This window comes from Flavobacterium sp. YJ01 (assembly GCF_029320955.1).
GTDB lineage: Bacteria > Bacteroidota > Bacteroidia > Flavobacteriales > Flavobacteriaceae > Flavobacterium.
Genome location: NZ_CP119757.1, coordinates 5421118 through 5478788, shown reverse-complemented (window position 1 = coordinate 5478788; position 57671 = coordinate 5421118). Strand labels below are relative to the sequence as shown.

The 57671-nt window shown below is 31.7% G+C and carries 52 protein-coding genes (2 of these 52 only partly in view); 32 read left to right on the top strand and 20 right to left on the bottom strand.

All coding sequences use genetic code 11. The features are described 5' to 3' along the window. A protein-coding gene (locus tag P0R33_RS23475; RefSeq protein WP_276173517.1) for an ABC transporter transmembrane domain-containing protein crosses the window boundary here: on the top strand, positions 1-641 show its 3' end. The gene continues 1150 nt to the left of window position 1, outside the view; only the last 641 of its 1791 coding nucleotides appear in the window; its start codon lies beyond the left edge, outside the window; its stop codon occupies positions 639-641. Between the two features lie 246 nt (positions 642-887). Here P0R33_RS23475 and P0R33_RS23470 read toward each other — a convergent pair whose 3' ends face one another. Next, positions 888-2057, bottom strand: a complete 1170-nt coding sequence (locus tag P0R33_RS23470; protein WP_276173516.1) for a proline dehydrogenase family protein — start codon at positions 2055-2057, stop codon at positions 888-890. Between the two features lie 241 nt (positions 2058-2298). Between P0R33_RS23470 and aroB the strand changes: the two genes are divergently transcribed. The 5 genes from aroB to recQ all read left to right on the top strand — a co-directional run bounded on the left by aroB (position 2299) and on the right by recQ (position 8831). Continuing rightward, positions 2299-3366, top strand: coding sequence for a 3-dehydroquinate synthase (gene aroB, locus P0R33_RS23465; protein ID WP_276173515.1), 1068 nt, complete (start codon positions 2299-2301; stop codon positions 3364-3366). Between the two features lie 306 nt (positions 3367-3672). Further along, positions 3673-5076 carry an arginine decarboxylase gene (locus P0R33_RS23460; protein ID WP_276173514.1) on the top strand — a complete coding sequence of 468 codons (1404 nt, stop codon included), beginning with the start codon at positions 3673-3675 and terminating at the stop codon, positions 5074-5076. A 105-nt stretch (positions 5077-5181) separates the two neighbouring features. After that, positions 5182-6150: a deoxyhypusine synthase family protein gene (locus P0R33_RS23455; RefSeq protein ID WP_095931202.1), complete on the top strand. Its 969-nt coding sequence runs from the start codon at positions 5182-5184 to the stop codon at positions 6148-6150. An 8-nt stretch (positions 6151-6158) separates the two neighbouring features. Next, positions 6159-6578: a DNA primase gene (locus P0R33_RS23450; RefSeq protein ID WP_276173513.1), complete on the top strand. Its 420-nt coding sequence runs from the start codon at positions 6159-6161 to the stop codon at positions 6576-6578. Positions 6579-6716: 138 nt separating this feature from the next. Further along, positions 6717-8831: a DNA helicase RecQ gene (gene recQ, locus P0R33_RS23445; protein ID WP_276173512.1), complete on the top strand. Its 2115-nt coding sequence runs from the start codon at positions 6717-6719 to the stop codon at positions 8829-8831. A gap of 179 nt (positions 8832-9010) precedes the next feature. On the opposite strand, the gene P0R33_RS23440 is transcribed toward recQ, so the two are convergent. From P0R33_RS23440 to P0R33_RS23425, 4 genes are all read right to left on the bottom strand, one after another. Continuing rightward, complete coding sequence (locus tag P0R33_RS23440) at positions 9011-9526, bottom strand: DinB family protein (protein ID WP_276173511.1); 516 nt, start codon at positions 9524-9526, stop codon at positions 9011-9013. Between the two features lie 29 nt (positions 9527-9555). Beyond that, positions 9556-12141: a phosphoenolpyruvate carboxylase gene (locus P0R33_RS23435; RefSeq protein WP_276173510.1), complete on the bottom strand. Its 2586-nt coding sequence runs from the start codon at positions 12139-12141 to the stop codon at positions 9556-9558. 91 nt (positions 12142-12232) lie between these two features. Beyond that, positions 12233-12712, bottom strand: coding sequence for a winged helix-turn-helix transcriptional regulator (locus tag P0R33_RS23430; protein ID WP_008468989.1), 480 nt, complete (start codon positions 12710-12712; stop codon positions 12233-12235). Between the two features lie 77 nt (positions 12713-12789). Further along, positions 12790-13944, bottom strand: a complete 1155-nt coding sequence (locus P0R33_RS23425; protein WP_276173509.1) for a M14 metallopeptidase family protein — start codon at positions 13942-13944, stop codon at positions 12790-12792. A gap of 311 nt (positions 13945-14255) precedes the next feature. On the opposite strand from P0R33_RS23425, the gene P0R33_RS23420 reads away from it, so the two are divergent. Then, complete coding sequence (locus P0R33_RS23420; protein ID WP_276173508.1) at positions 14256-14708, top strand: helix-turn-helix transcriptional regulator; 453 nt, start codon at positions 14256-14258, stop codon at positions 14706-14708. 84 nt (positions 14709-14792) lie between these two features. Here the strand turns inward: P0R33_RS23420 and P0R33_RS23415 are convergent, their stop codons facing one another. Then, a complete protein-coding gene (locus tag P0R33_RS23415; protein WP_276173507.1) occupies positions 14793-15344 on the bottom strand; it encodes a 1-acyl-sn-glycerol-3-phosphate acyltransferase in 552 nt (183 codons plus the stop codon). Positions 15345-15408: 64 nt separating this feature from the next. On the opposite strand from P0R33_RS23415, the gene P0R33_RS23410 reads away from it, so the two are divergent. The 6 genes from P0R33_RS23410 (at position 15409) to P0R33_RS23385 (ending at position 20170) form a co-directional block, all read left to right on the top strand. Further along, the gene (locus P0R33_RS23410) at positions 15409-16074 is read left to right on the top strand and encodes a fused MFS/spermidine synthase (RefSeq protein WP_276173506.1); all 666 of its coding nucleotides are present in this window, start codon (positions 15409-15411) and stop codon (positions 16072-16074) included. Between the two features lie 7 nt (positions 16075-16081). Next, positions 16082-16759: a peptidoglycan DD-metalloendopeptidase family protein gene (locus P0R33_RS23405; RefSeq protein ID WP_276173505.1), complete on the top strand. Its 678-nt coding sequence runs from the start codon at positions 16082-16084 to the stop codon at positions 16757-16759. A 6-nt stretch (positions 16760-16765) separates the two neighbouring features. After that, positions 16766-17242, top strand: coding sequence for a hypothetical protein (locus P0R33_RS23400; protein ID WP_276173504.1), 477 nt, complete (start codon positions 16766-16768; stop codon positions 17240-17242). A gap of 12 nt (positions 17243-17254) precedes the next feature. Next, on the top strand, positions 17255-17779 hold the full coding sequence (locus tag P0R33_RS23395) for a hypothetical protein (RefSeq protein WP_276173503.1): 525 nt from the start codon (positions 17255-17257) through the stop codon (positions 17777-17779). Between the two features lie 49 nt (positions 17780-17828). Continuing rightward, entirely contained in the window at positions 17829-18299 is a 471-nt protein-coding gene (locus P0R33_RS23390; RefSeq protein ID WP_276173502.1) for a nuclear transport factor 2 family protein, read from the top strand. A gap of 128 nt (positions 18300-18427) precedes the next feature. Continuing rightward, positions 18428-20170, top strand: a complete 1743-nt coding sequence (locus P0R33_RS23385) for an APC family permease (RefSeq protein ID WP_276173501.1) — start codon at positions 18428-18430, stop codon at positions 20168-20170. Between the two features lie 398 nt (positions 20171-20568). On the opposite strand, the gene P0R33_RS23380 is transcribed toward P0R33_RS23385, so the two are convergent. Next, complete coding sequence (locus tag P0R33_RS23380; RefSeq protein WP_276173500.1) at positions 20569-22056, bottom strand: aminotransferase class V-fold PLP-dependent enzyme; 1488 nt, start codon at positions 22054-22056, stop codon at positions 20569-20571. Positions 22057-22237: 181 nt separating this feature from the next. Between P0R33_RS23380 and msrA the strand changes: the two genes are divergently transcribed. Together msrA and P0R33_RS23370 are read left to right on the top strand one after the other, a co-directional pair. After that, on the top strand, positions 22238-22771 hold the full coding sequence (gene msrA / locus P0R33_RS23375) for a peptide-methionine (S)-S-oxide reductase MsrA (protein WP_276173499.1): 534 nt from the start codon (positions 22238-22240) through the stop codon (positions 22769-22771). Between the two features lie 188 nt (positions 22772-22959). Next, positions 22960-24528: a protein adenylyltransferase SelO gene (locus tag P0R33_RS23370; protein WP_276173498.1), complete on the top strand. Its 1569-nt coding sequence runs from the start codon at positions 22960-22962 to the stop codon at positions 24526-24528. A 131-nt stretch (positions 24529-24659) separates the two neighbouring features. Here the strand turns inward: P0R33_RS23370 and P0R33_RS23365 are convergent, their stop codons facing one another. Both P0R33_RS23365 and P0R33_RS23360 read right to left on the bottom strand, forming a co-directional pair. Next, positions 24660-25628, bottom strand: coding sequence for a YpdA family putative bacillithiol disulfide reductase (locus tag P0R33_RS23365; RefSeq protein WP_276173497.1), 969 nt, complete (start codon positions 25626-25628; stop codon positions 24660-24662). Between the two features lies 1 nt (position 25629). After that, positions 25630-26103 carry a CYTH domain-containing protein gene (locus tag P0R33_RS23360; protein WP_276173496.1) on the bottom strand — a complete coding sequence of 158 codons (474 nt, stop codon included), beginning with the start codon at positions 26101-26103 and terminating at the stop codon, positions 25630-25632. A 184-nt stretch (positions 26104-26287) separates the two neighbouring features. On the opposite strand from P0R33_RS23360, the gene P0R33_RS23355 reads away from it, so the two are divergent. Both P0R33_RS23355 and P0R33_RS23350 read left to right on the top strand, forming a co-directional pair. Further along, positions 26288-27199, top strand: coding sequence for an OmpA family protein (locus P0R33_RS23355; RefSeq protein ID WP_276173495.1), 912 nt, complete (start codon positions 26288-26290; stop codon positions 27197-27199). Positions 27200-27215: 16 nt separating this feature from the next. Beyond that, positions 27216-27761, top strand: a complete 546-nt coding sequence (locus P0R33_RS23350; RefSeq protein WP_276173494.1) for a hypothetical protein — start codon at positions 27216-27218, stop codon at positions 27759-27761. Between the two features lie 146 nt (positions 27762-27907). Here P0R33_RS23350 and P0R33_RS23345 read toward each other — a convergent pair whose 3' ends face one another. The 6 genes from P0R33_RS23345 to P0R33_RS23320 form a co-directional block, all read right to left on the bottom strand. Then, positions 27908-28969, bottom strand: coding sequence for an o-succinylbenzoate synthase (locus P0R33_RS23345; RefSeq protein WP_276173493.1), 1062 nt, complete (start codon positions 28967-28969; stop codon positions 27908-27910). 82 nt (positions 28970-29051) lie between these two features. Further along, positions 29052-30290, bottom strand: a complete 1239-nt coding sequence (locus P0R33_RS23340) for a hypothetical protein (protein ID WP_276173492.1) — start codon at positions 30288-30290, stop codon at positions 29052-29054. A gap of 210 nt (positions 30291-30500) precedes the next feature. Next, a complete protein-coding gene (locus P0R33_RS23335; protein ID WP_276173491.1) occupies positions 30501-31178 on the bottom strand; it encodes a metal-dependent hydrolase in 678 nt (225 codons plus the stop codon). Between the two features lie 29 nt (positions 31179-31207). Next, a complete protein-coding gene (gene menA, locus P0R33_RS23330; RefSeq protein ID WP_276173490.1) occupies positions 31208-32170 on the bottom strand; it encodes a 1,4-dihydroxy-2-naphthoate octaprenyltransferase in 963 nt (320 codons plus the stop codon). A gap of 162 nt (positions 32171-32332) precedes the next feature. After that, positions 32333-33166, bottom strand: coding sequence for a 1,4-dihydroxy-2-naphthoyl-CoA synthase (locus tag P0R33_RS23325; protein WP_276173489.1), 834 nt, complete (start codon positions 33164-33166; stop codon positions 32333-32335). Between the two features lie 787 nt (positions 33167-33953). Next, entirely contained in the window at positions 33954-34805 is an 852-nt protein-coding gene (locus P0R33_RS23320; protein ID WP_276173487.1) for a S1-like domain-containing RNA-binding protein, read from the bottom strand. 157 nt (positions 34806-34962) lie between these two features. On the opposite strand from P0R33_RS23320, the gene P0R33_RS23315 reads away from it, so the two are divergent. Next, on the top strand, positions 34963-36309 hold the full coding sequence (locus P0R33_RS23315) for a M20/M25/M40 family metallo-hydrolase (RefSeq protein ID WP_276173486.1): 1347 nt from the start codon (positions 34963-34965) through the stop codon (positions 36307-36309). A 44-nt stretch (positions 36310-36353) separates the two neighbouring features. On the opposite strand, the gene P0R33_RS23310 is transcribed toward P0R33_RS23315, so the two are convergent. Further along, positions 36354-36695, bottom strand: coding sequence for a DUF2853 family protein (locus tag P0R33_RS23310; RefSeq protein ID WP_276173485.1), 342 nt, complete (start codon positions 36693-36695; stop codon positions 36354-36356). 88 nt (positions 36696-36783) lie between these two features. After that, on the bottom strand, positions 36784-38445 hold the full coding sequence (menD, locus tag P0R33_RS23305; RefSeq protein ID WP_276173484.1) for a 2-succinyl-5-enolpyruvyl-6-hydroxy-3-cyclohexene-1-carboxylic-acid synthase: 1662 nt from the start codon (positions 38443-38445) through the stop codon (positions 36784-36786). 177 nt (positions 38446-38622) lie between these two features. On the opposite strand from menD, the gene P0R33_RS23300 reads away from it, so the two are divergent. Then, a complete protein-coding gene (locus P0R33_RS23300) occupies positions 38623-39798 on the top strand; it encodes a thioredoxin fold domain-containing protein (protein ID WP_276173483.1) in 1176 nt (391 codons plus the stop codon). 14 nt (positions 39799-39812) lie between these two features. Further along, positions 39813-40310, top strand: a complete 498-nt coding sequence (locus tag P0R33_RS23295; protein WP_276173482.1) for a GNAT family N-acetyltransferase — start codon at positions 39813-39815, stop codon at positions 40308-40310. Between the two features lie 157 nt (positions 40311-40467). Here P0R33_RS23295 and P0R33_RS23290 read toward each other — a convergent pair whose 3' ends face one another. Together P0R33_RS23290 and P0R33_RS23285 are read right to left on the bottom strand one after the other, a co-directional pair. Continuing rightward, positions 40468-41046 (bottom strand): glutathione peroxidase, encoded by a 579-nt coding sequence (locus tag P0R33_RS23290; RefSeq protein ID WP_276173481.1) that lies wholly within the window; start codon positions 41044-41046, stop codon positions 40468-40470. A gap of 492 nt (positions 41047-41538) precedes the next feature. Then, on the bottom strand, positions 41539-41673 hold the full coding sequence (locus P0R33_RS23285; protein ID WP_276173480.1) for a hypothetical protein: 135 nt from the start codon (positions 41671-41673) through the stop codon (positions 41539-41541). Between the two features lie 283 nt (positions 41674-41956). On the opposite strand from P0R33_RS23285, the gene P0R33_RS23280 reads away from it, so the two are divergent. Then, a complete protein-coding gene (locus P0R33_RS23280; protein ID WP_229355940.1) occupies positions 41957-42487 on the top strand; it encodes a sigma-70 family RNA polymerase sigma factor in 531 nt (176 codons plus the stop codon). Then, positions 42487-43275 carry an anti-sigma factor gene (locus tag P0R33_RS23275; protein ID WP_276173479.1) on the top strand — a complete coding sequence of 263 codons (789 nt, stop codon included), beginning with the start codon at positions 42487-42489 and terminating at the stop codon, positions 43273-43275. Before P0R33_RS23280 ends, P0R33_RS23275 begins: the two co-directional genes overlap by 1 nt. Positions 43276-43519: 244 nt before the next feature. Here the strand turns inward: P0R33_RS23275 and ccsA are convergent, their stop codons facing one another. Continuing rightward, the gene (ccsA, locus tag P0R33_RS23270) at positions 43520-46741 is read right to left on the bottom strand and encodes a cytochrome c biogenesis protein CcsA (RefSeq protein WP_276173478.1); all 3222 of its coding nucleotides are present in this window, start codon (positions 46739-46741) and stop codon (positions 43520-43522) included. A gap of 297 nt (positions 46742-47038) precedes the next feature. Here ccsA and P0R33_RS23265 point away from each other — a divergent pair, with 297 nt between their 5' ends. The 10 genes from P0R33_RS23265 to P0R33_RS23220 form a co-directional block, all read left to right on the top strand. Beyond that, complete coding sequence (locus tag P0R33_RS23265; protein ID WP_276173477.1) at positions 47039-47800, top strand: Rossmann-like and DUF2520 domain-containing protein; 762 nt, start codon at positions 47039-47041, stop codon at positions 47798-47800. Beyond that, positions 47784-48311, top strand: coding sequence for an HAD-IIIA family hydrolase (locus tag P0R33_RS23260; RefSeq protein ID WP_276173476.1), 528 nt, complete (start codon positions 47784-47786; stop codon positions 48309-48311). Before P0R33_RS23265 ends, P0R33_RS23260 begins: the two co-directional genes overlap by 17 nt. Before the next feature lie 92 nt (positions 48312-48403). Further along, positions 48404-49330, top strand: coding sequence for a geranylgeranylglycerol-phosphate geranylgeranyltransferase (locus P0R33_RS23255; RefSeq protein ID WP_276173475.1), 927 nt, complete (start codon positions 48404-48406; stop codon positions 49328-49330). Further along, a complete protein-coding gene (locus P0R33_RS23250) occupies positions 49323-49907 on the top strand; it encodes a Maf-like protein (RefSeq protein WP_276173474.1) in 585 nt (194 codons plus the stop codon). The genes P0R33_RS23255 and P0R33_RS23250 overlap by 8 nt, the downstream gene beginning before the upstream one ends. Before the next feature lie 10 nt (positions 49908-49917). Continuing rightward, positions 49918-50448 (top strand): mechanosensitive ion channel domain-containing protein, encoded by a 531-nt coding sequence (locus tag P0R33_RS23245; protein ID WP_276173473.1) that lies wholly within the window; start codon positions 49918-49920, stop codon positions 50446-50448. Positions 50449-50553: 105 nt separating this feature from the next. Further along, positions 50554-51654 (top strand): AI-2E family transporter, encoded by a 1101-nt coding sequence (locus tag P0R33_RS23240; protein WP_276173472.1) that lies wholly within the window; start codon positions 50554-50556, stop codon positions 51652-51654. A 243-nt stretch (positions 51655-51897) separates the two neighbouring features. After that, complete coding sequence (locus tag P0R33_RS23235; protein ID WP_346429612.1) at positions 51898-53562, top strand: hypothetical protein; 1665 nt, start codon at positions 51898-51900, stop codon at positions 53560-53562. 180 nt (positions 53563-53742) lie between these two features. Then, positions 53743-54255, top strand: coding sequence for a hypothetical protein (locus P0R33_RS23230; RefSeq protein ID WP_276173470.1), 513 nt, complete (start codon positions 53743-53745; stop codon positions 54253-54255). A 215-nt stretch (positions 54256-54470) separates the two neighbouring features. Beyond that, complete coding sequence (locus P0R33_RS23225) at positions 54471-56093, top strand: hypothetical protein (protein ID WP_276173469.1); 1623 nt, start codon at positions 54471-54473, stop codon at positions 56091-56093. Between the two features lie 179 nt (positions 56094-56272). Beyond that, positions 56273-57671: the 5' portion of a PIG-L family deacetylase gene (locus P0R33_RS23220; protein WP_276173468.1), read on the top strand. 1133 nt of this gene lie beyond the right edge of the window; only the first 1399 of its 2532 coding nucleotides appear in the window; it begins with the start codon at positions 56273-56275; its stop codon lies off the right edge, out of view.

Below are 57671 nucleotides of genomic sequence, written 5' to 3'. Positions count from 1 at the left end.
AAATTGCAATCGTGGGACCAAGCGGAGCCGGAAAATCTACTATTTCGTCTCTATTACTTCGTTTTTACGATATTACTTCTGGAGAAATTATTGTTGATGGAAAGAATATTCATGATTATGATTTAGAAGATCTTCGTGGAAATATGAGTATCGTTCCGCAAGATGTTATTCTTTTTGGCGGAACTATTAGAGAAAATATTGCTTACGGAAAACCTAACGCTTCCGAAGAAGAAATTATTGCCGCTGCAAAACAAGCCAACGCTTTAAATTTTATTGATGGATTTCCTGAAAAATTTGAAACTCTGGTTGGTGAACGTGGTGTAAAACTTTCAGGTGGACAGCGTCAGCGTATTGCAATTGCTAGAGCTTTGCTTAAAAACCCAAGCATTTTAATTTTAGACGAAGCAACTTCTTCTTTAGACAGCGAAAGCGAAAAGCTAGTTCAAGAAGCTCTAGAAGTTCTAATGGAAGGAAGAACAAGCATTATAATTGCTCACAGACTTTCTACAATTAGAAATGCAGATAAAATCTTAGTTTTGGATAATGGAAAAATCTCAGAACAAGGAACACACCAGGAATTGATAAATCTAGAAAACGGAATTTATAAAAATCTGAGCAATCTTCAGTTTAGCAATTCTTAAACGGATTCCAATTTTTAATCTTATATCTATTTAAACTGGACTAAAGTCCAGCCCTACAATATAAATCGAGCCAAAGGCTCTTCATTAGAGTTCCGAAGGAACAAAGAATATTGTAGAGCTGGACTTTAGTCCAGTTTATAATAAATCATAAAAAAAAGCTCCAATGAAAATTGGAGCTTTTTTTTATGATAAACCGTTATAACATTGTAAACATTCACAATTTACAATTCATAATTAACAATTAATTTATTTCCCTTTTCTACGTTTACGTTCAGCTTTTATCATTGATAATTCGCGGCTTGTTTGGCCAGCAACCGAAGTATTTTCTTCAGCACGACGAATTAAGTATGGCATAACATCTTTAACTGGTCCGAATGGTAAATATTTCGCATCATTATAACCGTTTTCGGCTAAGTTGTAGCTAATATTATCGCTCATTCCGTACAATTGCCCAAACCAAATTCTTGGATCGTTTTTAGCAATTCCTTTTTGAGCCATCATTTCCATTAATTTATAAGAACTCAATTCATTATGCGTTCCAGCAAAAATGGACATTTTATCGATATGGTCCAACATGTATTGTACCGCATTGTCGTAATTTACATCTGTAGCTTCTTTAGAAACGCAAATCGGAGAAACATACCCTTTTTCTTCTGCTCTTTTGTTCTCTTTTTCCATGTAAGCTCCACGAACTAATTTCATTCCGATATAAAAACCTTCATTTTTGGCAACCTCGTGAAGTTTTTTCAAATAATCTAAACGATCCCAACGGTACATTTGCAATGTATTAAATACAATAGCTTTTTCTTTATTGTATTTACGCATCATATCGGTAACCAAATCATCTGCTGCATCTTGCATCCAGCTTTCTTCACCGTCAATCAACAATGCTACATCTTTTTTATGTGCTTCACCACAAACTTTATCAAAACGAGCCACTACTCTATCCCATTCTGCTTGTTCTGTTGGAGTTAAAGTTTGTTTTTCTCCTAATTTTTCATACAATTCAAAACGACCTAAACCAGTTGGTTTAAAAACGGCAAACGGAATAGCTAAACGTTCTTTAGCAAAATCGATAGTTCTTAAAGTCATCTCTAAAGCAGCATCAAACTGCTCTTCTTCTTCTTTTCCTTCAACAGAATAATCCAAAACAGACGAAACACCTTTTGTAAACATTTTGTCTACAACAGTAAGACAGTCGTTTTCATTTACACCACCACAAAAATGGTCAAAAACCGTTGCACGAATTAATCCTTCTACTGGTAAATGAGCTTTAATTGCAAAATTAGTTACAGCAGTACCAATTCTTACTAATGGCTCACTGTCAATCATTTTGAAAAGGAAATAAGCTCTATCAAGTTCCGTATCACTTTTAAGTGAAAATGCAACCTGAGTGTTATCGAATATCTTTTCCATTAAATTTATTTTTTATGCAAATATAGAGAGTGTTTTGAATATTATTCACCAAACAGCATCAAATTTTTTAATATTCTTAACAGGTTAGCAAAAAAAGATGCTTTATAAAGTAAATCTTTACTATAATGCATTTTAAAGCATTAAAAAGAGAAACTAGGATTTTAAACAAATTAGACCAGAAGTTTGAAGTTTATTTAGTTTAAAATACTTTATTTTTGTGCCTTTAATTAACTAAAGAATTATGCAGTCTATTCAAGCCAATAATTACCTCGTTCATTTTAACCAAAATGCTTACGAAGCTTTAAATAAACATTTAAAAGAAAACAAATATTCTAATCTATTTATAATCGTAGATGATCAGACTAATGAATATTGTTTGCCTAAATTGCTTCCTATAATTGAAACGGATTTAAACATCGAAATTATTGAATTTGAAGCCGGTGAAGCAAATAAAAATATAGAGACTTGTATTCAGATTTGGAATGTTTTGACGGAATTAGGCGCTGATAGAAAGTCGCTTCTAATTAATCTTGGTGGCGGTGTGGTTACTGATTTAGGAGGTTTTGTAGCTTCTACTTTTAAAAGAGGTGTTGATTTTATAAATATTCCAACCACTTTATTATCAATGGTAGATGCTTCTGTTGGAGGAAAAACAGGTGTTGATTTAGGAAATCTAAAAAATCAAATTGGTGTTATTAATGTGCCTCAAATGGTATTAATTGACACACAATATTTAGAAACTTTACCGCAAAGCGAAATGCGTTCTGGTTTGGCAGAAATGCTAAAACATGGTTTAATTTACGATGCGCCATATTGGAGACAATTTTCTGATTTGAAATCAATTGTTTTTGACGAACTGGATCAGTTAATTTATCGTTCTGTTGAAATTAAAAACGAAATCGTAATTCAAGATCCAACAGAAAAAAACATTCGCAAAGCCTTGAATTTTGGACATACACTTGGTCATGCTATTGAAGGCTATTTTTTAGAAAGCACAGAAAAAACGACTTTACTTCATGGAGAAGCTATTGCTGTGGGAATGATTTTGGAGAGTTACATTTCTTTGCAAAAAAATCTAATTTCGCCAGAAGAATACAGAGAAATCAAAACAATAATCAAAGGCATTTACGATGATATTATTTTTGAAGAAAATGACATCGATCCGATCTTAGAATTGCTGATTCACGACAAAAAAAATGAATACGGTTTAATTCAATTTGCATTGATTGAGGGAATCGGAAAAATAAAAATTAACCAATCCGTTGAAAATAAATTAATTCTAGACGCGTTTCAAGATTATAAATCTTAAACTTTTTTTAATCGAAAGCGTTGCATTTGGTATATTTTATTTTTTACATTTGCCCCATGAAAACAAACAATCAGCAAAGACAATTCAGCTCTTACAGAAACCGTCTCAACAGTTCTTTACTTAGAATGTTGAACCGTTTTTATAATAGTAAAAGTCCATTGTGTTTTGATGTTTTCCAATGTTCAAAAGCCGAGCACGAAAAACTGCCGATTATATTTGCCAATATTAGAGTTTGAATTTAAGATTTAGTACAGAAAAAACACTAAATTTAAAATACAATTACAATCTCTAAAAGTTGACAAATAAATGAATACAAAATATTCGGATCTAATAAACCAAACATACTACTTTCCGCAAGAGGAATTTAAACTAAACAAAGACAACCTTTTATTTCACAATATTGATTTGATGAAATTGGTTGAACAATATGGTACTCCATTAAAGTTTACTTATCTGCCTCAGATTTCTGAAAACATTAATAAAGCAAAAGCTTGGTTCAGAAAATCAATGGAAAAGAACAAATACGACGCAAAATACTATTATTGCTACTGTACAAAAAGCTCTCATTTTGAATATATTATGAATGAAGCTTTCAAGAATAACATTCACATTGAAACATCATCTGCTTTTGATGTTAATATTGTAGAAAATTTACTTGAAAATGGTAAAATAAATAAAAGTACTTATGTTATTTGTAACGGTTTTAAAAGAGACGAATACATCACAAATATTGCAAGATTAATCAATAGCGGGCATAAAAACACTATTCCGATTATTGATAATTATGAGGAACTAGATTTGCTTCAGGCAGAAATTAAAGGAAAATTCAAAATTGGAATCCGTATTGCTGCTGAGGAAGAACCTAAATTTGAGTTTTATACATCAAGATTAGGTATTGGTTACAAAAACATTGTTTCTTTCTATAAAAAGCAAATTCAGGAGAATGATAAGTTAGAGCTGAAAATGCTTCACTTTTTCATTAATACCGGAATCAACGATACATCATATTACTGGAATGAGCTTGTAAAATGTATTAAAGTATATATTGCTCTTAAAAAAGAATGCCCTACTCTAGATGGCTTGAACATTGGTGGTGGTTTTCCAATTAAGAATTCGCTTGCATTTGAATATGATTACCAATATATGATTGATGAAATTATCAATCAGATTAAAATAGCCTGTGATGAAGCTGAAGTTGATGTTCCAAATATTTTTACGGAATTTGGATCGTTTACTGTGGGTGAAAGCGGTGGTGCTATCTATCAGATTTTGTATCAAAAACAACAAAATGATAGAGAAAAATGGAATATGATTGATTCATCTTTCATTACCACTTTACCAGATACTTGGGCGATAAACAAACGTTTTATTATGCTGGCGGTTAACCGTTGGAATGATACTTACGAACGGGTTCTGTTAGGAGGTCTAACTTGTGATAGTGACGATTATTACAATTCTGAGCAAAACATGAACGCCATTTATTTGCCAAAGTACAATAAAGAAAAACCATTATATATTGGTTTCTTTAATACTGGCGCTTATCAGGAAACAATTGGAGGATACGGAGGTTTGCACCACTGTTTAATCCCGCAACCAAAACATATCTTAATTGACAGAGATGAAAACGGAATTCTGGCTACTGAGGTTTTCTCAGAACAACAGACTTCTGACGACGTTTTAAAGATTTTAGGTTATAAAAAAAAGTTGTAAAAAAAACGGCAAATTAAGTAATGGATATGTTTAGAAAATTCTTAATTTGCATTAACATCCAAAAAGGTTAAACTTTTTAATTCAAAAAAAACAAAAACAAAAGAAATGAAAGGACCAATCAGTCAGTTTATTGAAAAACATTATTTGCATTTCAACTCTGCTTCATTAGTAGATGCTGCAAAAGCTTATGAGCAGCAATTAGCCGATGGTGCAAAGATGCTTGTGAGTATGGCTGGCGCAATGAGTACAGCTGAAATTGGTAAAATTTTTGCCGAAGTAATTAGACAAGACAAAGTACATATTATTTCATGTACAGGTGCGAATCTAGAAGAAGATATCATGAATTTAGTAGCTCATTCTCACTACGAAAGAGTGCCAAACTACCGTGATTTAACTCCAGAAGACGAATGGGCTTTACTTGAAAGAGGATTAAATCGTGTTACTGACACTTGTATCCCTGAACATGAAGCTTTCCGTCGTTTACAAAAACATATTTACAAAATTTGGAAAGATGCAGATGATAAAGGAGAACGTTATTTTCCGCATGAATTTATGTATAAAATGTTATTGTCTGGCGTTTTAGAAGAATATTACGAAATTGACTTAAAAGATAGCTGGATGTATGCAGCTGCAGAGAAAAATTTACCAATTATTGTTCCAGGTTGGGAAGATAGTACAATGGGAAATATCTTTGCTTCATACGTAATTAAAGGAGAACTGAAAGCATCTACGATGAAATCTGGAATTGAATACATGACTTTCCTTGCGGACTGGTATTCTAAAAACAGTTCAAACGGAATTGGATTCTTCCAAATCGGTGGTGGTATTGCTGGTGACTTCCCTATTTGTGTTGTACCAATGTTGTACCAAGATATGGAAATGCACGATGTTCCGTTTTGGAGCTATTTCTGCCAAATCTCAGATTCAACAACTAGTTATGGTTCTTATTCTGGAGCAGTTCCAAATGAAAAAATCACTTGGGGTAAATTAGACATCAAAACCCCTAAATTTATTATTGAGTCGGACGCTACAATTGTTGCTCCGTTAATTTTCGCATATTTATTAGATTTATAAAATAATTTATGAAAAGAGTTATAGTAGACTACGCTAAACTTACCAATGAAATTTTAAATCTTTTGGTTGAAAAATTTCCTGATGGTTATGACGATTCGGATGTAATCCGTTTTAGAAACGCTAAAAACGAATTGGTTGAAGCTGTTGAAGTTCGTACTGAAGATACAATTTACTTAGTGAAAATTAGTACTAAACTTGCAGACAGAATTGAAAACTACGATGAAGATGACGATTTAGATGTTGATGTAGATGCAATTGCACCAGTTAAAGGTATCGATCTTGACGATGATATTAGCGATGACGATGATGACGATGATAATCAAGATAAACCAGATTCTGACGGTGGTGACGGAGATGACGATGATGACGATGATGATGACGACAAAGCTGACACTGATTATGATGAAGATGAAGAGGATGAAGATTAATCATTTTCTTTAAAATAAATAAAAGGAACTCAACTCGGGTTCCTTTTTTTTTATAGTACAAATCTATACTAATATTAAATTTTTATATTTATAGGATTATTCTTATTTTTAAATTCCGAATATAAAAATTATAAGCCAATGACTTCAGAAATATTACACGCGACTTTAAAAGAAAATTTTGGTTTTGAAAAATTCAGACCAAATCAGGAAACTATAATAAATACTATTCTTTCTGGGCAAGATACATTAGCTATTATGCCAACAGGAGGTGGAAAATCTATTTGTTTTCAGCTTCCAGCTTTAGTTCTTCCAGGAATTACTATTGTAATTTCTCCTCTAATTGCATTGATGAAAGATCAAGTAGATAGTTTAAAAACCAACGGAATTTCTGCTTGTTTTATTAATAGTTCACAATCATCTCAAGAACAGCAATATTACATTGATAATTTAAAATCGAATACTTTTAAACTTGTCTATATTGCTCCAGAAAGTCTTTCTTATTTAGATATGGCTTTTAATGAATTGAATATTAGCTTAATAGCAATAGACGAAGCGCATTGTATTTCTTCTTGGGGACATGACTTTAGGCCAGCGTATACAAATCTGGGATATTTAAAAAACCGCTTCCCTTCCACTCCAGTTTTGGCTTTAACAGCAACTGCAGATAAAGCAACGCGTACCGACATTGTAAAGCAATTAAATTTAAAGAAACCCAAAACTTTTATCGCTTCGTTTGATCGAAAAAATCTGAGTTTAGAAGTTCGTCCAGCTTTAGATCGTGTCAAACAGATTATTGATTTTATTGAAGATAAACCAAATGAATCTGGAATTATTTATTGTCTAAGTCGGAAAACGACTGAAGAGCTTGCTGAAAAATTAAAGAAAAATGGTATTTCTGCAAAAGCATATCACGCTGGTTTAGACAATGAAACTCGAGCTAAAACTCAAGATCATTTTATTAATGATGATTGCCAAGTAGTTTGCGCCACAATTGCCTTCGGAATGGGAATTGATAAATCGAATGTTCGTTGGGTTATTCATTATAATCTTCCCAAAAATATTGAAGGTTATTATCAGGAAATTGGCCGCGCTGGTCGTGATGGTTTACCGGCAGAAACTGTTCTTTTTGAAAGTTATGCAGATGTAATTCAGCTTCAAAAGTTTGCGTCAGAAGGTTTAAATTCTGATATTCAGCTAGCAAAACTAGATCGCATGAAACAATACGCGGACGCTGTTAGCTGCCGAAGAAAAATTCTGCTTTCATATTTTGGAGAATTGGTTACCGAGAATTGCGGAAACTGCGATATTTGCAAAAATCCTCCAACTTTTTTCGATGGGACAATTCTCGCGCAAAAGGCATTGTCAGCAATTACTCGTTTAAAAGAATCTGAGCCTTTAGCTGTAATTGTCGATTTTTTGCGAGGCTCGAGAAACGCGTATATCTACGAAAAAAATTATCAAACGCTAAAAACGTACGGAATTGGCGATGATGTTTCTTGGTACGACTGGAATCAATATCTTATTCAATTAATAAATTTAGGTTACTGCGAAATTGCTTTTCATCAACACAATAAAATTCTCCTTACCCCTTTCGCCAAAAAAGTTTTGTTTGAAGGCGAAAAAGTAAAACTTACAACTGTTGTTAAAAAAGTAATTGACAAAAACGAAATTAAAGAAGCCAAAACGAAAACGGCCAAAAATTCTCTTTTTGAAACACTTCGAAAATTACGTTATGAAATTGCCAAAGAAGAAGAAGTTCCCGCTTATGTAATTTTTAGTGATGCTTCATTAAGACAAATGGAAGTTTTGAGACCAATGACAGACGAAGAATTTCTCGCTGTTGAAGGTGTTGGAAAAGCAAAGCTAGAAAAATATGGAACCGAATTTATTAATGCAATAATTGAATTCCAAAGAAATAAATCAGTTGTTAAAAAAGAAAAAAAAGACAATACTTATAAAAAAACTCTTGAGTTATTTCAGAATGGACTTTCTGTCAAAGAAATTGCTGAACAACGAAATTTAGGAGAAACAACAATTATTTCCCATTTGGCAAAATTATATGTAGACGGCAATGATATAAATTTGAGTCAATTTGTTTCAGATGATGAAATTTTGAATATTGAGAAAGCTCAAATTGAATTAGAAAATCCGAATGCATTAAGACCTTACTTTGAATATTTTGAAGAAAAAATGTCTTATGATAAAATTCGATTTGGATTGGCATTTTTGGAGAGAAAGAATCAAACAATTTAATTAAACAATCATTTTTGTCATTTCGACGACAGGAGAAATCACACAAGTATTTCCTCATAGTAATTTTCACTCTTTGTCGAGTTTCTAATGCGATTTCTCGTTCCTCGAAATTACAAAACAAAAAATCCTGTGAAATAAATAATTCACAGGATTTTTTAATTATATAAAATTTTTAAGTACTACAAATATCTTTCCTCAAAAACTTTCTGATGGTGTTTTTGATGTCCAATTATAACAAAACCTAAAGCACGAACAGAAATTTGGTTGTTAGATGCAGTACCTATTCTTTTAAGCTGTTCATCAGATAAACTTTTGTAAAACAACAAATTGGAATGTCTTACAGCAGAAAATTCAGTCAGTAATTCTTGAATACTTCTTGAATTGGCATTAGAATTGTCTGCGTAATCTTGTTCTTCAAAACTTGGTAACGGCGTTTTATCATTTCTAGAAAAACGTAAAGCTCTGTAAGCAAAAATTCGTTCCGTATCAATTACATGTTGGATTATTTCTTTAATTGTCCATTTTCCTTCCGCGTAACGATAATCAAATTTATCCATCGGAATGTTTTGAACAAATCTGATAAATTCATGAAGAGAAATCTCTAACTCTTCTATTAATTTGCCCTCTCCAGCTTGTTTAAGATATGTACCGAAATGACCTGCGTACTCATTTTCTAAAATATCGCTTACATTCATTTTTTCTAAAATTAAAATTTAAAATCTGCTTATGCTGAGTTTCTACTTGCATTAGTATTTCCAAAAAGAGATCTTGTTACAATTTTTTCATACACTTTGATCAAGTCTTCGTTTGGAACTTTTTCTTTGTTTAATTCATTAATTCTCAATAGTGCATATTGCTGAATTGTCAATAATGGCAACACAATACGTTCTCTAATTTGAATCGATGCAATACCATCAGGGTAATTTTCCATCAATGTTTTATGCCCTGCAATTTTCAAAAGAAGCCTTTTTGTTTCTAAAAACTCAGTATGGATAATATTCCAAAATTCTCCAAATTCAGGATCTTTGCTCATATAAGCTGTTAAAGGCAAGAATGACTTTGCCAATGACATCATACTGTTTTCAAGTAATGTCTTGAAAAACAAAGAATTATGATACAAATCGCTTACTTTATCCCATTGTCGAGATTCTTCAAAATGTTTTAACGCAGAACCAACACCAAAGAATCCTGGTACGTTTTGCTTCAATTGACTCCAAGAACCTACAAACGGAATCGCTCTTAAATCTGCAAAATCAAGAGATTCAGATTTGCTTCTTTTAGATGGACGGCTTCCAATGTTTGTTTTTGAGTAATATTTCAGCGTACTCATTTTTTCCAAATACGGAATAAACTTCGGATGATTTTTAAAACTTAAGTATTTTTGGTATCCCAAATCTGCTAACTGATTTAAAATCTGAGTTTCGTCAGCAGACAATTCATTTTTATCTTTTCCAAAAACCTGATTCGTAACACCAGCAGTAACTAAATTTTCAATATTATAACGGCATGAATCTAAAGTCCCGAAATTAGAACTAATAGTTTGTCCTTGAACTGTGATCTGAATTTCATTATTTTCGATTTTTGGTCCTAGAGAAGCATAGAATTTATGAGTTTTTCCTCCTCCACGTGCAGGCGGTCCTCCGCGTCCATCAAAGAAAATAGCTTTAATTCCGTATTTTCTTGAAATCTCTGTTAATGAAATTTTTGCTTGATAAATACTCCAGTTGGCCATTAAATAACCGCCATCTTTTGTTCCGTCAGAGAAACCAAGCATTATAGTTTGCTCGTTTCCTCTTGATTTTAAATGACTTGCGTATTCTGGATTAGTATATAATTGCTCCATTATTGAATGTGCATTCTGTAAATCATCAACAGATTCAAAAAGAGGAATAATATCAACAGTTGGATTTTCCCAATTATTTAGGCGAATCATAGCAAATGTCTCCATAACATTCAAAGCGCTTTCGTTATTACTAATAATATAACGATTTGCTCCTTCTTCACCATTATTTTTTTGAATGGTTTTAATTGCCTGAACAGATTCTAAAGTAGATCTTGTAATTTCATCTTCAAAATCAGCTGGATTTAAATCTCCTTTAACTTTAGATAAAACATCAATTTTCTGATCTTCTGTTAGTTCATAATAATTATTAGGAAAAATAGATGAACCTGAATTTAGGTAATAATCTACAACATCTTTAAATACTTTATTGTGAATTTTACTGTTTTGGCGAATATCTAAAGTAGCAAAATGGAATCCAAATAAATTGATTTTAACCAAAAGAGCTTCTAATTCATCCAAGTATAAAGACTGATGTTTTTCGATTATTATCTTTCTAACTTTATTCAATTGCGTTAATAATTCATCCAAAGTAATAAAAATATCACCTTTAGAATAAAACACTGAACGATAAAGTTTATGTTCAAGATCTGATACTAAAGTATCTACACCTGAGAAAGTTAGCTTACGCTTTAAGTTTCTCATTTCGACATAATAGCATTTCAAGATTGAAGTTCTTAAACGATCTGCAACTTTAAGCGTAATTTCTGTAGTAACAAACGGATTTCCGTCACGGTCACCTCCAGGCCAGAAACCAAGTTTTATTAATTGGTTCTTAATCGGTGTTCCGTCATTAATATTTTTTTGAAGATAATGTACAATTTCTCCAGCAGTAGCATAAAATACATTTTCCAAATACCAGATCAAACTTACAGCTTCATCATACGGATTTGGTTTTTCATGCTGAATAAAAGGCGTTTTTCCTAACTGCGCCAATAATTGTTTGATTTTAAGCAAGTCATTTTGGCGGATAGCTTCAGTCAAATCATTAATAATTCCTAAAACTGGACCAGGATAAAACTGAGTTGGGTGCGCCGTTAAAACTGTACGAACATTGAAGTTTTCCAAAAACTCAACCAATTCGTCGTCTTTCTCTTTTGCATCTGATTTTTCTTTTATATCACGCAAAGATCCACGTCCTTCCATATTATTAACTTCTGGAAATGCTGCATCTTCGATTGCATCAAAAAGTACAATTTGGCGTTCAATGTATTGAATAAATCGAAACATTAAGTCAACCTTTTCAGTTTCTGAAGCGTTATTTAGAAATTTATTCGAGAAGAAATCAAAAATTTCTTTTGGAGTTTCTTGTTTTTTAAAGCCCGTTTCGCAAGTTTCTGTAAATAAAGGAAGTAAAACTCCCGTATTATCTATAGAATCAAAAGGTAATGTTATAAAAACACTATTATAAATGTGGTATTTTGAGAGAACGTCTTGATTAAAACGCTCAATTTTTGGCAACGTATACATAATCGTGTTATAGTTGGTTGGTTAATTAGTCATAAAAAAACCCCAAGAATAAACTTGAGGTATATTTTAATATAGCATTCAAGAAAAGTTATTACATATTTTTGAAAATAGTATGCATCAAACGCTTCTTATCGTTAATACTTTCCTCTAAAGAAATCATAGTTTCTGTTCTGTAAACACCATCGATATCGTCAATCATAAAGATAACTTCTTTCGCATGCTTAGTATCTTTTGCTCTAATTTTGCAAAAGATGTTGAATTTTCCTGTAGTTACAGAAGCTACAGTTACGAATGGAATTTGATTGATTCTTTCTAATACAAATTTAGTTTGAGATGTATTATTAAGAAAAACTCCTACATAAGCAATAAATGAATAACCTAATTTATCGTAATCTAAGGCTAATGAAGATCCCATGATGATACCGGCATCTTCCATCTTTTTAACTCTAACGTGTACTGTACCAGCAGATATCAATAGTTTTTTTGCAATGTCAGTAAACGGAACTCTCGTATTGTCTATTAACATATCTAAAATCTGGTGATCTACTTCATCTAAACGAAATTTACTCATAATTGTTTAATTAATATTACTAATTGCTATTACAAAGTATAAAATTATATATAAAAAACAACAAATTCACAAAAAAATTAACTTTTTATTAATCCGTTAACAAATTTAACATTTTTATTTAAATAAAAATTTGCTTTTTGGCCCACTTTAGGAAAATTTGTGAAATCGTCTGAATATTCTTGCTCTTTTGCGTCGTATTCATAATGTCCGAAATATTTTTCCAATTCGCCTACTTCAACTATGTAAGCATTAAAATGAATCTTATTTTCGATTAATTCTTCTTTGTATTGTGCGACAAAATTCGTAATAATTTCGATACCATCATAATTTATTTTGACATTTTTATACATAAAATCATAAAAAACCACATTATTTTGTGAAATATTCAAATATTCACCAAATCTATTATCAACTAAATCGTTTTCGGAAATCAATTTGAAGCTCAAAATTAACGAGAAAAATATGAATTTACGGGTAATTTCCCTCTCGTAGTCATCTGGATAATGACCTGCTTCAAATAATATGGTAGGAACTCCTAAAAACTGAAAAGTGTCTCCAATACAATTTATATTAAAAGAATCATCAAAGCGTCCAATTTGTCCTGGAATGTATTTTTGAAGCTCTTCGTTTATGCCTGCAATAATATTTATAGCTTTTAATCTATTATCATTAACCTCTCTTTCTTCATTATAAGATGGCGCTAAAAAAGAAACCGTAGCAGGTTTGCCAGTCGTTCCCGCGCCGAAAATAGTTCGCTGATCATGAAGATTAAAGCAAAAGTGAGGTTTAAAACTTTCAAAAACCTGACGTAAAACATTGCTTTCTGGCTGTGTCAGATCTTGCGAATCACGGTTTAAATCAATTTCGTTTGCATTTGCACGTGTATAAAGTCTCGCACCATCAGGATTTAAAATCGGAATACTGTAAAAGGTAAAAGTTTCAAGTAATTTTTTTGATAAATCCGTATTGTCGTTCAATAAATTTATAAAATCAAAAAGAGCTTTAGTGGTTGTGCTTTCGTTTCCGTGCATCTGCGACCACAAATAGACACGTGTTTTTCCTGTTCCGATTTGATAACTATATATAGGTTCTCCTAAGACCGATTTTCCAATTACTTGAACTTGATTATCTGTATTTAGTTTTTCTAGAAGTGGCTTGATATGGTCTAAAGTTAAATATCTGCCTGATATTGTTTCTTCTTTGTATTGATTAAAAAGTTGTTCTAAATTCATTGCGCTTTGATTAGTTTACAAAAGTAAACATCTTTATTTTTACAATTGTAAATCTTTAAAACCTTTAACAATTTAATATTGTAAACAACTTTTTGAAACATAATTTAACTTATTCGATATTTTTAATATGTCAAAGTAAAACATTATATTTTTACAACACAAAACTATACAAATCAATGATTTATAAATTCCACATCTATTAAAGCTTTAAATAAAAAGGCTTAATTTAAAGTTATATCAGTATGAGCATTGTTTCTCTAAAACTTTTTGTTTACATTTGTAAATAGCTTATTTTTAAATAATAATTTACAATGGTAAACATAGATGATTTTGTGAAAAGACTTGAAATTGTAATGGATTATTATAGTTTAAGCACGTCTGCTTTTGCTGACAAAATTGGAGTTCAACGTTCTAGTATGTCTCATCTCTTGTCTGGAAGAAACAAGCCAAGTTTAGATTTTGTAATGAAAATTTCAGAAGTTTTTCCTGATGTAGATCTTTATTGGATTTTGTTTGGAACTGGGAATTTCCCAAAAGGCAATGAAGAGAATTCGAAAGAAATAATAAAAACGATCCCTCCTATTTCATCTTACGACCACTTAGGCGAAAAATTATTTTCTAAAATAGATTCAAAAGAAGAAAATAAAATTGAAACAAAAATTTCATCAGAAATAGAAAACATAAATTTTAGTTTTGAAAACGAAGAAATTGAAAAAATTGTAATTTTTTATAAAAATGGAAGATTTAAAGCCTATTCTTCATAATGCAAAAATTAGCGCGTATTTGAGTCTATGTTCAGAAAATTTTCAAATATGCGATTCTCACGCGTTTGTAAAAAATCTCAAAAATTATAGTTTTACACCATTTTCAGGTATTTTTCCTAAAACACCTTCATAATGTTTTTTCAAAACTTCAAAGTCAGATTCGTAATTTCCAGTAGGAAAAAATGGTTTGCCTAAATTTACTTCTTTCTTTCCCCAATCAAAAGCTACGGGAACAATCGGCACTTTCGCTTTAAGCGCTATAAAATAAAAACCTGTTTTATTTTCTTTTACTTTTTTTCTTGTTCCTTCTGGAGCAACAGCTAAACGAAAGATTTCTTTTCTCTCAAAAATAGCCGCTATAGAATCAACTTTGTTTAAACCGCCAGAACGATCTAAAGGTTCGCCACCAACACTTTTAAAATAATAACCAAATGGAAATTTGAATAATTCCTTTTTTCCAACCCAATTCATTTCCAATCCAGAAATACCCCTCGTGAATAATCCGATATAAAAGTCATGATTACTTGTGTGCGGCATTACCATCAAAATACATTTTTTTACCTCTGCATTTTCTATCCCTACTATTTTCCAGCCCATTAGCTTGAAAAATATGAATTTGTACAATAGTTTTTTCATTAATCATTCAAAATTTGGTGCAAAATAAAAGATTTAATGCTAAATTTGAGTAAAAGCATAAAAAATGATTCAAAAATTTTTCAGTTATATCATTCCAGTAAAAATATTCAAAAAGAAATCTGCTAGAAGCAAAATCATTGAAGTTACTTGGGCAAATGGTGAACTAGTATTAGACTCTGAAAACACTAATTATTCCTACGGAAGTTTGCAGCGTATATTAAGGTACGGATTAAGAAATATCGGTTATGAAAAAATCTTAAAAATGGATCACATCTTATTGTTGGGTGTTGCTGGCGGAAGTGTTGTAAAAACCTTAGTCGACGAAATTGAATATAAAGGAAAAATTACTGGAGTAGAAATTGATCCGGATATGATTCAGGTTGCAAATCAATATTTTAACTTAAATAAAATCAAACAATTAGAACTCATAATTGATGATGCGTTTGAATTTGTTTTAAAGACAAAAGATCAATACAATCTTATTATTATAGATGTTTTTGAAGACACAAATATGCCAAACTTTTTATTCGAAAAGTTCTTTTTAGACAGAGTTTGCACACTTTTAAAAAAGGATGGATTTATTTTATTTAATACTATGATTTTAGATGAAGCTCATAATGTTAGAAATAGAAAATATATTTCAGAAGTAAATTTAGAAACATTTACTGCTAAAATGCTTCCAAGAATAGAAGTGCACAATGAATTAATAATTATAAATAAAGTTGCTTAACATTTTTATGAAACCCCTTAGCTCTATCCTAAACGCCTTACCACCTACTAAAATTATTGATGCCGAAATTAATATTTCTGATTATGTACCTTTAAATCTATCGGTTTCTAATCAAGAATTGATTGACGCAAAATTGGAAACTTCTGATGATTTTGAGCAATATATTTTTAATTATCTAGAAAAAAACAATGCAAAAGTTGCCTTTGGCGGCTATATTGAAGGACGCTTTTTGTACCAAAGAAGTTCAATTTTCTTTAATGAATCTATACCTGAGCGCAATATTCATATTGGCCTAGATTTATGGACAGAAGCTGGAACTCAAGTTCTTGCCGCACTTGATGGAAAAGTTCATAGCTTTAAAAACAATGAAGGTTTGGGCGACTACGGCCCTACCATCATCTTAGAACATGTTGCAGAAAACGAGAAATTTTATACTTTATACGGACATTTATCGTTAGAAAGTATAGAAAATTTAAAGATCGGAGACTATTTTAAAAAAGGTGATCAAATCGCCACTTTAGGAGAATCCTCTGTAAATGGAGATTATGCGCCGCATGTACATTTTCAGATCATTCATAATATCGAAAATTACTGGGGAGATTATCCTGGTGTTTGCAATGCAAAAGATCTAAACTTTTATATTGAGAATTGTCCCGATCCTAACTTATTATTAAAAATTACTTAAATAGTTATGAAGAAAGCAGGATTGATTATATGTTTGTTATTGCTAATCGGATGTAAATCTAAAACAGTTAGCAGAGATACAGAAGATTTAAAAATTAAAAAAGTTTCTGGAACAGAAGTGAATTCAAATCAGCAGCGAAAAGCGTATGATTTAGGAAAAAGAGTTTTAGAAACTTGTAATACTTCAAAATTTAAACCTTTTAATGAAACTGAAGTAACTAAATCGGTGATGGAAAACACTACTGAAGAGCGTTTAACCAAAACTTGTCAAAGATTTAGACAATATTATGGGAGTTTCATTGATTTAAAATTAGATGGAGTTTACAAAACCAAGCAAGAAGTTATTTATAGATATCATGCTTTGTATTCTAAAAAAGTAGCAAACAAAGAATTACGTGTTTTTGTAAATGAGGATAATCTTGTTTCTGCCATAAAATCAATGGATTGGGATGAAAAATTTGACGCCAAATTAGCCGATCAATAAATATAAAAAACTATGACTTTTAAATTACCGCTTTTTCTTTTATTGTTTGTTTCAACTTTTGCTTCAGCACAGCAAAGTATAAGTGTAAAAGGTTCAGCCCCTTTTCCAGCAACGCAGGAATATACTTTTATCTGTGAAAAATATGCTTACACAGGCGAAATAAAAGTTCAAATTGCAAAAACTGATAAAGGCGGTATTTTAAAAATAACCATTAATACCGCAAATGACAAAGCTAGAATTGCAGGCGGACTTTATGTAGATTTAGCTAATGCAGACGTAATTGCATGCACGGATAAAAACGTAAAAGAATCTGCTGATGGAAATACAACATCATACTATTACTTTACTCCTACTGAATGGCTAAAGCTTAAAAAGAATGATATTTATGCCGTTAGATTTATTATTGCTGGCGGTCCAGATAATTTTGGCAACCAAACAGGGCATTTTACAGCTTATAATAAAATGAATTATTTTTCTACTGCTTACGATAAATCTAAAAAATCTTTTGATACAGCTAAAGAAATTAGTGTATTATAAGTCTTTTTTTATCTAATTAATCTTATATTTATCGGAAATATATTTTCTTATGAATGCAAATGAAGCTTTAATTGCTAAATTTTATACCGCCTTCGCGAATGCCGATGCTAATACAATGATTGAGTGCTATCACCCAAAAATTCATTTTATTGATCCCGCTTTCGGTTTATTAAAAGAAGATCAGGTTGCAAAAATGTGGAAAATGCTTCTTTTAAAAAGTAAAGGAAATATAAAAATAGAATTTTCAAATGTAAAAGCCGACGATTCTACTGGATCTGCAAATTGGGTTGCTACTTATAATTTTAGTAAAACAAACAGAAAAGTAGTTAATCGAATTTATGCAGAGTTTGTTTTTCAAGATGGTTTAATTATCAAACACACTGATAATTTCGATATTTGGAAATGGTCAAAACAAGCTTTTGGTACTACTGGTTATTTATTAGGTTGGACAGGATTTTTTCAAAAGAAAGTTCAAAGTCAAGCTCTATTATCCTTACAGAAATTTCAAGAAACAAAATAAAATGCTTAAATTGAATATTCTTATACACTAAAAGTATATAATGAGTTTTCAATTTTATATCTGCCTTTCTTCGATTCTAATTATTTGTTACTTATTGTTTTTTAGTTAAAGTGTTAATCAAAATACTGATGAAAGAAATTGTACACAAAAAATTAAATCAATTACAGGCAACTGCAATTTGTGGAAACGATATTAGCTCTTCATGTTTATACGTTTCAGCTTTAACTATTTTATATGCAGGGCAATATGCTTGGATTTCACTGCTAATTGTTGCTGTAGTTTTATTTCTTTTCAGAAAAATTTACGGTGAAGTTGTTGGCGCGATTCCATTAAATGGAGGAGCTTATAATGTTCTTCTAAACACTTCTACAAAGCGCCTGGCATCTTTAGCGGCAACTTTAACCGTTTTGTCATATATGGCAACAGCCGTAATTTCTGCATCTGAAGGAATGCATTATTTGCACGGAATTTTCGAAGGATTAAATGTAACCATTGCAACTGTTGTTGTTTTAGTTTTGTTTACTGGACTCGCAATTTTAGGAATCGGAGAATCTGCATTTGTCGCTGTTGTGATATTCCTGACACATATCGGAACTTTAACTTTATTAGTTTTAGCATCTCTTTGGTTTGTTTTAAATCATGGTTTAGATATTTTCCATTTTAATTGGCAAACTCCAATAACTTCAGGAAGTATAAAAACAGCACTTTTTTTAGGTTTTTCTGCTGCAATGCTCGGAATTTCAGGATTTGAAAGTTCTGCCAACTTTGTTGAAGAACAAGAACATGGTGTTTTTCCTAAAACACTTCGCAATATGTGGGGAATTGTCAGTTTCTTTAATCCTATAATTGCTATTTTATTGATAAGTGTAATTCCGTTAACAGAAGTTGGCGAAAACAAAGAATCTCTTTTAGCGCATTTAGGACAAACAACGGGAGGATCGTGGCTCGCATGGCTAATTTCAATCGATGCTGTTATGGTACTTTGCGGAGCTGTTTTAACTTCTTTTGTTGGTGTTTCTGGACTTTTAAATCGAATGACATTAGATCGAATTCTACCCAATTATTTTCTAAAACAAAACAAAAGAGGCTCGCACTATAGAATTATTTTAAGTTTTTTAATTCTTTGTATATCAGTACTTTTTGCAACAAACGGACATTTAGAATCTTTAGCTGGAGTTTATACCTTTTCATTTCTTGCTGTAATGGCTTTGTTTGGAATTGGTAATTTGCTTCTTAAATACAAACGAAAAAAATTGCCTAGACCAGAACGCGCGCGCGGAATATCTGTTCTTGCCGCCGTTTCTTTTGTAATTGCTGCATTTGTTGGAAATATGCGATTGAATATCAATTCGTTTTATACTTTTCTACAATACATGATTCCTGCTTTAATCTTTATTGCAGTTATGTTGAACCGCGTTATTTTAATTCGCTTATTGATTGAAGCTTTAGAATATTTCTATCAACCTTTGCGCAGAATGGTAGTTTTAAGCAATCGTTATCTGCAAAATTTAAGCTCACAGATTAATTCGCAAGAATTTGTTTTTTTTACCAAAGGTGATGACATTACTATTTTAAATAAAGTGCTCCAATATGTTGAAGACAACGAAACAACCAAAAAACTCAAAATAGTACACGTAAAAAGTGAAGCTGTAGACAATGAAGCGCTCAAAAAAGATTTAGAAGTATTAGATCGCGCTTACGACGGACTTGATATCGAATATATAGAAATTGATGGCGTCTTTGGTCCCGAAATTATAGATGAACTTTCTGAAAAATGGAAAATTCCAAAAAATTTTATGTTTATAGGCTCACCTGGAAATAAATTTTCTTATCGTGTAGCAGATCTCGGTGGTGTTCGATTGATAATGTGATTTTTTTAGAAGCAGAAAAAAATCGTTTTTCAAGACCAATTGTCCCGCTATCCGTTTCAATTTTTTATGTCTCGTTCAAAAAACGAGACATAAAAAGATTTCCACTTCTATCGGGGCTAGATTAGAAATTATCTTTTTCATAAGAAATATAAAAAAATTTGTCAATACTATTTGTCATTTCGACTGAAAGGAGAAATCACACTCGTGAATCCACAAAGAGAATCGTCAATCTTTGTCGAGTTTCTAGTGTGATTTCTCCTTTCAGTCGAAATGACAAACTATACAAAAAAGCAACCCGACAGGTTTTTAAAACCTGTCGGGTTTAGTTTGAAATTTTATAAAAAATCTTTACGTTCTCCAGCGTAAACCTTTGCGCACTTTACGGTTAAAAATAATCTTTAAGACTTAAACCATCCTTCAACCAATTCATCTTCAAAAGAAGTAGCATTTTTATGGATAAATTCATTTCTCATTTTATCATAAGAATAATCCAAAGCCCAAGTTTGATGGTTTGCTGCTAATTCTTTAATGCTTTTACATACAAAAGCAATTTCTTCGTCTGTAGTTGTTGGGTGAATTGACATTCGAATCCATCCCGGTTTTTTGATTAAATCACCAATTGTAATTTCATTAACCAATTTATTAGAAGTTTCTTGATCAACATGCAATAAATAATGACCGTAAGTTCCTGCGCAGCTGCATCCGCCTCTAGTTTGAATTCCAAAACGGTCGTTCAGGATTTTCACACCTAAGTTAAAATGAAGATCATCAATAAAAAACGAAATTACACCAAGACGTTCTTTATGTTGTCCAGCTAAAATTTTAATATTCGAAACAGGTTCCAATTCACTAAAAACATAATCAACAATTTCATGTTCACGCTGCATGATGTTTTCAATTCCCATTTCTTCCTTCAACTCAATAGCCAAAGCCGTTTTTATAACTTGAAGAAAACCTGGCGTTCCACCATCTTCACGATCTTCGATATTATCGATATATTTATGTTCTCCCCAAGGATTTGTCCAGCTAACCGTTCCTCCGCCAGGACAATCAGGAATCATATTATTGTATAATTTCTTATTGAAAATTAAAACTCCAGAAGTTCCAGGGCCTCCTAAAAATTTATGAGGCGACATAAAAACGGCATCCAAGTACGATTCTGGATCTGCAGGATGCATATCAACTTCTACATAAGGTCCAGAGCAAGCAAAATCGACAAAACAAACACCATTGTGCTGGTGCATTACTTTTGCAGCTTCATGATATGGCGTTCTTAATCCTGTAACATTCGAACATGCAGTAATAGAAGCAATTTTAATCGTTCTGTCTTTATACTTTTCTAATAATATTTCTAGATTCTCAACATTAAAAAGCCCTTTTTCACAAGACGGAATAATTTCAACATCAGCAATAGTTTCCAACCAAGAGGTCTGATTAGAATGATGCTCCATATGCGAAATAAAAACAATAGGTTTTTTCTCTGCTGGAACATTCGTAAAAGACTTTAAGTTTTCAGGAACTTTTAATCCTAAGATACGCTGAAATTTATTGATGACACCTGTCATACCAGTTCCATCTGTAATCAAAACGTCATCATTATTTGCATTTGCATGACGCTTAATTATATTTCTAGCATGATGATATGCTTTTGTCATCGCAGTGCCAGAAACAGTAGTTTCTGTATGCGTGTTGGCAACAAAAGGTCCGAATTCGTTTAAAAGTTTCTCCTCAATCGGACGATATAATCTTCCGCTGGCAGTCCAGTCAGTATATATGATTGATTTTCTGCCATAAGGTGACGTAAATTCCTGATTTATACCGACAATATTTTGTCTAAATTTCTGAAAATAAGTTTCAAGAGTGATGGTACTATTTTTGCTATCCATTAGTTGTGCCTTGTGTTCGACTGCAAATATATCGTTTTTTTATAAAATTGCGAATTTATCAATACTAAACTTCAAACATTAAATATCTGTTTAGTATATTTAGTTAAAAGATCTTTTTTTTAATAAATTATCATAATACCCTATCGAATTAATAGGCAATAATAAATAGAAAGTAGTAATTATGGGAAATTTATCAGTAGCTACCTTTGGTGGTGGTTGTTTTTGGTGTATAGAAGCTGTAATTCAGCGTTTAAGAGGAATTGAATCAATAAAATCAGGATATTCAGATGGATTTATTAAGAATCCTGCTTATCGTGAAGTTTGCACAGGAAGAACTGGACATGCAGAAGTCATTCAAGTTACCTTCAATCCTGACATAATTTCATATCATGACTTAATTTTCATCTTTATGACAAGTCATGATCCAACAACTTTAAATCGCCAAGGTGGTGATAGCGGAACACAATATCGTTCTATTGTTCTTTATCATAACGAAGAACAAAAAGAAATTGCAGAAAAAGTTTTTGAAGAAGTACAACCAGCATATGGTGATCCAATTGTAACGCAATTAAAACCCTTTGAAGTTTTTTATGAAGCTGAAGATTATCATCAAAATTATTATAATGAAAATCAAGAAGCTGGATATTGCCAAGTTGTAATTGATCCGAAAATTCAAAAACTTAAAAAATTATACGCTGATCGATTGATTGGCTAAAAGTTTTTTTTACCACAGATTAAATGGGTTAGAATTTAGATTTTTTTCAAAGTAGATTGTCTCCCTGAGCGAAGTCGAAGGGCGTTCCAATTGGACTTGGGCTTCGACTTCGCTCAGCCTGACAAAAACATGAACAAAAAATCCGTTTAATCTGTATAATCTGTGGCAAAAAAAAGAAATAAAACAAAATGAAAAATCTTAAAATAAATAATCGATTTACAACAGAATTACCAGCTGATCCAGATTTGACAAATGAAATTCGTCAGGTAAAAAATACGCTATTTTCTTATGTAAATCCGACAAAACCTTCCAATCCAAAATTAATTCATGCTTCAGAAGAAGTTGCTGAATTGGTTGGGATTTCTAAAGATGAAATTCAGTCTGAAGAATTTTTGAATACTTTTTCAGGAAAAGAAATTCATCCTGAAACACAGCCTTATGCGATGTGTTATGCGGGACATCAATTTGGAAATTGGGCTGGACAATTAGGCGATGGACGAGCAATTAATCTAACTGAAGTTGAAAACAATAATCAGTTTTTTACGCTTCAATTAAAAGGTGCTGGAAAAACGCCATATTCTAGAACCGCAGATGGTTTAGCTGTTTTGCGCTCATCCATTAGAGAATATTTATGCGCCGAAGCAATGCATAATTTAGGTGTTCCTACTACTCGATCGCTTTCACTGATTCTTTCTGGAGATCAGGTTTTAAGAGATATTTTGTATAACGGAAATCCTGCATACGAAAAAGGAGCAATTGTTTGTAGAGTTGCGCCTTCTTTTATTCGTTTTGGAAGTTTTGAAATGCTTACTGCCAGAAATGAATTAAAAAATTTAAAGCAATTTGTTGAGTTTACAATCAAACATTATTTTCCTGAAATTACTGGTGAACCAAAAGAACAATATTTGCAATTTTTCAAGAAAGTTGCCGATACAACTCGTGAAATGATTTTGCATTGGCAACGTGTTGGTTTTGTTCATGGCGTAATGAATACCGATAATATGTCGATTCATGGAATTACAATCGATTATGGTCCTTATGGCTGGTTAGAAAATTACGATCCAGATTGGACTCCAAATACAACAGACAGCCAAAATAGAAGATATCGTTTCGGAAATCAGCCTCAAGTCGCTCAATGGAATTTGTTTCAATTGGCCAACGCACTTTATCCATTAATTAATGAAGCTGCTCCTTTAGAAAAGATATTAGATTCTTTTATAATTGATTTTGAAGAAGATTACAAAGTGATGTTTTTAAGTAAATTAGGGATATTCATTTCAAGTGAAACTGATGATAAAATCATTAAAGGTTTAGAAGAAATTCTCCAATTATCAGAAACCGATATGACAATCTTTTTTAGAAATCTAAGCCAAATTAAAAAACAAGATTCTGTTGAACAAGCGTTCGAAAAAATTGAATACGCATTTTATTTGCCAGAAGAAATTAAAGATAAAAATCTTGAAGCATGGCAAAAATGGCTTTCGGTTTATTTAAAAAGATTAAACGCTGAAACGTTTTCTGATGAAGAACGCGCTTCAAAAATGAATCTTATAAATCCGAAATATGTTTTGCGAAATTATATGGCGCAATTAGCAATTGACGCAGCAGATAAAGAAGATTATTCTTTAGTTGATGAATTATTTCAGCTTTTAAAAAATCCGTACGATGAACAACCTGAATCTGAAAAATGGTTTGCCAAACGTCCAGATTGGGCAAGAACCAAAGTAGGCTGTTCAATGCTTTCTTGTAGTTCATAAAAGTTTTTTTGCCACGAATTACACCAATTTACACTAATTTTTTTAAGGAGTCGAGATTTATACTTTTTTAATTTCACTCACACTAATAAAATTAATTCGTGTAAATTGGTGTAATTCGTGGCTAACTTTTTTTACTTAGAAGTAATATAATCCACAATCATACTGGCGTGAATTCTTGAATTTTCAATAAACCACTTATGTGTTTGCATTCCGCCGCAGACAACGCCTGCAAGAAATAATCCTTCAATATTTGTTTCCATGGTTTCAGGATTGTAATTTGGAATTTTTAAGTCATCATCAGAAAGTTGGATTCCGATGTTTTCTAAGAAATTTAAATCTGGTTTATAGCCTGTTAAAGCCAACACGAAATCATTTTCAATTGTAATTTTGCCCTTTGGAGTTTCAATATCAACCTCATTTTCTCTGATTTCAGTAATATTAGATTCAAAATAAGCTTTGATGCTTCCCTCTTCAATTCGGTTTTCGATATCTGGTTTTACCCAATATTTCACACGATTGTTGATTTCGTTTTTACGAATAACCATTGTAACCTCGGCTCCTTTTCTCCAACATTCCAAAGCCGCATCTACTGAAGAATTATTGGCTCCCACAACTAGAACTTTTCTAAAAGCATATTCGTGAGCTTCTTTATAATAATGACGAACTTTTGGAAGGCTTTCTCCTAAAACATTCATTTCAATCGGAATATCATAAAATCCAGTTGCAATCACCACATTTTTAGATGAATAGTTTTGCTTATCGGTTTTAATTTGAAAAACACCTTTTTCTTTTTGAACATCGATTACTTTTTCAAACAAATTGATATTAAATTTAAAATAACGATGGATATTTCTGTAATATTCTAAAGCTTCTTGACGCCCAGGTTTTGGCGCTAAACAATTAAATGGGATTTCGCCAATTTCTAATCTTTCTGCTGTTGAAAAAAAAGTCATGTACAACGGATAATTGAAAATGCTGTTTACAATCGCTCCTTTTTCAATAATTAAATATTTTAGATTTTTCTTTTCTGCTTCTATCGCACAAGCCAGACCAATTGGTCCGCCTCCTACAATAATAATGTCGTATGTTGATTCTGTCATTTTATTTTTGCCAGTCTTTAAAAGGATTTTTACTTAAATAGGCGTTATAATATCTTTGATCGTTTGTTACTTCTTCACCAAGCCATTCAGGTTTCTCAAAAACTTCATCTTCAGAATTTAATTCAATTTCTGCCATAACTAAACCTTCGTTTTCTCCATAAAACTCGTCAACTTCATAAACATGAATTCCTGCTTTAATTTCGTACCGAGTCTTTTCGATTTTTCCTTTTTCGCAAAGTTTCAAAAGCTCTTGCGCTTCATCTAGCGGAATTTCATTTTCCCATTCAAAACGAGACATACCGCTGTTTTGACCTATTCCTTTTATAGTTATAAAGCCTTTATGACCTTTAATCCTAACTCTAACAGTACGCTCAGGAACAGAACTTAAATAACCTTGAGCAATTTTATTCTGTGCAAAAGCTTGAGTTTTAAAGTCGTCAGATTTTACCAGAAATTTTCTTTCTATTTCGACCATTTTTTGATTTGAATTATTTTTTATGCAAGTTACTCATTTAAATTAAGAGGTTGTAAAACAACAAAATCAAAAATATGTTAATTCAATTTTTGAAAAACAAAACCAAAACATTAAAATAACTGATTATTAATACGTTACCTATTAATTTTTTAGTTAAATTTGAGAGAATCTAAACTCATCATCTATGTCTAAAAAAGCACTTTATCTATTAGGCATTGCGATAACCATTATTTTAGGTACATTTTTATACCTAAAATTCTGCTGCAACTGCTCTGACAAAACAACAACTGATGATGCTCCTAAAATAGTTTCCCCAGCTGTTCAAGAGCCAAATTTTGTTCCGTTTGTATTAAATGGTTCGGGAATTGAATATCAGACACATGATAATCTCAAGTTCCTTAAAAACAGCGCCATTCTCGTAATGCCTGTAAGCGATTCTGTAACAACTGGTATCGAAAAATTGAAAGCTTTCTTGTCTTCAAACCCGAAACAAAAAGTGACAATAACCGGTTATGCCACATCTGACGAAAAGAATACCACGACTTTTGAAAATCTAGGTTTAGCTAGAGCAAATGATGTCAAGAATTATTTTGTTTCAAAAGGAATGTCAGAAAATCAATTTAATACAAAAGGAGAAATTCTAGAGAAATGGAAAATGAGTGCAGATACTCTTCTTGGACCTGCTGATTATTCATTTGATACAATCGACTCTACTTCAACCGTTAGTAACGAATCGAGTGCATTAAGAGATAAAATTAATGCAGATCCGTTAGTTCTTCATTTTAATACAAATCAATCCCGACTAAATTTAAGTGATGCAGAAAAGCAAAAAATCACTGCAATTTCTCAATATCTAGAACAAGTTAAAGATGCTGTTGTTCTAGTTGTAGGGCATTCAGACAATGTAGGAAATCGTGATTCTAACATCATTTTAGGTCAAAAAAGAGCTGATTTTTCTAAAAATTATCTTTCTAAAAACGGTATTGATGCGGCAAGAATTGAAACGCAATCTAAAGGTCCAGATGAACCTATTGGCGATAACAATACTTCTGAAGGAAAAGCAACAAACCGAAGAACAGTCATTACAATTAAATAATTAAAAACATACGATCATGAACATACCTTGTATCTTAATACCTGCTCTAGTAGGCCTTATATGTGGAATTTTAGGTTATTTACTAGGAAAAATGAATTCAAAAAATGATGATTCGTTAGCATTGTCTTTACAAGCTGATTTAGATGCATGCAAAGCAAATACTAAAAATTTAAACGCTAGAATTGCTACTTTAGAAGCAGATTTGGCAGCAAAAGCAAAAGTAACAACTCAGTCATTTGCGGCAGCTGCTCCAACTCTAATTCCGTTCGATGCCACTTTGGCAGCAAATGTTTTAGGCAAAAAAATAAAAGAAAACGATTTGAAAATTGTTGAAGGAATCGGACCAAAAATAGAAGCTTTATTTAATAATGCAGGAATCAAAACTTGGCATGAATTATCTCAAGCATCAACTGAAAAATTGCAATCTATTTTGGATTCTGGTGGAGAAAATTATGCCATACATAATCCAAGTACTTGGGCAAGACAAGCTTTATTGGCTTATCAAGGAAAATGGCAGGAATTAAAAGATTGGCAAGACAGTCTTTTAGGTGGAAAAGAGTAAATATAGGTTCAGAGGGACAGAGTTACAAAGAGACAAAGTTTTCTCTTTTGTGTTAGACTCTGTCCCTTCTTTCATTTAATTTCTCTCTTATCTAAAATCATAAAAAAACGCACGTAGTTTTAAACCTCTGCACCTTCGAACCTTTGTTACTTTGAACCTCTGTCACTTTGAACCTTAAAAAAAGAATCCCATTCTTTTTCTAAATTATACCAAAGTTGTCCATTTATTACTTCCAATGGACAATCTATATTATTTGTATATAAAGCTCCGGTTCCTAAACCTTGAGGCATTTTAGAATTTAAAGTAAATGTCCATTGAGAAATGGCGTTCAGTCCGATGTTGCTTTCTAAAGCAGAAGTAATCCACCAGCCGATATTATATTTATCTGCTAAATCTATCCATTCTTTTGTTCCTTTGAAACCGCCAATAAAACTTGGTTTCAAAATAATATATTGTGGTTTGATTTCTTGCAGTAATTTTTCTTTTTCTTCGAATGAAAATACGCCAATCAATTCTTCATCTAAAGCAATTGGAAACGGCGTTTCTTTGCAAAGTTTAGCCATTTCTAAAACGTTACCTTTCTTTATCGGCTGTTCTATACTATGAAGCTGAAATTGATTTAGTTGATTTAATTTATCTAAAGCTTCACTTTTATCAAAAGCACCATTTGCATCGACTCTAATTTCAATTTCTTCTGGCGAAAAATGACTTCTAATAAACTGCAATAATTCAAGTTCTTTTTGAAAATCAATCGCTCCAATTTTAAGTTTTATACAATTAAAACCAGTTGCTAATTTTTCTTCAATTTGTTCTTTCATAAAAGAAGCTTCTCCCATCCAGACTAAGCCATTTATGTTAATAGAACTTGTTTGTTTAGTAAAATCGGATGGAAATAAAAGATATGGATTTTCGCTTTTTAAAGATAGAAAAGCCATTTCGATACCAAACTGAATTGACGGAAATTCTAATAAAGAATTCCAAAGTTCGGTTTCTCCCAAATGAATATTATTACAAGTCCATTTTAGTTTTTCTTCATAATCTGGGCGGTCATCAGCGCTTAAACCTCTTAAAATTCCGCATTCGCCAATTCCTTTTTTACCATTTTCCTCCAGAATAATAAACCAAGTTTCTTTTTCGGTCATAACGCCTCTCGAAGTTCCGGAAGGACGTTTAAAATTGAGTAAATATTTATGGTAAGAAGCTTTCATTTTTTTTTAAGATGCTAAGTGCTAAGATACTAAGTCGCTAAGCTTAAAAAAGACTTTAAGAAACGCTTCATATCTCAGAAAATTAATTATACAATTTTAATATTCTTTCGAAATCTTTTGATGGAAGTCCCGCTTTTTCAAATGCAGCAAAATCGAGTTTTGTTTTTGCAACCCAGCTTAAACTGTCTGTTACGTTTTGCGTTTGGTATTTTTTGTAGATTGCTTTTGCCGAACTGTAATCACCGCTCACCAAATAAGTATGTGCCAAATTTAGTTTAATCATCAATTCGGTATCATCTAGTTTTTCGCCTTCTAATAAAACTTTTAATGCTTTTGCATATTGTTTTGTCAAAATGTAGCAATATCCTAATAAACTGTAATCTAATGCCGTAGCTTTTCCTTCGTTTACAATTGTGTTTAATTTTGGAATTGCTTCATTGTATTTTTGAGTTTTTATTAGGGAAGCTGCTTGCGTTCTTAAATCATTGAAAACATTTTTAGAAATATCAGCATCTTTATAACAGGCATTCCCAAAATCTTTGTACACTTTTGTTTTTTCAACAGCTAGTAATTTCTGAAACTCATCATAACGATATTGTTTCATAATTTTATTTAAAATACAAACACAGAAATCGTCTGAATTTGCCATTTTTTGAGCCATTGTCGAAGTTTTACACAAACTTATAATTTCGTTTTTATTGTCTTGGTTCCAGCCACGGCTCAATTTGGTGTCAACCCAAGGCACAACTTCTAAAACCACTTTTTGACTTAAAATCCAATTTTTACTTTCAAAACCAAACCAAATAGTGCTGATATTTTCTTTAAGGCAAGAAGATCTATTTACCGACAATCTTTTAGCGTCTTTGCTAACAGGTTCAGCCTGAGAGTAACATGCTTTGTCTATTTTACCATCTGCAACGTATTTTTTAGCATTTTCATTTGAGGTAAAAATCGAATATGTACATTCATCATCTCCAGAAATTTTCGACATCAAAAAAACTGCTCCAGCAGATCCCTGACTTACTCCTGTTGGATCTGGAATAGATTTTAATAAAGAAACTAGACTGTTTGCCATTTCTTGATTTTTATCTAAAAGTGTGATTCTATATACGATTTCTGTAGTTCCAACTGGTAAATCTTCTGTTGGTATCGAAATTCTATCTCGCGCAGGAACCATAATTTCTTTGGTTGTAGCACGCTCTTTGTCCCAATAACCATCTTTTTGAGCAAAAGCGTTAAAAGAAAAAGCAATAAAAAGAGACAGTATTATTTTTTTGAAAGTTGAATTTTGTGAGGATGTTTTAATTGCCACAGATTTCACAGATTAAAATGATTTTTATTTTAAAAACTTCACGAAATGAATAACATAGATTGTGCCAAATAACTTTCTTATAAGATTGAGCGCTTAGTCCCAATTTCTTCAGTGCTTATAATTTAATTGAAGCTGGTAAATTATATTTTAGATGATTATCCTATTTTAGGTAATTTTTATTCCTTAAAATAGGATAATCAAAAGTAAAAGTAGTTTCTATTATAATTCTATAGATTCTCCGATTTGTAAAAGCATCAAATCTTTTCCTTTATCAAAAAACTTACGAATAGCTTCTTCGTGATTGATTTCAATGTAACCAAAAGTATCAAAATGGTAACCCAAAATTTTATCACATTCTACAAAATCTGAAGCAATAATAGCATCTTCAACGTCCATTGTGAAATTATCTCCAATTGGAAGAATTACTAAATCTAATTCTGTACGAAGCGGAATTAACTTCATATCATAAGTCAACGCAGTATCTCCAGCGATGTAAATATTTTTGTGCTCGCCTTCGATAACAAATCCACCAGGATTTCCGCCGTAAGATCCGTCTGGAAAACTACTTGAGTGAATTGCAGTTACATATTTTACATTTCCAAAATCGAATTTCCAGCTTCCGCCGTGATTCATTGGGTGCGAGTTAAAACCTTTCTTCGCATAATAACTTGCAATTTCTGCGTTTGAAACAATAACTGCATTTGTGTTTTTTGCAATCGCTTCAACGTCTAAAACGTGGTCGCCGTGTGCATGTGTCAGTAAAATGTAATCTGCTTTTAGCGAATTAATATCGATTGCTGCGGCTTGTGGATTTCCTGTAATAAAAGGATCTACAATAATATTTTTTCCTCCAACTTCAATTCCTAATGAAGCGTGTCCGTAAAATGTAATTTTCATTTTTTTTACCTTTTAAAATTAGTGGTATTTTATCTTCCTCCTAAAAACAAGTTTACAATAATATCTGAAATCAACGAGATCATACAAACTGTCAATAAGATTGAAAGTAAAAATGTGCTTAGTGCCAGTTTTTTCAATTCTGGATCCAATAATTTTGGATTTTGATTTTTATAAACCGTAATTAAATGTTTTGTTAATGGAATATAAGCCAATAAAAACAGATACTGATCAAAATTGTAATCGCTCAAAACAGCAAAAACAATTACTAAAATCATTGCAGTAATTATTAACGTGTAGTGATAAACTTTTGCATTTTCGGCTCCAATTTGCACTACAATTGTATTTTTTCCTGCTTTTTTATCAGATTCCTGATCGCGCATATTGTTTAAGTTTAAAACTCCAACACTCAATAATCCAATTGAAATTGCTGGAAGAATTAAAAGCGGATCAATTTCTTTAGCATACAAAAAGTTAACACCTAAAGTGCTTACTAATCCAAAAAAAACAAATACAAATACATCTCCAAATCCTCTATATCCGTAAGCAGAATTTCCAACTGTATATCGAATTGCCGATACAATTGCGGCAATTCCTAACAATAAGAAAAAGATTGAGTAACCAAAATTGTCTTTTCCGAAAGCAAAATAAATCAAGATTATGGCTGATAATAAAGTCAATAACGACGTAATGATAATGGCTTTTTTCATTGCCTGAGGCGTAATAACGCCACTTTGTATAGCACGCTGCGGCCCAACTCGATCTGCGTTATCAGTACCTTTTACTCCATCTCCATAATCATTCGCAAAATTGGATAATACTTGCAAACCCAATGTTGTTAATAGCGCGAAACCAAAAACTTTCCAGCTAAATACTTCGGTTGGCGTGTTAATAGTTTCTGTTGGATTAGACAATGCGTAAATACTTCCAACTATAATTCCAGAAACGGATAAAGGTAATGTGCGCAATCTTGCGGCTTCAATCCAATGTTTCATTATTTTTAAATTTTAGATTTTAGAGTTTAGATTTTAGATTATTTCAACTTGTGTTGAATTTTATTAATCTAAAATCTGCAACCTAAAAAGTATTGTTTTTAATTTAAAATCAGATCTCAGTTTAGATAAAATCTAAAATCTGCGATCTAAAATCTAAAATATTTATGGCAACCATTTATTTTCACCAAAGTTTGGTTTTCTTTTTTCTAAGAAAGCATTTCTTCCTTCTTTAGCTTCTTCGGTCATGTAAGCTAAACGAGTTGCTTCTCCCGCAAAAACTTGTTGTCCGACCATTCCGTCGTCTGTTAAGTTCATGGCAAATTTCAGCATTTTTATAGAAGTTGGCGATTTCTGAAGGATTTCTTGAGCCCATTCGTAAGCGGTAGCTTCTAATTCGTCATGGGGAATTACAGCATTTACCATTCCCATTTCAAAAGCTTCTTGCGCAGAGTAATTTCTACCTAAAAAGAAAATTTCACGTGCTTTTTTCTGACCGACCATTTTAGCCAAATATGCCGAACCGTAACCACCGTCAAAACTTGTTACGTCAGCATCTGTTTGTTTAAAAATAGCGTGTTCTTTACTTGCAAGCGTCATATCGCAAACTACGTGTAAACTATGTCCACCACCAACAGCCCAGCCAGGAACAACAGCAATTACAACTTTTGGCATAAAACGAATTAAACGCTGTACTTCTAGAATATTCAAACGATGTTGTCCGTCTTCTCCAACATATCCTTGATGTCCGCGCGCATTTTGATCACCACCACTACAGAAAGAATAAACTCCATCTTTAGTCGAAGGACCTTCAGCAGAAAGCAAAACTACTCCAATTGAAGTATCCTCTTGTGCATCATAAAAAGCTTGGTATAATTCTGAAGTAGTTTTAGGACGGAAAGCATTTCTAACATTTGGTCTGTTAAAGGCTATTCTCGCTACTCCATTACATTTTTTATAGGTTATATCTTCAAATTCTTTGGCTGTAATCCAATCCATTTTGATTTTTTTGTTTAAAATAATTATAGCGTAAAAATAAGGCATTTTTCCTATTTTACCTACTCAAATTACTTTAAGTCTTTAGCAAATTATCTAGCAATGTTAACAATTGGTATTTACTTACAAAAAATAACATTTTTTAACATTAGTTTAGAAAAATAATAATTAATTTTACACCCTAGAAATCAATAAGATACATTTTATTTATCAGATTTCAGATTGATTTTCTTTCACTGATTTATTAACCTAAAAAATGATTTTTTTGAGAAAATTTAAAAAATTTGTCGCTCATTTTTTTAGGGTTTTAATTAATAGACCTCAAAACAAGGAGCAAATGATTTATGTGTTAGTCGAAACTTCAAAGAGAAAAAAGTAACACCTAAGGTTAAAAGTTAGAATTGTATCTATAATTAGTATATAAATGATAACGAAAGAGGAAAAGTACTAATTCACACTTTCTAAAAGTTATTTTATAAACCAATGGTTAAGCCGTGAAATTATCTTTTTGCTTTTAAGATTTATGCATCAAATTATTTAAAAGACATACCGTCGATAGGGTAATTTCTAAAATTTATAAAGCTATTATCCTGAGAGGGATTCGAATTATTTTATTTCTGTTTTTTTTTAATTACAATTTTTTTTAAAACTAGAATAAAAAGCGAAAGGCTGCTCGTAATGAGCAGCCTTTTGTGTTATAATAATTTTGCTAGCGCAAAATAAATTTCAAATTTTTAAATTCCAAAAATTATAGATTACACTTGGAATTTGGAATTTAAAATATTGGAATTTAATTTATAAGATAGATTCCGTCTTCCTTGATTTCTATTAGTTTTTCTTTGTATAAAGAACCTATTGCTTTCTTAAATGATTTTTTGCTCATTTTCAAAACGGTCTTAATATCTTCTGGATGCGAATTATCATTCAAACGAAGAAAACCTCTGCTTGCTCTCAATTCACTTAAAATTTTCTCAGCATTTGGTTCGATACTTTCAAAACCTTGTGCTTGAATTGCGACATCAATTTTATTGTCAGGACGAATGTTTTTTATAAATCCGCGCATTCTGTCTCCAGTTCTTATCGAATCGTCATAAACTTCATCTTTGTATAAAAGGCCTTTATGCTGCTCGTTTATAATTACATTGATTCCCATATCAGTAATATGAGAAACGATAATATCAACTTCTTCTCCCTTTTCAACTGTCAGCTTATCATTGCTTAAAAACTGATTTGTTTTGCTTGAAGCTACTAAACGATTTGTTTGTTTATCCATGTACAGATAAACTAAATAACGTTTTCCTTTTTCCATCGGACGCGCTTGTTCTTTAAAAGGAACAAGAATATCTTTTTCCATACCCCAATCCATAAAAGCCCCGACATTATTAATATAATTCACTCTTAAAAGAGCAAATTCATTTAATAAAATATAAGGAACTAAAGTTGTTGCAACTGGTCGTTGTTCGTGATCCAAATAAACAAAAACAATCAGTTCTTCTCCAATTTCAAATACTTTTGGAACATATTTATTTGGGAGTAAAACATCATGAATCCCATCCGGATCGCTTTCAGGATTTCCTAAAAACAAACCAACTTTGGTATCACGCAATATAGTTAGGGTATTGTATTTTCCTATTTCTAGCATTTTCTAAATATTCTAAGTTGATATACAACTAAGTTTGTGAGGTGCAAAGGTACGAAGTTTGAAAATGGTAAAACAAAAAATGTTTTAGATAAAAACACTTTATAGACTAATCAATTTTTAGTTAAATTTGGAAATATCTATAATTAATCCCAAATCAATGAAAAAGACTGTACTTTACTCCATTTTTTCTTTTTTAGTTTTTACACAACTTTCTTTATCGCAAGTTGCTGAAGATCCAGAAATAAAGAAAATGATTAGCGAAATCAAAACTGAAAATCTTGAAGCAACTATTCATAAATTAGTTTCTTTTGGAACAAGACATACTTTAAGCGATACTAAAAGCAAAACAAAAGGAATGGGCGCTGCTCAGCAATGGGTTAAAAGTGAGTTTGACAAAGCTGCTCTCGAATCTGGCGGAAGATTAACGGCAACTATTGATTATTTTACTGCAAAAGCAGATGGCAAAAGAATTCCCGCCGACAGTTATATAGGAAATGTAATGGCAACTCTAAAAGGCACAGATCCTACCGATGATCGTGTTCTTATCATAAGCGGACATCTAGATTCTCGTGTGACTGATGTAATGAATGTTAAATCTAATGCTCCTGGCGCTAACGATGACGGTTCTGGAGTTGCTGCCTTAATTGAATTAGCAAAAGTGATGAGTAAAAGATCTTTTTCTGCTACCATTATTTTTGTAGCTGTTACTGGAGAAGAACAAGGACTTATTGGTGCACGCTATCTTGCTGAAAAAGCAAAAGCTTCTAATTGGAATATCATGGCAATGCTTAACAACGATATGATTGGAAACAGCTTATCTAGCGGTACAAATTTGAGAGATAATACTCAGGTTCGTGTTTTTAGTGAAACTATTCCATATTTAGAAACTGAGGAAGAATCAAAAATGCGAAAAGCAACAAGCCGAGATAATGACAGTCCGTCGAGATTATTGGCGCGTTACATTAAAACTACTACAGAGCAATACGTAGATCAGTTATCGGTTAAATTGGTTTATAGAAATGATCGTTTTCTTCGTGGTGGAGATCATACGCCATTTAGCCAAAACGGATTTACAGCAGTTCGTTTATGCGAAATGAATGAAAATTTCGATCATCAGCATCAAGATTTGAGAACAGAAAACAATGTAGTTTATGGAGATCTTCCTGAATTTATGGACTTTGAATATCTAAGAAAAAATACTTGTGCTAACTTAGCTACTCTGGCAAATTTAGCATCATCGCCAAAATCACCTACAAATGTTGGAATCGAAGTAAAGAAACTTTCTAATTCTTCTACGCTTATTTGGTCTGCTCCTGAAAAGGCCCCTTACGGTTATCAAATTTTAATGAGAGAAACGGCGTCTTCTCATTGGGAAAAAACTTTTTTCACAAAAGAAACTCAAATTGAAATTCCATATTCTAAAGACAATTACTTTTTTGCCGTACAATCTGTAGATGCTTTAGGGCATGCAAGTCTTCCTGTATTTCCTATTCCGATACGATAAAATAGAAAACAAAAAGCGCCTTAATTGGCGCTTTTATTTTTTAGCTATTTGTAGATACTTTCTTTCTTGAAATGTAATGTCAACAAATAATATACTACAGCTCTGTATTTGTGCTTATTAGATTTTCCGTATTTCTCTAAAACAGAATGAATTGCTTCTAATAATTCAGGTCCGTCTTTTAAACCTAATTTTTTAACTAAAAAGTTGTTTTTCACCGTATCCAATTCAGATTGCTGACTTCCAGCTACAGTTGACGAATCATCATTATAGATTGATGGCCCGCATCCAATTGTTACTTTAGTAAGTAGATCCATATTTGGAGTTACTCCACACTTTTCTTTTAAATCTGCTGCATACTTGAGTATTAACTCGTTTCTTTTGCTCATAATGCTTATTATATTGGTTATTATTATACGCCAATATTAAAACATATTTTAAAGCAAAAATAATTTTTAACAATATTTAACTTACAAACTATATTAATTGTTTAAAATACTGTTTCAGAACTTTATCATTTTCTGTTGTTGGAGTAAAAATTTCTAAAATCACGGGAATATCATTTTGACTATACATTTCCTGAATACCATTTTGTAATGATTTTTCGTCAGAAGCTTTTAAATAATTAAATCCATACATCTTAGCCAAATGTTCAGCAGTTAAATGGTGAGAAGTTTCGAAATAAGTATTAAAAACAGGCTTTTCTTGATGTCCAGGGAGGATTCTAAAAATCCCTCCTCCTCCATTATTTACAATAATGATTTTGAAATTACTAGGGATGTACGCATTCCAAAGCGCATTGCTGTCGTATAAAAAGCTAATATCTCCTGTAATGAAAATTGTTTGTTTTTCATTTCCAACTGCTGCTCCGATTGCTGTAGAAGTACTTCCATCGATTCCGCTGGTTCCACGATTGCAAAAAACTTCAATTGATTCATCAATATCAATTAATTGGGCGTAACGAATCGCAGAACTATTACTAATTTGAAGCTGGCTGCTTATAGGAAGAGATTCTATTACTTTTTCAAACACTTTAAAATCTGAAAAATTTATTTGACTTAAATACTCTTTTCTTTTATTTAATCTCGACTTATAAACAGTATCGATGTTTTTGAAATAATTACTTTTTACAAAAGATGTTTTAGAAAGCAAATCTTTGAAAAAATCATTTGGTTGCATTTCAAAATGTTTAGTCAATGCACCAAACGTATCATAAGCACGAAGCGTATCAATATGCCAATGATGTTTTGGTTTGTATTTTCTTAAAAATCCTTTGATTCTTTTTGAAACTACCATTCCACCAAAAGTCACTAAAACTTCAGGATTAAATGCTGCAAAATCAGAATCATCAAAAGGCGTAATTAAAGTATCAATTGAATTAATAAAATTTGGATGATGTAAGTTAGACGTAGTTTCTGTCAAAACCACAATTGAAGGATCTAAAGCTAGATTTTCGATAATTTCTTTTTCTATAACATTAGCTTCATTTACTCCGACTAAGATTAATTTTCGCTTGGCATTATTCCAAACAGAAATAATTTCATCACTGTTTCTGATCACTTTTTCAGTAACTTCTTCAACCTGATTTGTAATTTTTGGTTGCACCGAAAGCTCTTCTGTAGTTTCATATAATGGTTCTTCAAAAGGAGCATTAATATGAACGGGACCTTTTAATCGAATAGCAGTTTCTATTGCTAAATTGATTTTTAAATCATTTTCATCTGAAGCATCTTCTGTCAAATTAGCATTAAAAACAGAATGATTTGCAAAAACATTTTCTTGACGAATGGTTTGTCCATCGCCAATATCTATTTTATTCTGCGGACGATCTGCAGAAATCACAATTAGCGGAATCTGGCTGTAAAAAGCTTCTGCAAAAGCTGGGTAATAATTTAACAAAGCTGATCCAGAAGTACAAACAACTGCAGTTGGCTCTTTGGTTTGCTGAGCAATTCCTAAAGCAAAAAAAGCGGCACAACGTTCGTCTGCGATGCTATAACATTTAAAATTAGAATTTTGAGCAAATCCGATGGTTAAGGGTGCATTTCTAGATCCTGGAGAAATAATAATATTGACAATCCCTTTGGCAGATAAAATTTCGATAATGCTTTGTGCAAGCGCTATTTTGGGGTAAATCATTCTAGTCGTGTATTACTTTTTTAGAAAGAAAATCTGTAATCTCGATTTTCTTCATGTTGCATACAAAGTTACAAACTTCGCAGTTCATTTAAATTATAATTAGGAATATATTAAGGCTCTTTCCCGAAAAAGGAAATATATTTGTAAAATCGAATAATTAATAAAAGCCAACTCGATATGCGTTTCTTACTTATAGCCTTTTTAGCAGTCACTTTTCAAACCGTTATTTCTCAAAATCAATTTGTTCCTGTCGATATTCCGTACAAAACTGCTTTAGAAACGGCTAGAAAAGAATCTAAACCTCTTTTTGTAATGTTATATGCAGATTGGTGTCCGCATTGCAATTTGATGAAAAGCGAGGTTTTAAACGATTCTGCCGTAAAAGATTTCTTGAATAAGAATTTTATCTGTACTTATAAAAATATTGAAAAAGAAGAAGGAATTGCTTTAAAGGATAAATTCAAAACCAAATCTTTGCCAACTTTCTTGTTTTTAGATTCTAACGAAAATTTAATTTATGCTTTGAAAGGAGAAATGAAAAAAGCAGAATTTTTAAATGAACTTCAATATTCTCTAAATCCAAAAATGCAATTGCCTTATTTAGAGAAAGAATTTATGGCAGATCCAAGTAATTCTGATAATTTTTTCACTTATTTGAATACTTTAAAAAAAGGAAAAGACAGAACAGAATTATCTCCAGCAACGCATATTTATTTAAATACACAATCTGACAAACAATTAATTAGCGAGTTGAATTGGAGAGTTATTGCAAATGGTGTTACAGATATTAAATCGAGAGAATTTCAGTTTGTTTTACAGCATCAAAAAGAATTTGCGGCTGCAGCTTCGCAAAGCAGAGTTGATAAAAAGATTGAAAACATTGTAAATGAGTTGCTTCGTCCGCTTGTTGATAATTTAGATACTGTAAATTATTATAAACAAAGAGAAATTGCCAAATCTATACGTCTTCAAAAAACAGATTCTTTGGTTTTTAAATATGATTTAACTTTGGCTGAAAGAACTGAAAAATGGGACTTTTATAAAAAAGTAACTCTTGAAGACACTCAAAAATTAGTTTGGAACGACGCTAGTTTCTTAAAGGAAATTGGAAACACCTATTTCAAACATATTAACGATACAGAAAGTTTAAAAAAAGCTATTTTTTGGGTTAATCATTCCTTAGAATTAAATAATTCTTATGATGGAAGTTTATTAGAAGCTAAACTTTACAACAAAATAAAAGACAAAAAGAAAGCTTTAGAATATGCTAAAAAAGCCAAAACCATTGCAAAAGAAATGGGTTGGGATTCTAAAGAAACCGATTTGCTACTAACAGAACTAAACAAAAAATAATATAATAATTACCAATGAGCATTATTTTAAGACCGGCAACTGAAAACGATTTACAAAAAATACTAGAAATTGTAAATCATTCCATTTTACATACAACAGCCAATTATAGCTACGAAATTCAGACTCTAGAAGTTCAAAAAAAATGGTTTGAAGATAAAACAGCTAAAAATCTTCCGATTGTTGTTGCTGATTTAGATGGCGAAGTGGTTGGTTTTGGAAGCTATGGACAATTTCGCGAAAAAATAGGCTATCAATATACTGTAGAACATTCTGTTTATGTAGTCGATAACATTGTTGGAAAAGGAATTGGTTCTAAGCTTTTGACAGAATTAATTCATTTGGCAAAAGAACAAGGCTATCACGTTATGATTGGCGCTATTGATGCTGATAATGCTGGAAGTATTGCTTTTCACGAAAAATTTGGCTTTGTTGCAACTGGAACAATCCGCGAAGTTGGTTATAAATTTGATCATTGGCTAGATTTGGTTTTTATGCAGTTGATTTTGGTGTAAATTAACCGCAAAGACCGCAATGGTTTACGCAAAAGTTCGCAAGAATAAATTTTAAAAAACTTTGCAACTTTGTCACTTTGCCTCTTTGAACCTCAAAAAAAAATCCACAAACTTGAATCATCAATTTTGTGGATTTTTTGGTTTAGATAGTTATAGTTTAACTTTTAATCCAATTAATAACTTCCGGATCTGTTACTAAAGTTCTTGGTTTAATTACTTTTACCAATTCTCCTTTTTCATTGATCAAATATTTTTGAAAATTCCATTCTACTTCAGAATCTTGCAAACCGTTTTTAGATTTCTCTGTCAAGAATTTATAAACTTCGCACATATCGCTTCCTTTTACAGAAACTTTGTTCATCATCGGAAAAGTTACACCATAGTTTTGCTGACAGAAAGTTTCAATTTCTTTAGCAGTTCCAGGTTCTTGCGAAGCAAAATTGTTTGCCGGGAAACCTACAATTACAAAACCTTTATCTTTATATTGTTTGTAAATAGCTTCTAAATCTTTGTATTGAGGTGTTAAACCACATTTTGAAGCCGTATTGACAATCATGATTTTTTTGCCTTTCAAAGATGCAAAGTCAAAAGTATCTCCTGATAAATCTTCAACTTTAAATTGATAAATTGTTTCTTTTGCCATAATTTCTTTTTTTGGTTTATGACTCGTTTGAGCCTGAACTTGCGAAGCTATCATAAATAATGCGCTCCAAACTAAAATTGCTATATTTTTCATCTGATAATTTTTTATAAAATTAGCTAAAATACATTTCATTAAAACTATTTTCTAGTCACAAATTTTGCCAATCAAAAGTTAAATAAAAAATGAAGCCTAACGTTAATCAGACGTTAGGCTTCCCCCCATACAAACAAATCAAACCATGAATTAATTATTATGCAATCTTTTATATATAATGTATTTTATGCTTTAAAAAGTTGATGCCTCGGTTATTGTGAAAATCTTTTTAACCCCTAAATGCCACACTTGTTTCAAAATATTTTCAAATGGCTTGTATTTATCTAATCTAAACTCTTTGTAATTGTTGTGACATATTAAAAAAATCTTCGGTCTGGAAGTCCGAGTGCATCAACTATTAAAAATCACTAATATCTTCTTATCTTTTTTAGAACGTACTATCTTTAATTATTGCTTATAGATTGAAATGAACAGCATAATAAAAGCAAGTAAAACGAATATTTTTAATAGATTCATCATTGAGTCCTTTTATTAATTCTTTATTTCAGTTTTCAAGCTATTCTTACTTTGAGAAATTGATTTAAAAAAATCATTTTTAGAAAAACTACTCCATGATAAAACTGCTGTTAATCCAACGATTAATATTTTAATTATTTTGCTATCCATAATTCCATTTTTAAGTTGGATCTTACAACAGTTTTATTATTTCGCAATTCCTCTTTTAATTTCTTTAAGATGTTTCTCACGTTTATAATTAGATTTACGTAATTGGATTGTTTTTGGTTTTAAAAAAAAGTAAAAAAATTCATCTTTTTTTTCAAAACCCTTGATTTTTCTAGGTTTAGGACTACAAAAAAAAATAAAAAAAAATAAAAAAAAATAATTTACCTTTATAACAGTTACCCAATAACATCTAGCTATTAATGTTTAAACTTAAAAATCCAAATCTATGAGTCAAGAAGAATTGTTAGTTTTAATCTACAAAAAAGACGAAAAAGCTTTTACACATTTATATGATATGTACTCTAAAAGTTTGTTTTCAGTCATTCATGTCTTAATTAAAAATCGAGAAGAAGCAGAAGATGTTCTGCAAGACGTTTTTGTCAAAATTTGGAAAAACATCGATTCTTATAACGAAAGTAAAGGACGATTTTACACTTGGATCCTTAATATTGCACGAAATACATCGATCGATAAACTTCGTTCTAAAAACTTTAATAACAGTCAAAAAAACCTTTCCTCAGATAATTTCGTAAATCTGTTAGATGAGAGCAATAAATTAACTCATAAAATTGATGCGATTGGAATTCAGGAATTCGTAAAGAAACTGAAACCAAAATGTATCGAGATAATTAATTTATTATTCTTTAAAGGATATACCCAGCAAGAAGCTTCAGAAGAATTGGCAATGCCACTGGGAACTATCAAAACTCAAAACAGAAACTGTATTAACGATTTACGTAATTATTTAAAAATATAATGGAAGCACAAGAATATATAGAATCAGGTATATTAGAGCTGTATGTTTACGGCCTATTAAGCGAAAAAGAAAATCTTGAAATTGCTGAACTGGCAAAAAACAATACTGATGTTGATCAGGAAATTATTTCGATAGAAAAAGCCATAATTGCTTTATCATCAAGCTTCTCTCCTTTCCACTCTGTAGAAAACTTTGAGAAGATAAAAGCTCGCTTAGAATTGAAGCACGGTAAAGTAGTCGACATGAAACCAGCTTCAAACTGGTCGCAATATGTGGGCTGGGCAGCTGCTGTTTTACTATTGTTAGGTTTAGGATATCAAACTATGGAACTGACAAAAACAAAAGAAGCTATTTCTACAGTTGGAAATGAAAAAAACAAAATCCAAAGAGATTATGCTTATTTAGGTCAGGAAAATAAAGAAATCAAGAAAAGCTTAACTATTGTAAGAGACATTAAAAATACTGGTGTAACTCTTGGTGGTCAAGCTGTATCTCCAAAATCTTTCGCAAAAGTTTATTGGAATCAAGAAACTAAAACAACTTATATTGATGCTGCAGGTTTACCAACACCTCCAAAAGGAATGGTTTACCAAGTTTGGTCTCTTAAGTTGAGTCCGGTTCTTACTCCAACAAGCATTGGTTTATTGGATAATTTTGAAGGAAATTCACAGAAAATTTTTGCTGTAAGCCAAACCGATTCTGCTGAAGCATTCGGAATCACATTGGAGCCAGCTGGAGGAAGTTTGACTCCTACAATGGAACAACTTTATACTTTAGGAAAAGTTTAAAAATTAATTTTGTATAAAATTTAAAAGAGCTGTTTTAACTATAACAGCTCTTTTTTTTTGCTAAGCTTCGAAGAAGCTAAATATTTATAGAAAGAAAAGATACACGGAATAAAGCGCCAGCGGAGCGACATATTTAAGGGCAATATTTCGGTCCGTTGAAGTTTTTTTCATTTGTCAAACCGCAAAAAAAGCTCAGCATTAAACTGAGCTTTTTTAATTCGAATCAATAATTAATTTTAGAGACTTATTTTTTTACTTTTTTGGTTTTATAGTATTTTCTATATTTTGGATAAGTAACAGCTCCAATTATAGAAATTGTAATTAAACAGTAATAAATCCAATTTAAAGAATGCGCTTCTCCGCTTGCATACGAGTGTAAACCAACTAAATGGAAATTTACGCCATAGTATGTAAACAAAATCGAAATAAAAGCATACATACTCATTAAGTTAAAGAACCATTTTCCTCTTAAAGCAGGAACAAAACGAGCGTGAATTACAAAACCATAAACCATAATCGATATTAAAGCCCAAGTTTCTTTTGGATCCCAACCCCAGTAACGTCCCCAGCTTTCATTTGCCCATTGTCCTCCAAGGAAGTTACCAATTGTCAACATAATAAGACCAATAGTTAAAGACATTTCGTTGATGTAACTAACCTCTTTTATGTGTAATTCCATTTTGGCTTTATTTTTCTCTGTTGTAAAGAAAATCAAAATCAATGCTACAAAACCTAAAATCATTCCTAATGCTGTTGGACCATAACTAGCAACAATAACCGCAACGTGAATCATTAACCAATAAGAATTAAGAACTGGCTGTAAGTTTGCAATTTCCGGATCAATCCAGTTCATATAAGCCGCCATTAAAATCATAGCGGTAACGAAAGCACCTGAAGCAACTGTTAATTTAGATTTTCTGTCAAAAGCCAATCCAAAGAACATTGTAGCCCAAGCCACATATACGATAGATTCGTAAGCATTACTCCAAGGAGCGTGGCCAGAAATATACCAACGTGCAATTAATCCTAATGTATGAAGCGCAAATAATAATCCGACCATAATATGGAAAGCATTTACGGTAATACGAAGCCATTTTTTCTCAAAGAAAATATTAAGAATCGTAAACATCAACATCAAGATTGATACGGTAATATACCAATAAGGCAATACTTTGAAAACATCATACTTATTGTAAGCAATTTCCGCATCGATTTTTTCTTCACTTGGTCTTACTTTTGCCCCAAATTTCTTTTGAAAACCATTGATACTTTCAACTAAATTATCTGCTGTATCAAAGTTTTTCGCAATAGAACCGTTATTTAAAGCACTAAAATATAAAGGCAGAATTTGTTTTACGTAAGTAGAATCCATTCCTTTAAAACCAGCACTTTCTCGTTCTAAGAAAGAAACCCATTTATGATTTGGATCATTCGGAACTGGAAATATTTTTAAAATGCTACCGCTTAAAGCAGATTCCATTAAGTTTACTTTTTTATCCGTTTCGATAAAATCTTTCTCAAAATTATTCGGATTTGCTACTTTATAAGCTGAATCTAAATATGGAGATAATTTATAATTTCCTTGTTCGTCAAAGAATTTTACAAACGGAGCATATTGATCTTTAGAATCAATTCCGATAATTTTACGAATACTATCATTTCCTGATTTAATATAAATCAATGGAATCTGAATCCAAACCTGAGCATACTGTGTCATAGACAAGAATACTTGATCCGAGTTCATTCCGTTATAAGTATCTTTATGGCTTACTTTACGGAGCAATTCAGAAGAAAACGTATTAATCGGTTTCATTCTTCCTCCTGCATCCTGAATAATCAAGCGGCCAAATTTTGCGGCATGAGATTCTGGCGCTTTATAAATAGTCAATAAAGAATCTAATTGTTTTTGGCTTGGCGGAGCAGTCACGTGATTTGCGTGATCATTTGGATCTGCAGAATGAGCGTGATCATGATCGTGATCGTGCGAATGAACATGAGGTGTTTGTTGCGCGAAACCATTCAAACCAATCAATAAAACTAAAATTGTAATTAGCTTTTCTTTCTTTTTTTGAACATTATCTAATTTCTTTTTCAAATCTCCAAAACGAGAATGTTTAGTAAACATAATTGCCATTAAACCAATATATAATAGAAAATATCCGAAGTAAGTAATATTTGTTCCCCAGAAATCATGGTTTACAGATAAAACTGTTCCTTTTTCGTCTGGATCGAATGAAGACTGGAAGAAACGATATCCTTTATGATCTAAAACGTGATTCATATAAATATCGGCATTAAATGTTTCTGTAGAATCTAGAACAGTTACTTTACTTTCAAAAGCAGAATAACTTTTTTCTGTACCTGGATATTTGGTCGCGATAAAATCATTCAATTTTACTTTGAAAGGCAAAACATAAGCTTTACTTCCATAAAATAAAGAATACTCAATGTTTCCTATTTTAACTGTTTTAGCTTCTCCAACTTGACCTTTAGATCCCATAAGCATTACTTCTTTTTCCTGCCCTTCAGCTTTTACTTTAACCACTAAGGCATCAGAATGAGATTTTGCTTTAAAATCATTATTGGATTCATAATCTACTTTTCCTTTCATTGGCGGATCTGGAAATACAATTCTTATATCGCCAATACTATACAAAGAACGCATCATTAATGGCTGTACATCATCTTTCGTGACTTTACCTTTAAGCTGATCTGCCATTCGCATAAACTCTCCTTCAAATGGAGTTTGAATAGTGTATTGTTCTCCTTTTGTATTAATATTAATAGCTCCGTCAGTCTGCTTATTTAAAGCAAATAAAACATTGTGAATGTTCTGAACTTCACCCTCTTTCAGGTAATGTTCTTCACGTCCGCCTGCTCCTGCTTCTACTAATTTTAAGTATAAAGTTCCGTTTGCATCTGGTTTTACAACTTCTTTTGCTCCCATAATGTAATTAGAATAGGTAACTTCAAAAGGAGTTTGATCGAATTTTCCGGAAACGGTAAAATCATTATTGGTTACTGGAGAAAGTAAAAGACTTTTTTCAAAAACTCTTCTTTTCATTTCACCTTTATATTCTCCATCAACAAAAATGGTTAGGAATGTTTTGTCTGAGTAAACTTGGTTTTCTGCCGAACCTTCGCGGATTGGCATCATTCCCTCATAACTTATATATCGTGTAATAAAAGCGCCTAAAAGGATAAAAACAAAGGCAAGATGCAGTAAAAGTGTCGCCCATTTTTCTTTTTTATGCAATTGATAACGTTTAATATTTCCGAAGAAATTAAGCATAAAGATGGCCATAATAGCTTCAAACCACCAAGTATTGTAAATTAGAATTCTAGCCGTATCGGTATTGTATTTACTTTCGATAAAAGTTCCAACACCCATTGCAATTGCGAATGTTAAAAAAAGAACGGCCATTAATCGTGTAGAAAACAAAAAAGAGAATATTTTTTTATCCATTTCTTAGGAATTACATTGTATAAAAGTGGCACAAAAGTACTTAAAAATGTTGATTTGCAGACTCGGAGTTTTGTTAATAAAAACCAAAATTAAGGCTTATTTTTCAAACAAATTGACAATAGAGAAAGTTTAAACCTACAAAAATAGAGCTTTTTTACGACGCTAGTTTTTTTGTCATGTGATAGTAATAATTCAAAATGAAAAAGATACAGCTCAATAACAATAAAAATTTCGAAAATCCCTTATCAATACTTTTCATACTTATTGCATTAAAAAAATAATACTAATTTTGCTTTTATGATTCAGATAACTATAATCGGTTCCGGCAATGTTGCCCAACATTTAATAAAGGCATTTCGCGACAGCAAAATTGTTGAAATTAAACAGGTTTTTTCTAGAAAGAGAGAAGCTGTGCATCATTTAGTTGAATTTGAAAAGATTGTAACCGATTTAAGCGAATTACAAACTGCTGACTTACATATTATTGCAGTTTCTGATAATGCAATTAATGAAGTTTCGGAGCAACTTCCGTTTAATAATCAGCTTGTTGTTCACACTTCAGGAACATCTTCTATAGAAATATTAAATGAAAAAAATCGACGTGGCGTTTTTTATCCGCTTCAAACATTTTCTAAAACTAAAGAAGTTGATTTTTCGATAATTCCGTTCTGTTTAGAAGCAGAAAATACAGCCGATTTCAAACTCTTAGAAACAGTTGCTAAAAGTATTTCTACGGCTGTTTATTTAATAAGTTCAGAACAGCGAAAAGCACTTCATGTGGCGGCAGTTTTTGTAAACAATTTTACAAATCATTTATACTATTTGGGACAAGAAATCTGCGAAGAAAACCAGTTGCCTTTTGCTATTTTAAAACCTCTAATTCAGGAAACTGCAGACAAAATAAATACGCTCGATCCTGTCGATGCCCAAACAGGACCAGCCAAACGTCATGATTCGAATACAACAGAGGCGCATTTGGCATTTTTACAAGACGAAAACAAAAAAAATATCTATAAAATTCTAACACAATCTATACAGCATAATGGCAAAAAGTTATAAAGAAATAATGAATGACATCACAACGTTTGTTTTTGATGTAGACGGCGTACTTACAGACGGTTCTGTTTTTGTAACCAACGAGGGTGAAATGTTAAGAACAATGAATATTCGAGATGGTTATGCAATAAAGGCAGCAATTGAAAGTGGTTACAATGTATGCATTATTTCTGGCGGAAGCAATGAAGGTGTTCGCATTCGTTTACGCAATCTAGGTGTCAACGATATTCATTTAGGAACTCCAGACAAAGTAAAAACGCTAAAAGAATTCGTTGAAACAAGCAATATTTCACACGAAAATTTGCTTTATATGGGAGATGATATTCCTGATTTTCATGTTATGAAATTGGTTGGACTTCCTACTTGCCCACAAGATGCTGTTCCAGAAATTAAAAATATCTGTCGCTATATATCACACGTAAAAGGCGGACGAGGCGCTGTTAGAGATGTTATCGAACAAGTAATGAAAGTGCAAGGAAAATGGATGGAGTATTTTAATGGGAAACACGACTAATTAATTATTAATGAATTAGCAAATTTGATAAAGTTTTCAGTTAGACAAAACCTTACTATCTTAGAATCTTAGCATCTCAGAACCTCAAAAAAATGAAATTCCTAAAACTTATTCGTTACCAAAATCTTTTGATGCTTGCTTTTATGCAGCTTCTTTTTCGTTATGCTTTTTTAAAACAGCAAAACATTCCGTTAGCATTATCTGATATACAGTATGGATTATTGGTGTTAAGCACCGTTTTATTAGCTGCTGCGGGTTATGCAATTAATAATATTTATGATGTTGCAACAGACAGCATCAATAAACCAAACGATGTCGTTGTTGGAAAAGGAATAAGTGAAACTGCCGCTTTTAACATTTACATAGCGCTAAATGTTTCGGGTGTTGCAATCGGTTTTTTATTGTCTAACATCATTCATAGACCAACTTTTGCCTCACTTTTTATTTTAATTGCCTCATTATTATATTTCTACGCTACATCTTTAAAACAGATTATGATTTTAGGAAATTTTGTAGTTGCTGCGCTTCTTGCAATAAGCGTATTAATTATAGGCGTTTTTGATCTTTTTCCAGCAACAACTTTAGAAAATCAAGCGCAAATGGCAAGTCTTTTTTCGATCTTGACCGACTATGCTTTGTTTGCTTTTATGATTAATTTTATTCGTGAAATTGTTAAAGATATTGAAGATGTAAATGGAGATTACAATCAAGGAATGAATACGTTACCAATTGCTATTGGAATTAACAGAGCAGCAAAAATAGCTTTAGGATTTGCAATTATTGCTTTTATTCTTTTAGCGCTTTACAGCAATACTTATTTCATGCAAAACAAGCTTTACATTGTAATATTTTATGCTTTTGTTACCGTTTTAGCACCTTTATTATATTTCATTGTAAAGATTTTCAGCGCCAAATCTCAAAAAGATTTTCATCATTTGAGTACTATTTTAAAACTTATTTTATTCTTCGGAATTCTATCAATTTTGGTTATCTCCTTAAATATCAAATACAATGCTTAAAGAAAAATTAAAAAAATATAAAATCATTTTAGCTTCAGGTTCGCCTAGAAGACAGCAGTTTTTTAAGGATTTAGATCTTGAATTTGAAATTCGGTTAAAAGACGTTGAAGAAATCTTTCCGCCCGAATTGAAAGCTGCCGAAATTACAGATTATTTGGCTGAACTTAAAGCAAAAGCATTTGAAGGCGAATTAAAAGAAAATGAAATTTTAGTAACAAGCGACACCATCGTTTGGCATCAAAACAAAGCATTAGGAAAACCAAAAAATGCCGAAGAAGCTTTCGAAATGATTAAGTCAATGTCAAATGCAACGCACGAGGTTATCACTTCTGTATGTTTTAAAACTACCGATTCTTCTACTCTTTTGCATGACATCACTAAAGTAACTTTTAACGATCTATCAGACGAAGCGATTTTATATTATATCGAAAACTACAAACCTTACGATAAAGCTGGTGCTTATGGGATTCAGGAATGGTTTGGTTTTATGGCAGTTGCAAAAGTTGAAGGCTCTTATACTAATGTTATGGGACTTCCGACAGCCAAAGTTTATGAATTTTTGACTACATTAGTGTAAAAATTTAAATATGTTTTCTTTTAAAGAGTATAGTCGCGAAATATTAGTAACCCTAATTCTTATTGTTGTATTAATTGTTCTTCGAGTAGTAATTGCTAATTTAATAAGACGTTTTGCTGCTACAAGTCAATTATTCGAGCATCGAACCAATTTGGTTATCAAATACATTAATATTTTGATGAACATCTTGGTAACAACAAGTTTAATCGTAATCTGGGGCGTTCAAACAGAGGATATTTTCTTCACAATCTCTTCTATCGCAACTGTTATAGGCGTGGCAATGTTTGCACAATGGTCTATTTTAAGCAATGTGACTTCTGGAATGATTTTATTTTTCTCTTTTCCTTTTAGAATTGGAGATACCATAAAAATTCACGATAAAGATTTCCCTATTGAAGCTGAAATTGAAGACATTAATACTTTTCATGTAAGTTTAAAAACAAAAGAAGGAGAAAAAATAATCTTTCCGAACAACCTTTTGCTTCAAAAAGGAATTTCTATAATCCCTGCCAAATACGAAGAAAGAGAATTTTTTGATTAAAATATAGAATGGGAATTTTATAAGTGCAGGCTAAAAAGCTAGAACATAAAAAGACAAATAAAGTGTAATATTTGTTTAATAAATCTAGCTAAACCTCATTAAAAAATGACTCGACCTATTACTTTACCTTTTTATGCAAAACTTGCCTTTATTCTTGTAACTTTAATTTGTTTTGCTTTTATTTTTTGTGTCGGAAAAGATATTTTAACTCCTGTTTTACTGGCATTTTTGTTTGCCGTATTATTGTTGCCTATTTTTACTTTTTTGAATACTAAATTAAAGTTTCCTAGACATCTTGCAGGAATTATATGTCTATTAATTTTTCTATCGGTTATAATCGGAATTTTGGTTTTTATATCTTATCAAGTAACGAATATGGCAAATGATTTCGAGACTATAAAAAAGAATGCCAACTCTTTTATAATTGATATTCATAAGTTTATTAGGGAGAATTTTCAGATTAGCATCGGAGATCAAAAGAAATATTTAGATAATATGACCAAAGATTCTGTAAAAACTGGTCAAGCTAAATTAGGCTCATTTATTATATCAATAAGTGATGTGCTTTTAGACAGCACTATAATAATCATTTATACATTTCTGTTTTTAATATATAAAGAACACTTTAAACTGTTTCTAGCAAAATTAGTTCGAAAAGAAAATCATCCTGTTTTAGTTGATATTCTTTCTCAGATTAAAGTTTCAATAAACAATTATATTGTTAGTTTGATTATCGAAATGATTGTAGTATCGGTTCTGACAAGTTTGGGATTATGGATTATCGGAATTAAATATTTTATTTTATTAGGTTTGATAACGGGAATTTTAAACTTAATTCCTTACATCGGAATTTTAGTTGCTGGAATTATTACTGTTTTGGCTTCATTAACCGGATCTGCTGAATTTTCTATGATATTAGGAATTCTTATCGTTAATATAATTGTTCAGTTTATAGACAATAATTTGTTGGTTCCTCTAATTATCAATTCGAAAGTAGAAATCAATGCATTTGTATCTATTATGGGAATTATTGTTGGAGGCGCGGCTGCTGGAATTGCCGGAATGTTTTTAGCAATTCCGCTCCTAGCAATCTTAAAAATCATATTTGACAGAATTGAATCTCTCGCTCCTTGGGGCTATTTGATGGGAAATCACGTACCTCGAAAATTTAGATGGCGAGCAAAAAAAGCTACAGCCGAAAATTAAACAAAGGGAATTTCAATAATCTCTTTATTATTTCTTACATTCATAACTAATATAACTATCTGCAGAATAATTATCCTAATGTCTTTAAACAAAAAAATATTGTTTCTTATTTTATTGTGCTTGTGTTTACAAGGAGGATATGCTCAGATAAGTAAGACCAAAAAAGATCCTGTAAAAAAAGACACTACTGAAATTTATAACCGAATTAGGAACTATTCTAAAAAAAATAAGTTTACGCAAACTATGCATAAGCTATTTTTTAGATCTAAAAAACCAAAGAAAAAAGAAGAATTACTTGTTCCGATAGATTCAACGCATTACGACGGAAAAATTATTCGTAAAATTAATATTATTACATTAGATCCTTTTGGATATTCAGTTGCAGATACAGCACAAATGCCTAAAAATTGGGGAGAAAGAACAGGAAATAGACTTCATTTAAAAACAAAAAAAATAGCCATTTATAATTTATTGCTTTTTAAAAGAAATACTCCTTACGATACGTACAAAATTCTGGAATCTGAGCGTTTAATTCGTGCGCAGCGTTACGTTACCGCTGTTCGTATTTCTAATCAAACTGTTGGTGCTGCGTCAGATTCTGTAGACGTTACCATTCGTGTATTGGATTCTTGGAGTACAATTCCGAGATTTTCAATTTCTAGCAATCAGGTTTCTATAGGTTTTAAAGAGAAAGATTTTTTTGGTTCAGGACAACAGCTTGAATACCGTTTTACCAACCGTTTTGATGATGGCAGAAATGCAAACGAAGCTACTTATACTGTTCCAAATATAAAAAACACTTTCATCGGTACCGTTCTGCATTATAGAATGGATTTGGATAACAATTATATTAAAAGTATTAATGTAGAACGAGATTTTTATTCACCTCTAACAAAATGGGCTGGCGGTGTTTATGTAGATGAATATTATAGAAGAGATACACTTCAGGCACCAGATCTTACATACGCCTTTCAGCCAGTAAAATATAAATCTCAGGATTTTTGGGCAGGACGAGCTTTTAAATTGTTTGAAGACACGCACGAAGCCATTACAAATCTAGTTGTGACTGGACGTTTTCTGAATAAAAATTTCACCGAAACTCCAACAGAACTTTACGATCCTGATAATTTTTATTCGGACGAAAAACTTATTTTAAGTGGTATTGGATTAAATACTAGAAAATTTATTCAGGATCGATATATTTTTAGAAATGGCCAAACCGAAGACGTTCCGATAGGAAGAGTTTATGGACTTACGTTTGGCTATCAATATAAAAACACTTTTTGGCGACCGTATGTTGGAGCACAATTTTCGTTTGGAAATTATTACCGTTTAGGTTTCTTAAGTATGAACTTTGAAGCAGGGACTTATTTTCATCAATCTAAAACCTATCAAACGGCATTTTTATTTGAATCAAATTACTTTACCAAATTATACAGTATTGGAAATTGGAAACTAAGACAATTCGTAAATCCGAAATTTGTTGTTGGAATAAATCGTGATGATGTTATGGGAGATCAGCTTAATATTAACGAACAAAATGGTTTAGCGGGCTTTAATACAGCTTTGTACGGAACCAGCAAAGCCGTTCTTTCACTTCAAACACAAACCTACTCTCCCCATTCTTTATTAGGTTTTCGTTTAAATCCGTTTTTTAATTACGCGATAGCCGTTTTAGGAAGTCCAGAAATCGCTATGACCAAAAGTAAGCCATATTCTAAAATTACTTTAGGTTTACTGGTAAGCAATGATTATTTGGTTTTCAGTTCTTTTCAGCTTTCAATTTCTTATTACCCGAGCATTCCGCAGCAAGGAGATAATGTATTTAAGACAAATACATTTGAAACTACAGATTATAGAATGCAAAGTTTTGAGTTAAATAAGCCTAGAGTTGTCAATTATCAGTAATTTTTTTTTCAAAATTTTCATCTTTAAATAAAACACTTAATATCAGAAAATTAAGCGTTAAACAAATCAAAAAATAATTCGACGAAATGCATTTTTTGCTCGACAAAATGCATAATTATTTTTTTTGGCACAGTATGTGAATATCCCTAAACAAGATTAACATTAAAAAATTAAAAAAAGATGAAAACGATAAAATTAGCAATCGCCGGATTATTTCTAATGGTTGCAAATGCCACGCAAGCCCAAGTATCGATTAACGTTAATATAGGTACTCCACCAGCTTGGGGACCAGCAGGATATTCTCAGATGGAATATTACTACTTGCCAGATATCGAAGCATATTATGATGTAAGAGCTTCGCAGTTTATTTATTTTGGAGGAGGAAAATGGGTTAGAACAACCTATTTACCAAGACAATACAGAAACTATGATTTGTATGGAGGTTATAAAGTTGTTTTAACTGACTATCACGGAAGAACGCCTTACACTTACTTTGATCGCCATAGAGTAAAATACTATAAAGGATATCATGGCGCACCACAAAGACCGTATAAACCAAGACCTGTTTACGGTTATAATGATCGTAGAGATTACAAACGTTATGATAAGCATGACAAGCATGATAAACATCGCGATAGACATGATGACCACCATCACCATGATGATCACGATCACGGTCGAGGAAGAAGATAATGCTAAATGTTAATTTTTAGCGATAGAGAGTATCAGAAACGATACTCTCTTTTTTTTTGCTTTTTTGGTTTTGAAGTTTTGTCAAAATATTGTAACTTCAATATAAATCACTGAACAACAATGGCTTCTATTGAGTTATTTTAAATATTAACCTTTGTTTAATGTGATTATGATATATATTTGCAGCAAATTTTTAAAACTCAAATCGAAATTTTATGAAAAAGAATGTTTATTTATTTTCATTTTTAGCAATGTCACTTTTAATAGGTTGTGACGATAATAATGATGGAAACGACAACCAATCGGTAAATAACATTACAATTAACTCAGATCAAACTGCCTTAAATCAGAGACTTGACCTAACTAATTCGGGTGTTATTTCAATCGAAAATGTTTCAGCAACCGGTAAATCTGCCGAAACAACTAACACAACTTTACCTTTAGTTCAAATTGCGGAAGTAAAACCGCCAGTTGATGCTAATGGAAGGACACTTCAGGCGAGCCACGTAACAGTAAATGGTAATTATGCTTACGTTTCTTATATTACAAGAGGTGATGTTTACTCTGGAGCCATCGATGTTATTGATGTTTCTGATCCTTACAAGCCTAAATTAGTTACTTCGGCTTTGATTCCAAATACCGATATTACTTCGCTTACTTATGTTAACGGAAATTTAATTATCGGTGCGGCAAAAGATGTAGATAAAGATTCTCAACTTGCAGGAAATCCAGCAATTGTTTTTAATATGACTTTAAATTCTGGATTACTTACCAATACTTTAACAACAAATTATTTAGAAAGCAGAGTAACAACAGATGTTGCTGCAAATACAACAAATTATTTTGCTGTTACAGGAGATAATGGAAGCTTATTTAAATTAAGCACTTCAACCAAAGCTGTGACAGGAAAAGTTGCTTTAGCAGATTTACGTTCTATAGCTTTAACAAGTGATAAAGTGGTAACTCTAAGCGGAACAAAAGGTGTAAATATTTACAATCAATCAACATTGGCTCTTCAAAAAAGCTTTGCTACTTCTACCGATATTAGTGGAGCTAAAAGAACAATGGATATTGATGGAACAAAACTTTTTGTTTCTGAAGGTCGCAATGGTCTAGGCATTTACGATATCAACAGCGGATCGAAATTACAAACTATTGCAATTCCTGTTGCTGGTGAAGATAATGTAACTAATGCTGTTTCTTTTAATGACGGTTATGCTTTTATCGCAAATGGAGCTTTAGGCTTAAATGTTTATCAATCTGCTACACAACTTAATTTACTTGGTTCAGTAGGAATTGCAGGTTCATCAAACTACGTAAAATCTAGCGGAAACTATATTTATGTTGCAAGTGGAACAGGTGGTTTGAAAATCATTAAACTTGAAAAACCAAATACTACATTTGCAAGCTGCGCGACTTATGGCTTATACAACCAAGGAAGTAATTTGATTTTAAATTCTAATGAAACTAAATCATATCAAGGTGCAACTGCTATCAATTCGGCTATTATAAATTCTGGTGCTGTTTTAACGCATTGCGGTTCAATTGCTGTTCTTGGTGATTTGACTTTAAATAGTAAAGGTACATTCAATATGAGAGGAAGTTTATCTCAAGGAAAATACCAGCAAACTAATCCAACGCAACTTATTATAAACAGTGAATCTGTTTTAAACGTAGAAGGATCGGTAGTAATCTGGGGAAATTTAACATTGAACAGTGGTGCTAAAATCAACTTTATCGGTAATAGTTCTACCATTACTATTTACGGAAAAGTAACAAAAGGATCTAACGTAACCATTACAGGAAACTACGTTGATACTGAAAATAAACTAAAATAAGAGATTTTATTCTCATTTTCAATTATAAAAAAAGCTGCCAGCATAAAAACTGGCAGCTTTTTTGTTGCTTATTGTGAAAATTAGAAATCAATAACAACCATTAACATTTCATTTAAATAGTCTTCCATAAAATAATTAGTATTTTTGAGGCACTTAAAAGAAAAACAATTAACCACAGCATGAGAAAAATACAGATTCAAATCTTTCTTTTATTTTTTATCAGTTTTCAAATTTCATTTGCGCAGCAGCCACAAAAACTAAATTCAGTTGAAATTTACAATCAAATCAAAAAATTAAACTTTTTAGGTTCGGTTTTATATGTTGCCGCACATCCAGATGACGAAAATACCCGAATGATTTCGTATTTGGCAAATGATATGAATGCCAGAACTGGTTATTTGTCTTTAACTCGTGGTGATGGTGGTCAGAACTTAATCGGACCGCAATTACGTGAATTATTAGGAGTTATAAGAACTCAAGAATTAATTGAAGCTCGAAAAATTGACGGAGGCGAACAATTTTTTTCAAGAGCAAATGATTTCGGTTTTTCGAAAAATCCTGATGAAACTTTAGACATTTGGGATAAAAATAAAGTTCTTGCCGACGTTGTTTGGACGATTAGAAAATTTCAGCCAGATATTATTATCAATAGATTCGATCATCGCTCTTCTGGAACTACGCACGGACATCATACTTCATCTGCAATGTTAAGTGTACAAAGTTTTAAATTGACAAACGATCCAAAAGTTTATCCTGAACAATTAAAATATGTTACGCCTTGGCAGGTAAAACGCCAATTTTTCAATCCATCTTGGTGGTTTTACGGAAGTCAGGAAAAATTTGATGCCGCAAATAAGTCTAAATTCACAAAGCTAGAAACTGGTGTTTATTATAACGGAATAGGAAAATCGAATCAAGAAATTGCTGCTCTAAGCAGAAGCCGTCATCAATCTCAAGGTTTTGGAAGCACTGGAGTTCGTGGTGAAGAAACAGAATATCTAGAATTAATTAACGGTGAAACTCCAAAAGAGCGAGATAATTTATTCGATGGAATTGATACAAGCTGGAACCGCGTTAAAAACGGAAAACCAATCGGTGATTTAATTTCGTCTATTATTTCAAAATACGATTTCAACAAACCTTCAGCAAGTATTCCAGATTTGGTAAAAGCTTATGCTATGATTGAAGCTCTAGAAGACGATCATTGGAAAAGCATTAAATCTAACGCAATAAAAAATATAATCGCATCTTGTTCTGGTTTATATCTTGAAGCTGTAGCAAACGAACAAGAAGCAACGCCAGGAAGCACACTTAAACTTTATCTTGAAGCTATTAACAGATGTAGTGTTGATATGCAATTAGTTAGCATAAAAACTTTACCTGATAATAAGACTATTTCTCAAAACATTCCTTTAAAAAATAATAATGATCAAAGAATAAATATTCAGCTTCAACTTCCTGAAAATATAGAATATACACAGCCATATTGGTTAAAAGAAAAAGCGACGGTTGGAATGTACACGGTTTCAAACCAAGAAAACATCGGAATTCCAGATATTATCAGAGAAACTAAAGTTG

Bases quoted from the DNA above. Each gene is read 5' to 3' on its own strand.
- P0R33_RS23470 (WP_276173516.1), bottom strand. From the start codon at position 2,057: ATGGAAAAGATATTCGATAACACTCAGGTTGCATTTTCACTTAAAAGT.
- aroB (WP_276173515.1), top strand. From the start codon at position 2,299: ATGCAGTCTATTCAAGCCAATAATTACCTCGTTCATTTTAACCAAAAT.
- P0R33_RS23460 (WP_276173514.1), top strand. From the start codon at position 3,673: ATGAATACAAAATATTCGGATCTAATAAACCAAACATACTACTTTCCG.
- P0R33_RS23455 (WP_095931202.1), top strand. From the start codon at position 5,182: ATGAAAGGACCAATCAGTCAGTTTATTGAAAAACATTATTTGCATTTC.
- P0R33_RS23450 (WP_276173513.1), top strand. From the start codon at position 6,159: ATGAAAAGAGTTATAGTAGACTACGCTAAACTTACCAATGAAATTTTA.
- recQ (WP_276173512.1), top strand. From the start codon at position 6,717: ATGACTTCAGAAATATTACACGCGACTTTAAAAGAAAATTTTGGTTTT.
- P0R33_RS23440 (WP_276173511.1), bottom strand. From the start codon at position 9,526: ATGAATGTAAGCGATATTTTAGAAAATGAGTACGCAGGTCATTTCGGT.
- P0R33_RS23435 (WP_276173510.1), bottom strand. From the start codon at position 12,141: ATGTATACGTTGCCAAAAATTGAGCGTTTTAATCAAGACGTTCTCTCA.
- P0R33_RS23430 (WP_008468989.1), bottom strand. From the start codon at position 12,712: ATGAGTAAATTTCGTTTAGATGAAGTAGATCACCAGATTTTAGATATG.
- P0R33_RS23425 (WP_276173509.1), bottom strand. From the start codon at position 13,944: ATGAATTTAGAACAACTTTTTAATCAATACAAAGAAGAAACAATATCA.
- P0R33_RS23420 (WP_276173508.1), top strand. From the start codon at position 14,256: ATGGTAAACATAGATGATTTTGTGAAAAGACTTGAAATTGTAATGGAT.
- P0R33_RS23415 (WP_276173507.1), bottom strand. From the start codon at position 15,344: ATGAAAAAACTATTGTACAAATTCATATTTTTCAAGCTAATGGGCTGG.
- P0R33_RS23410 (WP_276173506.1), top strand. From the start codon at position 15,409: ATGATTCAAAAATTTTTCAGTTATATCATTCCAGTAAAAATATTCAAA.
- P0R33_RS23405 (WP_276173505.1), top strand. From the start codon at position 16,082: ATGAAACCCCTTAGCTCTATCCTAAACGCCTTACCACCTACTAAAATT.
- P0R33_RS23400 (WP_276173504.1), top strand. From the start codon at position 16,766: ATGAAGAAAGCAGGATTGATTATATGTTTGTTATTGCTAATCGGATGT.
- P0R33_RS23395 (WP_276173503.1), top strand. From the start codon at position 17,255: ATGACTTTTAAATTACCGCTTTTTCTTTTATTGTTTGTTTCAACTTTT.
- P0R33_RS23390 (WP_276173502.1), top strand. From the start codon at position 17,829: ATGAATGCAAATGAAGCTTTAATTGCTAAATTTTATACCGCCTTCGCG.
- P0R33_RS23385 (WP_276173501.1), top strand. From the start codon at position 18,428: ATGAAAGAAATTGTACACAAAAAATTAAATCAATTACAGGCAACTGCA.
- P0R33_RS23380 (WP_276173500.1), bottom strand. From the start codon at position 22,056: ATGGATAGCAAAAATAGTACCATCACTCTTGAAACTTATTTTCAGAAA.
- msrA (WP_276173499.1), top strand. From the start codon at position 22,238: ATGGGAAATTTATCAGTAGCTACCTTTGGTGGTGGTTGTTTTTGGTGT.
- P0R33_RS23370 (WP_276173498.1), top strand. From the start codon at position 22,960: ATGAAAAATCTTAAAATAAATAATCGATTTACAACAGAATTACCAGCT.
- P0R33_RS23365 (WP_276173497.1), bottom strand. From the start codon at position 25,628: ATGACAGAATCAACATACGACATTATTATTGTAGGAGGCGGACCAATT.
- P0R33_RS23360 (WP_276173496.1), bottom strand. From the start codon at position 26,103: ATGGTCGAAATAGAAAGAAAATTTCTGGTAAAATCTGACGACTTTAAA.
- P0R33_RS23355 (WP_276173495.1), top strand. From the start codon at position 26,288: ATGTCTAAAAAAGCACTTTATCTATTAGGCATTGCGATAACCATTATT.
- P0R33_RS23350 (WP_276173494.1), top strand. From the start codon at position 27,216: ATGAACATACCTTGTATCTTAATACCTGCTCTAGTAGGCCTTATATGT.
- P0R33_RS23345 (WP_276173493.1), bottom strand. From the start codon at position 28,969: ATGAAAGCTTCTTACCATAAATATTTACTCAATTTTAAACGTCCTTCC.
- P0R33_RS23335 (WP_276173491.1), bottom strand. From the start codon at position 31,178: ATGAAAATTACATTTTACGGACACGCTTCATTAGGAATTGAAGTTGGA.
- menA (WP_276173490.1), bottom strand. From the start codon at position 32,170: ATGAAACATTGGATTGAAGCCGCAAGATTGCGCACATTACCTTTATCC.
- P0R33_RS23325 (WP_276173489.1), bottom strand. From the start codon at position 33,166: ATGGATTGGATTACAGCCAAAGAATTTGAAGATATAACCTATAAAAAA.
- P0R33_RS23320 (WP_276173487.1), bottom strand. From the start codon at position 34,805: ATGCTAGAAATAGGAAAATACAATACCCTAACTATATTGCGTGATACC.
- P0R33_RS23315 (WP_276173486.1), top strand. From the start codon at position 34,963: ATGAAAAAGACTGTACTTTACTCCATTTTTTCTTTTTTAGTTTTTACA.
- P0R33_RS23310 (WP_276173485.1), bottom strand. From the start codon at position 36,695: ATGAGCAAAAGAAACGAGTTAATACTCAAGTATGCAGCAGATTTAAAA.
- menD (WP_276173484.1), bottom strand. From the start codon at position 38,445: ATGATTTACCCCAAAATAGCGCTTGCACAAAGCATTATCGAAATTTTA.
- P0R33_RS23300 (WP_276173483.1), top strand. From the start codon at position 38,623: ATGCGTTTCTTACTTATAGCCTTTTTAGCAGTCACTTTTCAAACCGTT.
- P0R33_RS23295 (WP_276173482.1), top strand. From the start codon at position 39,813: ATGAGCATTATTTTAAGACCGGCAACTGAAAACGATTTACAAAAAATA.
- P0R33_RS23290 (WP_276173481.1), bottom strand. From the start codon at position 41,046: ATGAAAAATATAGCAATTTTAGTTTGGAGCGCATTATTTATGATAGCT.
- P0R33_RS23285 (WP_276173480.1), bottom strand. From the start codon at position 41,673: ATGGATAGCAAAATAATTAAAATATTAATCGTTGGATTAACAGCAGTT.
- P0R33_RS23280 (WP_229355940.1), top strand. From the start codon at position 41,957: ATGAGTCAAGAAGAATTGTTAGTTTTAATCTACAAAAAAGACGAAAAA.
- P0R33_RS23275 (WP_276173479.1), top strand. From the start codon at position 42,487: ATGGAAGCACAAGAATATATAGAATCAGGTATATTAGAGCTGTATGTT.
- ccsA (WP_276173478.1), bottom strand. From the start codon at position 46,741: ATGGATAAAAAAATATTCTCTTTTTTGTTTTCTACACGATTAATGGCC.
- P0R33_RS23265 (WP_276173477.1), top strand. From the start codon at position 47,039: ATGATTCAGATAACTATAATCGGTTCCGGCAATGTTGCCCAACATTTA.
- P0R33_RS23260 (WP_276173476.1), top strand. From the start codon at position 47,784: ATGGCAAAAAGTTATAAAGAAATAATGAATGACATCACAACGTTTGTT.
- P0R33_RS23255 (WP_276173475.1), top strand. From the start codon at position 48,404: ATGAAATTCCTAAAACTTATTCGTTACCAAAATCTTTTGATGCTTGCT.
- P0R33_RS23250 (WP_276173474.1), top strand. From the start codon at position 49,323: ATGCTTAAAGAAAAATTAAAAAAATATAAAATCATTTTAGCTTCAGGT.
- P0R33_RS23245 (WP_276173473.1), top strand. From the start codon at position 49,918: ATGTTTTCTTTTAAAGAGTATAGTCGCGAAATATTAGTAACCCTAATT.
- P0R33_RS23240 (WP_276173472.1), top strand. From the start codon at position 50,554: ATGACTCGACCTATTACTTTACCTTTTTATGCAAAACTTGCCTTTATT.
- P0R33_RS23235 (WP_346429612.1), top strand. From the start codon at position 51,898: ATGCATAAGCTATTTTTTAGATCTAAAAAACCAAAGAAAAAAGAAGAA.
- P0R33_RS23230 (WP_276173470.1), top strand. From the start codon at position 53,743: ATGAAAACGATAAAATTAGCAATCGCCGGATTATTTCTAATGGTTGCA.
- P0R33_RS23225 (WP_276173469.1), top strand. From the start codon at position 54,471: ATGAAAAAGAATGTTTATTTATTTTCATTTTTAGCAATGTCACTTTTA.